Annotated in this window: 53 protein-coding genes and 1 tRNA gene (2 of these 54 cut by a window edge); 22 read left to right on the forward strand and 32 right to left on the reverse strand. The window is 60.7% G+C overall.

All coding sequences use genetic code 11. The annotated features are described in order from the left end of the window. Positions 1-516: the 5' portion of a LysR family transcriptional regulator gene (locus tag NQL71_RS22730; protein WP_274643320.1), read on the reverse strand. The gene continues 375 nt to the left of window position 1, outside the view; only the first 516 of its 891 coding nucleotides appear in the window; the start codon lies at positions 514-516; the stop codon falls past the left edge of the window. 119 nt (positions 517-635) lie between these two features. Between NQL71_RS22730 and NQL71_RS22735 the strand changes: the two genes are divergently transcribed. Both NQL71_RS22735 and NQL71_RS22740 read left to right on the forward strand, forming a co-directional pair. Continuing rightward, a complete protein-coding gene (locus tag NQL71_RS22735; protein ID WP_248687198.1) occupies positions 636-1376 on the forward strand; it encodes an SDR family oxidoreductase in 741 nt (246 codons plus the stop codon). Positions 1377-1541: 165 nt separating this feature from the next. Continuing rightward, positions 1542-1802, forward strand: coding sequence for a hypothetical protein (locus NQL71_RS22740; RefSeq protein ID WP_046815437.1), 261 nt, complete (start codon positions 1542-1544; stop codon positions 1800-1802). A 6-nt stretch (positions 1803-1808) separates the two neighbouring features. On the opposite strand, the gene betT is transcribed toward NQL71_RS22740, so the two are convergent. Together betT and epsC are read right to left on the reverse strand one after the other, a co-directional pair. Next, positions 1809-3764 carry a choline transporter BetT gene (gene betT / locus NQL71_RS22745; RefSeq protein ID WP_162837824.1) on the reverse strand — a complete coding sequence of 652 codons (1956 nt, stop codon included), beginning with the start codon at positions 3762-3764 and terminating at the stop codon, positions 1809-1811. 384 nt (positions 3765-4148) lie between these two features. Further along, complete coding sequence (gene epsC / locus NQL71_RS22750) at positions 4149-5075, reverse strand: serine O-acetyltransferase EpsC (protein WP_046815348.1); 927 nt, start codon at positions 5073-5075, stop codon at positions 4149-4151. 190 nt (positions 5076-5265) lie between these two features. Here epsC and NQL71_RS22755 point away from each other — a divergent pair, with 190 nt between their 5' ends. The 13 genes from NQL71_RS22755 (at position 5266) to NQL71_RS22815 (ending at position 18080) form a co-directional block, all read left to right on the forward strand. Beyond that, positions 5266-6258 carry a D-cysteine desulfhydrase gene (locus NQL71_RS22755; protein WP_274643321.1) on the forward strand — a complete coding sequence of 331 codons (993 nt, stop codon included), beginning with the start codon at positions 5266-5268 and terminating at the stop codon, positions 6256-6258. Positions 6259-6528: 270 nt separating this feature from the next. Further along, on the forward strand, positions 6529-7329 hold the full coding sequence (tcyJ, locus tag NQL71_RS22760) for a cystine ABC transporter substrate-binding protein (protein WP_077186170.1): 801 nt from the start codon (positions 6529-6531) through the stop codon (positions 7327-7329). Beyond that, positions 7329-7994, forward strand: a complete 666-nt coding sequence (gene tcyL, locus NQL71_RS22765) for a cystine ABC transporter permease (protein WP_008057612.1) — start codon at positions 7329-7331, stop codon at positions 7992-7994. The genes tcyJ and tcyL overlap by 1 nt, the downstream gene beginning before the upstream one ends. Before the next feature lie 4 nt (positions 7995-7998). Continuing rightward, a complete protein-coding gene (gene tcyN, locus NQL71_RS22770; RefSeq protein WP_046815351.1) occupies positions 7999-8754 on the forward strand; it encodes an L-cystine ABC transporter ATP-binding protein TcyN in 756 nt (251 codons plus the stop codon). Positions 8755-9208: 454 nt separating this feature from the next. Continuing rightward, a complete protein-coding gene (locus NQL71_RS22775; RefSeq protein ID WP_274643322.1) occupies positions 9209-9973 on the forward strand; it encodes a hypothetical protein in 765 nt (254 codons plus the stop codon). Positions 9974-10212: 239 nt separating this feature from the next. Next, entirely contained in the window at positions 10213-11454 is a 1242-nt protein-coding gene (locus NQL71_RS22780) for an SfnB family sulfur acquisition oxidoreductase (RefSeq protein WP_274643323.1), read from the forward strand. A 37-nt stretch (positions 11455-11491) separates the two neighbouring features. After that, positions 11492-12685, forward strand: a complete 1194-nt coding sequence (locus NQL71_RS22785; RefSeq protein ID WP_274643324.1) for an SfnB family sulfur acquisition oxidoreductase — start codon at positions 11492-11494, stop codon at positions 12683-12685. Further along, positions 12685-14043, forward strand: coding sequence for an LLM class flavin-dependent oxidoreductase (locus NQL71_RS22790; protein WP_274643325.1), 1359 nt, complete (start codon positions 12685-12687; stop codon positions 14041-14043). Before NQL71_RS22785 ends, NQL71_RS22790 begins: the two co-directional genes overlap by 1 nt. A gap of 106 nt (positions 14044-14149) precedes the next feature. Beyond that, on the forward strand, positions 14150-14959 hold the full coding sequence (locus tag NQL71_RS22795) for a MetQ/NlpA family ABC transporter substrate-binding protein (RefSeq protein ID WP_046815356.1): 810 nt from the start codon (positions 14150-14152) through the stop codon (positions 14957-14959). Positions 14960-14961: 2 nt separating this feature from the next. Then, positions 14962-16083, forward strand: a complete 1122-nt coding sequence (locus tag NQL71_RS22800) for a methionine ABC transporter ATP-binding protein (protein ID WP_274643326.1) — start codon at positions 14962-14964, stop codon at positions 16081-16083. Continuing rightward, on the forward strand, positions 16073-16717 hold the full coding sequence (locus tag NQL71_RS22805) for a methionine ABC transporter permease (protein WP_008057629.1): 645 nt from the start codon (positions 16073-16075) through the stop codon (positions 16715-16717). Before NQL71_RS22800 ends, NQL71_RS22805 begins: the two co-directional genes overlap by 11 nt. A gap of 352 nt (positions 16718-17069) precedes the next feature. Further along, positions 17070-17300: a hypothetical protein gene (locus NQL71_RS22810; protein ID WP_274643327.1), complete on the forward strand. Its 231-nt coding sequence runs from the start codon at positions 17070-17072 to the stop codon at positions 17298-17300. Positions 17301-17450: 150 nt separating this feature from the next. After that, on the forward strand, positions 17451-18080 hold the full coding sequence (locus NQL71_RS22815; protein ID WP_046815359.1) for a class I SAM-dependent methyltransferase: 630 nt from the start codon (positions 17451-17453) through the stop codon (positions 18078-18080). A gap of 30 nt (positions 18081-18110) precedes the next feature. Here NQL71_RS22815 and NQL71_RS22820 read toward each other — a convergent pair whose 3' ends face one another. The 3 genes from NQL71_RS22820 to NQL71_RS22830 are packed head-to-tail and all read right to left on the reverse strand — an operon-like array spanning position 18111 to position 23328. Beyond that, a complete protein-coding gene (locus NQL71_RS22820) occupies positions 18111-21164 on the reverse strand; it encodes an efflux RND transporter permease subunit (RefSeq protein WP_077186179.1) in 3054 nt (1017 codons plus the stop codon). Next, a complete protein-coding gene (locus NQL71_RS22825) occupies positions 21161-22228 on the reverse strand; it encodes an efflux RND transporter periplasmic adaptor subunit (RefSeq protein WP_046815361.1) in 1068 nt (355 codons plus the stop codon). Before NQL71_RS22825 ends, NQL71_RS22820 begins: the two co-directional genes overlap by 4 nt. After that, positions 22225-23328: an efflux RND transporter periplasmic adaptor subunit gene (locus NQL71_RS22830; protein ID WP_046815362.1), complete on the reverse strand. Its 1104-nt coding sequence runs from the start codon at positions 23326-23328 to the stop codon at positions 22225-22227. The genes NQL71_RS22825 and NQL71_RS22830 overlap by 4 nt, the downstream gene beginning before the upstream one ends. Before the next feature lie 193 nt (positions 23329-23521). Here NQL71_RS22830 and NQL71_RS22835 point away from each other — a divergent pair, with 193 nt between their 5' ends. Then, the gene (locus NQL71_RS22835) at positions 23522-24721 is read left to right on the forward strand and encodes an AAA family ATPase (protein ID WP_274643328.1); all 1200 of its coding nucleotides are present in this window, start codon (positions 23522-23524) and stop codon (positions 24719-24721) included. Between the two features lie 76 nt (positions 24722-24797). On the opposite strand, the gene NQL71_RS22840 is transcribed toward NQL71_RS22835, so the two are convergent. From NQL71_RS22840 to NQL71_RS22855, 4 genes are all read right to left on the reverse strand, one after another. Continuing rightward, positions 24798-25580 (reverse strand): MetQ/NlpA family ABC transporter substrate-binding protein, encoded by a 783-nt coding sequence (locus tag NQL71_RS22840; protein WP_046815364.1) that lies wholly within the window; start codon positions 25578-25580, stop codon positions 24798-24800. A gap of 251 nt (positions 25581-25831) precedes the next feature. Continuing rightward, positions 25832-26755 (reverse strand): sigma 54-interacting transcriptional regulator, encoded by a 924-nt coding sequence (locus tag NQL71_RS22845; protein ID WP_274643329.1) that lies wholly within the window; start codon positions 26753-26755, stop codon positions 25832-25834. Between the two features lie 56 nt (positions 26756-26811). After that, the gene (locus NQL71_RS22850; RefSeq protein ID WP_046815366.1) at positions 26812-27393 is read right to left on the reverse strand and encodes an alpha/beta hydrolase; all 582 of its coding nucleotides are present in this window, start codon (positions 27391-27393) and stop codon (positions 26812-26814) included. Positions 27394-27987: 594 nt separating this feature from the next. After that, entirely contained in the window at positions 27988-29061 is a 1074-nt protein-coding gene (locus NQL71_RS22855; protein WP_274643330.1) for a fatty acid desaturase, read from the reverse strand. A gap of 100 nt (positions 29062-29161) precedes the next feature. On the opposite strand from NQL71_RS22855, the gene NQL71_RS22860 reads away from it, so the two are divergent. Continuing rightward, positions 29162-30166 (forward strand): AraC family transcriptional regulator, encoded by a 1005-nt coding sequence (locus NQL71_RS22860; protein WP_046815368.1) that lies wholly within the window; start codon positions 29162-29164, stop codon positions 30164-30166. A gap of 15 nt (positions 30167-30181) precedes the next feature. Here NQL71_RS22860 and NQL71_RS22865 read toward each other — a convergent pair whose 3' ends face one another. Together NQL71_RS22865 and NQL71_RS22870 are read right to left on the reverse strand one after the other, a co-directional pair. Further along, a complete protein-coding gene (locus NQL71_RS22865) occupies positions 30182-30547 on the reverse strand; it encodes a response regulator (RefSeq protein ID WP_248687210.1) in 366 nt (121 codons plus the stop codon). Positions 30548-30604: 57 nt separating this feature from the next. Further along, on the reverse strand, positions 30605-31291 hold the full coding sequence (locus NQL71_RS22870; RefSeq protein ID WP_046815370.1) for a Crp/Fnr family transcriptional regulator: 687 nt from the start codon (positions 31289-31291) through the stop codon (positions 30605-30607). Positions 31292-31375: 84 nt separating this feature from the next. Here NQL71_RS22870 and NQL71_RS22875 point away from each other — a divergent pair, with 84 nt between their 5' ends. Continuing rightward, positions 31376-31897, forward strand: coding sequence for an Mpo1 family 2-hydroxy fatty acid dioxygenase (locus NQL71_RS22875; protein WP_046815371.1), 522 nt, complete (start codon positions 31376-31378; stop codon positions 31895-31897). Positions 31898-31986: 89 nt separating this feature from the next. On the opposite strand, the gene NQL71_RS22880 is transcribed toward NQL71_RS22875, so the two are convergent. From NQL71_RS22880 to dibA, 6 genes are all read right to left on the reverse strand, one after another. Then, positions 31987-32976 (reverse strand): sulfate/molybdate ABC transporter ATP-binding protein, encoded by a 990-nt coding sequence (locus NQL71_RS22880; RefSeq protein WP_274643331.1) that lies wholly within the window; start codon positions 32974-32976, stop codon positions 31987-31989. 3 nt (positions 32977-32979) lie between these two features. Next, positions 32980-33849: a sulfate ABC transporter permease subunit CysW gene (cysW, locus tag NQL71_RS22885; protein WP_046815373.1), complete on the reverse strand. Its 870-nt coding sequence runs from the start codon at positions 33847-33849 to the stop codon at positions 32980-32982. A gap of 13 nt (positions 33850-33862) precedes the next feature. Then, the gene (cysT, locus tag NQL71_RS22890; protein ID WP_034148416.1) at positions 33863-34681 is read right to left on the reverse strand and encodes a sulfate ABC transporter permease subunit CysT; all 819 of its coding nucleotides are present in this window, start codon (positions 34679-34681) and stop codon (positions 33863-33865) included. A 69-nt stretch (positions 34682-34750) separates the two neighbouring features. After that, entirely contained in the window at positions 34751-35764 is a 1014-nt protein-coding gene (locus NQL71_RS22895; protein WP_166622474.1) for a sulfate ABC transporter substrate-binding protein, read from the reverse strand. An 80-nt stretch (positions 35765-35844) separates the two neighbouring features. Beyond that, a complete protein-coding gene (gene oscA / locus NQL71_RS22900) occupies positions 35845-36027 on the reverse strand; it encodes a sulfur starvation response protein OscA (RefSeq protein WP_007975618.1) in 183 nt (60 codons plus the stop codon). Between the two features lie 178 nt (positions 36028-36205). Further along, complete coding sequence (gene dibA / locus NQL71_RS22905) at positions 36206-38122, reverse strand: phosphodiesterase DibA (RefSeq protein WP_274643332.1); 1917 nt, start codon at positions 38120-38122, stop codon at positions 36206-36208. 147 nt (positions 38123-38269) lie between these two features. Here dibA and desA point away from each other — a divergent pair, with 147 nt between their 5' ends. Beyond that, a complete protein-coding gene (gene desA, locus NQL71_RS22910) occupies positions 38270-39454 on the forward strand; it encodes a delta-9 fatty acid desaturase DesA (RefSeq protein ID WP_274643333.1) in 1185 nt (394 codons plus the stop codon). Positions 39455-39601: 147 nt separating this feature from the next. Beyond that, on the forward strand, positions 39602-40588 hold the full coding sequence (locus NQL71_RS22915) for a GGDEF domain-containing protein (RefSeq protein WP_077186187.1): 987 nt from the start codon (positions 39602-39604) through the stop codon (positions 40586-40588). Between the two features lie 110 nt (positions 40589-40698). On the opposite strand, the gene NQL71_RS22920 is transcribed toward NQL71_RS22915, so the two are convergent. From NQL71_RS22920 to gabD, 3 genes are all read right to left on the reverse strand, one after another. Beyond that, on the reverse strand, positions 40699-41913 hold the full coding sequence (locus tag NQL71_RS22920; protein WP_046815378.1) for a response regulator: 1215 nt from the start codon (positions 41911-41913) through the stop codon (positions 40699-40701). Positions 41914-42050: 137 nt separating this feature from the next. Beyond that, on the reverse strand, positions 42051-43328 hold the full coding sequence (gene gabT, locus NQL71_RS22925; RefSeq protein WP_274643334.1) for a 4-aminobutyrate--2-oxoglutarate transaminase: 1278 nt from the start codon (positions 43326-43328) through the stop codon (positions 42051-42053). A gap of 189 nt (positions 43329-43517) precedes the next feature. Then, complete coding sequence (gene gabD / locus NQL71_RS22930; RefSeq protein WP_046815380.1) at positions 43518-44960, reverse strand: NADP-dependent succinate-semialdehyde dehydrogenase; 1443 nt, start codon at positions 44958-44960, stop codon at positions 43518-43520. A 348-nt stretch (positions 44961-45308) separates the two neighbouring features. Between gabD and NQL71_RS22935 the strand changes: the two genes are divergently transcribed. After that, positions 45309-45385, forward strand: a tRNA-Arg gene (locus NQL71_RS22935). A gap of 78 nt (positions 45386-45463) precedes the next feature. On the opposite strand, the gene NQL71_RS22940 is transcribed toward NQL71_RS22935, so the two are convergent. From NQL71_RS22940 to NQL71_RS22960, 5 genes are all read right to left on the reverse strand, one after another. Next, positions 45464-45733, reverse strand: coding sequence for a hypothetical protein (locus NQL71_RS22940; protein ID WP_274643335.1), 270 nt, complete (start codon positions 45731-45733; stop codon positions 45464-45466). Between the two features lie 20 nt (positions 45734-45753). Continuing rightward, positions 45754-46362: a hypothetical protein gene (locus tag NQL71_RS22945; protein WP_274643336.1), complete on the reverse strand. Its 609-nt coding sequence runs from the start codon at positions 46360-46362 to the stop codon at positions 45754-45756. Beyond that, a complete protein-coding gene (locus tag NQL71_RS22950; protein WP_415265096.1) occupies positions 46359-46940 on the reverse strand; it encodes an RNA polymerase sigma factor in 582 nt (193 codons plus the stop codon). The genes NQL71_RS22945 and NQL71_RS22950 overlap by 4 nt, the downstream gene beginning before the upstream one ends. Positions 46941-46969: 29 nt before the next feature. Next, a complete protein-coding gene (locus NQL71_RS22955; protein ID WP_274643338.1) occupies positions 46970-48682 on the reverse strand; it encodes a vWA domain-containing protein in 1713 nt (570 codons plus the stop codon). 86 nt (positions 48683-48768) lie between these two features. Then, complete coding sequence (locus NQL71_RS22960; RefSeq protein ID WP_274643339.1) at positions 48769-49332, reverse strand: YbhB/YbcL family Raf kinase inhibitor-like protein; 564 nt, start codon at positions 49330-49332, stop codon at positions 48769-48771. A gap of 141 nt (positions 49333-49473) precedes the next feature. Between NQL71_RS22960 and NQL71_RS22965 the strand changes: the two genes are divergently transcribed. Next, positions 49474-50994 carry an FAD-dependent oxidoreductase gene (locus NQL71_RS22965; protein ID WP_274643340.1) on the forward strand — a complete coding sequence of 507 codons (1521 nt, stop codon included), beginning with the start codon at positions 49474-49476 and terminating at the stop codon, positions 50992-50994. An 84-nt stretch (positions 50995-51078) separates the two neighbouring features. Here NQL71_RS22965 and NQL71_RS22970 read toward each other — a convergent pair whose 3' ends face one another. From NQL71_RS22970 to NQL71_RS22995, 6 genes are all read right to left on the reverse strand, one after another. Further along, positions 51079-52590 carry a YdgA family protein gene (locus tag NQL71_RS22970; protein ID WP_274643341.1) on the reverse strand — a complete coding sequence of 504 codons (1512 nt, stop codon included), beginning with the start codon at positions 52588-52590 and terminating at the stop codon, positions 51079-51081. Positions 52591-52844: 254 nt separating this feature from the next. Then, entirely contained in the window at positions 52845-53480 is a 636-nt protein-coding gene (locus NQL71_RS22975; RefSeq protein ID WP_046815389.1) for a hypothetical protein, read from the reverse strand. A gap of 93 nt (positions 53481-53573) precedes the next feature. Further along, positions 53574-55022, reverse strand: a complete 1449-nt coding sequence (locus NQL71_RS22980) for an efflux transporter outer membrane subunit (protein ID WP_274643342.1) — start codon at positions 55020-55022, stop codon at positions 53574-53576. Beyond that, complete coding sequence (locus NQL71_RS22985; RefSeq protein ID WP_046815391.1) at positions 55019-55906, reverse strand: efflux RND transporter periplasmic adaptor subunit; 888 nt, start codon at positions 55904-55906, stop codon at positions 55019-55021. The genes NQL71_RS22980 and NQL71_RS22985 overlap by 4 nt, the downstream gene beginning before the upstream one ends. Next, positions 55903-56112 (reverse strand): DUF1656 domain-containing protein, encoded by a 210-nt coding sequence (locus NQL71_RS22990; protein ID WP_008059581.1) that lies wholly within the window; start codon positions 56110-56112, stop codon positions 55903-55905. The genes NQL71_RS22985 and NQL71_RS22990 overlap by 4 nt, the downstream gene beginning before the upstream one ends. Further along, on the reverse strand, positions 56109-56832 hold the final stretch of the coding sequence (locus tag NQL71_RS22995; RefSeq protein ID WP_274643343.1) for an FUSC family protein. It continues 1349 nt past the right edge of the window; the window shows 724 of its 2073 coding nt (coding positions 1350-2073); its start codon lies beyond the right edge, outside the window; it ends in the stop codon at positions 56109-56111. The genes NQL71_RS22990 and NQL71_RS22995 overlap by 4 nt, the downstream gene beginning before the upstream one ends.

Consider the following 56832-nt stretch of genomic DNA (forward strand, 5'->3'; position numbering starts at 1 on the left):
TTGACGCAGGTAGGCCGGGCTGGCGCAGGTGATCTGGCGCAGGTTGGCGACGCGTTTGCCAATCAGCGTGGAATCGCCAAGGGTACCGGCGCGCAGCACGCAATCGACGCCTTCGCTGATCAGATCAACGTGGCGGTCGGCCTCGCTGATGGACAGTTCCATGTCCGGGTAGCGCACCATGAATTGCGGTAAGGCCGGGATCACGAAATGTTTGCCCAAGGTGCCGTGCAAGTCGACGCGCAGCCGACCTTTGGGCGCCACGCTGCGAAACGCCAATTCCGCTTCTTCCAACTCTGCGAGCAATTGCACACAGCGCTGGTAGTACGCCTCGCCATCCAGCGTAGGACGCACCTTGCGTGTGCTGCGCTCGAGCAATCGGGTACCGAGCCAGGCTTCGAACTGATTCAGCGTATGGGTCAGCGTTGCGCGCGGCAGGTTCAGGTCATCCGCCGCCTGGGTGAAGCTGCTGCGCTCGTAGATGCGCACGAACACCTTCATGGCTTTGACTTGATCCACCCTGGGCTCCTTCGCTCGATTGTTGGCGATTATTGAACAGTCAAGGCAACTCTCGTGCATTTATCGGCCAGAGTAAACATGTGAGATTGGCCCCACACCCCATCGACAGGAACATCGCCATGACCACTCAAACTTCCCGGGTTGCCCTCGTGACCGGCGCCTCCCGCGGCATCGGCGCGGTCATTGCCAGGCAACTGGCCAGCGAAGGTTTCGCCGTCGCCATCAACTACGCCAACAGTGCCAGCGAAGCCTCAAGACTGGTGGTGGAGTTACGTCAGGCTGGCCGTCAAGCCATAGCGATCAAGGCGGACGTGGCCAGTGCCGACGACGTGCGCCGGATGTTCGATGAGACCGAGACACAACTGGGCAAGGTCGACGTGCTGGTGAACAACGCCGGCATCCTCAAGGTCATGCCGCTGGCGCAACACAGCGATGAATTGTTCGAGCAGAATTTCAACATCCATGCCCGCGGTACCTTCAACACCCTGCGCGAAGCCGCCACGCGCCTGAACAACGGCGGGCGGATCATCAACTTCTCCAGCAGTACCGTCGGCCTGAACCTGCCGGGTTATGCGGTGTACATTGCCAGCAAGGCGGCGGTGGAATCCTTGACCCAGGTGTTTGCCAAGGAAATGCGCGGGCGCGATATCACGGTCAATGCCGTGGCGCCTGGGCCGGTGGCGACCGATTTGTTCCTGCACGGCAAGAGCGAAGAGCAGATCCAGAACTTCGCGAAGATGGCGCCGCTGGAGCGTCTTGGGCAACCAGAAGATATTGCCCGGGTGGTATCTTTTCTGGTCGGGCCGGAATCGGCTTGGGTCAATGGGCAGATTTTGCGGGTGAATGGCGGATTGGTTTAACTATGCTCAAACCTGTACCGAGGTGACCTATTCGCGAGCAAGCCCGCTCCCACATCGATCCCGGTTGCTCACAAGATGAGTGTTCAAAGGAGATAACCTGTGGGAGCGGGCTTGCTCGCGAAGGCGGCCGACCAGTCAATACACATCCGGCAGGCAAAACACACCATGCACACCACCATCATCATCGCTTTCGGCCTGATCCTGCTTACCCTGATGCTGTACATCGGCGAAAAGATCGGCTTCCCCCGCCAGGTCCTCGCCTACAGTTTCATCGTGCTCTGGCTGGCCCTGACGCTGATCAATGGTGCGGTGGGCATGGTGCATGCCGGCCAGCCGTTGGGCACGGAACTGGTGGTTGGCAGCGCCGTGTTCGGTATCCCGGTGGCGGCGCTGGTGTTGTTCATGGTGTTGAGCACCGAGGCCTAGGCCCGCTCAACGCACAAGGTGCAAGAACTGCATGTGCCGTTCGTACTGATCGAGGATGTCGTTGATGATCTGTTCCTTGGTGTAGCCCACCAGATCGTAGTTCTGACTGCCCTCGCTCAAATGCACTTCGGCCCGGTAATAGCGACGGTTGTTAAGCTCCTTGGAGCCCATGCCACCCCGGGCAAACGACGGCGTAAAGTAGCCGCGCATCTGTACCTGGTAGATGAACGGGTGTTCGTCCCCATGGCCGATTTCCAGGCTGACGCTGTCATTGACCGGTTCCGGATGAGTCACGACGTTCAAGCCCTTTTCGATAAACACCGCAGACACCTCTTCGATGGCGGGGCGCACTGTCGAATCGAGGAAGCGATACACCTCATCCCGCGACGGGAAATGCACCGCCTGGCTCAAGCGCTGACGCCAGCCACCGCGCCGCGAGCCGGACACCGGTGCCAGGGAATGCATCTGCGCAATCTGCTTCTGCGACTCCAGATAAAACGCTTTATGCAGCCCCCACATCATCAACAGCAAAATCAGCGAGAACGGCAGCGAAGTCAGGACCACGGCTGACTTCAAGGCATCGATGCTGCCGGAAAACAGCAGCGCGCTGGTCACCAGTGCAGTCATCGCGCCCCAGAACACCCGCAGCCATTTCGGCCCGTCTTCGTCGGGGTTGCCACCCTTGGCGGACAGCGTCGACAACACCACGGTGCCGGAGTCGGCGGAGGTGACGAAGAACACGAAGCTGATGAACACCGTGACCGCGATCACGGTCTTGCTCCAGGGGTAGGTTTCCAGCAGCAGGTAGAGGGTCATCGACGGGTTGTCGATGGCCGACATGCCCAGCGCCGTCATGCCGTGGTTGAGCACCTGGTCGATGGCGCTGTTGCCGAAGATCGACATCCACGCCAGGGTGAAGCCCAACGGAATCAGGAGCACGCCGAAGACGAACTCGCGGATGGTCCGGCCACGGGAAATCCGCGCAATGAACAGGCCCACGAATGGCGACCACGCGATCCACCAGGCCCAGTAGAACACCGTCCAGCCACCCAGCCAGTCACTGGGTTTGTCGTAGGCGTACAGGTCGAAACTCTTCATCGGCAAGGCGCCGAGGTAGTCGCCAACGTTCTGGATAAGGGTATTGAGCAGGTGCTGCGTGGGCCCGGCGAACAACACGAACAGCAGCAGCGCGCAGGCCAGCAGCATGTTGATGTCGGACATCACCCGCACGCCCTTGTCGACGCCGGACACCGCGACGATGATCGCCGCCCCCATCATCAGCGTGATCAGGCCGACCTGAATCCACTGGGTGTGGGCAATGCCGAACAGGTAATCCAGGCCCGAGTTGAGGTGCAACACGCCAAAACCCATGTCGGCCCCCAGACCGAACACAGTGGCGATGATGCCGAAGCCGTCTACCGCGTAACCAATGGGGCCGTTGATGCGTTTACCGATCAGCGGGTACAGCGCCGAGCGCAGGGCCAGCGGCAGGTTATGCCGGTAGGCGAAGTAGGCCAGCGCCATGCCGACAAAGGCGAACACGCCCCAGCCATGCAGGCCCCAGTGCAGGAACAGGATCTGCATCCCTTGGCGCGCCGCATCCGCCGTGCCGGCCTCGCCCTGGGGCGGTTGCAGCATATGGGTCAGGGGCTCGGACACGCAGAAGAAAAACAGCGTGATGCTGATCCCGGCGGCGAACAACATGCCGGCCCAGGACAGATAACTGAATTCGGGCTCGTCGTGGTCGGCACCGAGTTTGATCTTGCCGTAGCCCGATAACGCGGTGACCACCACGAAGACCAGATACAAGGTCATCGCCAGCATGTAGTACCAGCCAACCGTGTTGGCCGCCCAGTTTTGCGCCGCCAGCAACCAGGCGCCGGCCTGTTCGGGCATGGCAATGACCACGACGCCGAACAACAGAATGAAAGTCGCCGCGAAGTAGAACACCGGCGGATTCATGCGGACCAGGCCGCTTGGGGGAATGGACGATGCACTCATTGCAGGTGCACCTCGAAGGGGTCGATCGTGGCTGTAGAAATCGGACTCAGCAAAGGCAAGCCTCCTGTTGTGAGCGGGCAGCGAACCACCGGTTTAACTTGAATGAACGTTCAAGTTAAACATGAATAGGGTGCTAAGGACTAATTCCAGGGCTCGACGGTCGCTTTCCTACGCTAGCTCAAGGAAGGGCATGACGCGATCGCTCCCATGCTCTGCGTGGGAGTGCAGCCCGTGACGCTCTGCGTCACAGCGGTATCAAATTGGAGGTGGCGGTGCGGCGGGAACGCGGAGCGTCCCTTGAGGCATTCCCACGCGGAGCGTGGGAACGATCAGGTGTACTGGGGCTTACTTCTGCGCCCCATCGTCCAGCTGCAGGTTGGCCTGGGTCAGGTTACTGCCCGCTGGCACGCTGCGGGTCAGCCAGACATTTCCGCCAATGGTCGAGCCCTTGCCAATGGTGATCCGCCCCAGAATCGTCGCCCCGGCGTAAATCACCACGTCGTCCTCGACGATCGGATGCCGCGCCTGGCCCTTCTGCAACTGGCCGTCTTCATCCGCTGGAAAACGCTTGGCCCCCAGGGTCACCGCCTGATAAATCCGCACCCGCTCGCCGATGATCGCGGTCTCGCCGATTACCACACCGGTCCCGTGGTCGATGAAGAAGCTGCGGCCGATCTGCGCGCCCGGGTGAATGTCGATGCCGGTAGCCGAATGGGCGATTTCTGCGCTTATCCGCGCCAGCAACGGCAGCCCTGCGCGATATAAATGGTGGGCCAGGCGATGGTGAATCACCGCCAGGATGCCGGGATAGCACAGCAGCACTTCATCGACGCTGCGTGCCGCCGGATCACCGTGATAGGCCGCCAGGACATCGGTGTCCAACAGGCTGCGCAGCCCCGGCAACGCAAGGGCGAAGTCCTGGATGATCTGAATGGTTTTCGCCTCGACCTCAGTGTCGGCCTGGGCGCTGTGGCGAGCGGCGTAGCGCAATTCAAGGCGTGCCTGGGCCAGCAACGCATTCAACGCCACATCGAGGGTGTGGCCGACGTAGAAATCCTCACTCTCTTCGCGCAAGTCCACCGGCCCCAGGCGCATCGGAAACAGCGCACCGCAGAGTGCCTCGAGAATGTCCGCCATGGCCGCCCGTGAGGGCAACTCGCGACCACCCTGCTCACCGCTGGCGCGGCCGTTCTGTGCACGCCACTGTTCACGTGCCGTGCGTAGCTGGCTGACGATGGTTTGCAATTGCCAATGGCTGGAACGCTCACTCACGGTAAAAACTCCTCACGGGCGGCCGGACTGTCTGGCCGCACTGACGGCGATTACTTTACGGCAAGGCTTGCAAGCAAAATTAAGAACCAATTGTGCTGTCGTAATTACAATCGGCTATAAGCGATTGGCGGTTGCCCCGACAAAGTGGCGTGCCTATAGTCCAGAGACCTTTCACCGCCAGTACGGACCCATGATCAAACAACAGCTTGCCCGCTTTAACCGTCTCGACCTGCTCAGTCAGCCCACCGCCCTGGAAAAACTCGATCGCCTGTCGGCCTGGCTCGGGCGCGACGTCTACATCAAACGCGATGACCTGACCCCGTTGGCGATGGGCGGCAACAAGCTGCGCAAACTCGAATACCTGGCGGCCGATGCCCTGGCCCAGGGCGCCGACACATTGATCACGGCCGGGGCGCTGCAGTCCAACCATGTACGCCAGACTGCTGCCATCGCGGCCAAGCTGGGTCTTGGCTGCGTGGCCCTGCTGGAAAACCCGCTGGGCACCGACGACGCCAACTATGTCGGCAACGGCAATCGGCTGTTGCTGGACCTGTTCGATGCCAAGGTTGAACTGGTCGAGAACCTGGATAACGCCGACGAGCAATTGCACTCCCTGGCCGCCCGCCTGCGCAGCAACGGCAAGAAGCCGTACCTGGTGCCGATCGGTGGCTCGAATGCGCTGGGCGCCCTGGGTTATGTACGAGCCGGGCTGGAACTGGCCGAGCAGATCAAGGACACCGGGCTGAATTTCGCCGCCGTCGTCCTCGCCTCGGGCAGCGCCGGAACCCACAGCGGCCTGGCACTGGCGTTGAGCGAAGCATTGCCGGAACTGCCAGTCATTGGCGTCACGGTTTCGCGCAGTGATGAAGATCAGCGGCCAAAAGTCCAGGGCCTGGCCGAGCGTACCGCCGAGTTGCTGGGGGTGACATTACCGGAGAGCTTCAAGGTCGAGTTGTGGGACGAGTACTTCGCTCCGCGCTATGGCGAGCCCAACGCCGGCACGCTGGCAGCGGTGAAACTGTTGGCCGGCCAGGAAGGCCTGTTGCTGGACCCGGTCTACACTGGCAAGGCCATGGCGGGGTTGCTGGACGGGATCGGACGTTCGCGTTTCGATAAGGGGCCGATCATCTTCCTGCACACCGGTGGGGCGCCGGCGTTGTTTGCCTACACGAGCTTCTTGTAAGGGCCAGGATCAAAAGATCGCAACCTGCGCCAGCTCCTGTAGGAGCTGGCTTGCCAGCGAAAGCGGTCTATCAATCACATATGCAATTAAGAAATAATAAAAATAGAATTTATTATTTTCTAATCTAAAAGCACCATCATATAGTCACGCCGCAGGCGAATTTGCGACGAGACGCATAGGCTGCTTTAGGGCAGGATATCGCAGTCGTCCGAATCCCGAATTTGCCAACTTTCCTTAAGCGTCTTCCATAAGAAAACACAGGGGCTTGTCATGAATTTTTCCGCACTACGTCGAAATCTGCTGGTGGGTTCGCTGGGCCTTGCACTCAGCGCCGGCTTGATTGGCCAGGCAGTGGCCGGTGAGCAACTGCAACAAATCAAGGACAAAGGCGTGATCAACGTCGGCCTGGAAGGCACCTACCCGCCGTTCAGTTTCGTCGACGCCGACGGCAAACTGACCGGCTTCGAAGTCGAATTCTCCGAAGCCCTGGCCAAAGAGCTGGGTGTGAAGGTCAAGCTGCAACCGACCAAATGGGACGGCATCCTCGCAGCCCTGGAATCCAAGCGTCTGGACGCCGTGATCAACCAGGTGACCATCTCCGAAGAGCGCAAGAAGAAGTATGACTTCTCCGAGCCCTACACCGTTTCCGGGATTCAGGCACTGGTACTGACCAAGAAAGCCGCCGAGCTGAACATCAAGTCCGCTGCCGACCTGGGTGGCAAGAAAGTCGGCGTCGGCCTGGGTACCAACTACGAGCAGTGGGTCAAAGCCAACGTGCCGACCGCTGACGTGCGCACCTACGAAGATGATCCGACCAAGTTCCAGGACCTGCGTGTCGGCCGTATCGACGCCATCCTGATCGACCGTCTGGCCGCATTGGAATATGCCAAGAAAGCCAAAGACACCACCGCCGCCGGTGAAGCGTTCTCCCGCCAGGAAGCCGGCATCGCCCTGCGCAAAGGCGAGCCTGAACTGCTGGCAGCCGTGAACAAGGCCATCGACAAGCTGCGCGCCGACGGCACGCTGAAAAAGCTTTCGGAAAAATACTTCAGCGCTGACGTCACTCAATAATGGAAGAAGCTTTTCAACTCGCACTGGACTCCCTGCCCTTCCTGCTCAAGGGAGCCTACTACACGGTCATCTTGAGCCTGGGCGGGATGTTCTTCGGCCTGGTGATGGGCTTCGGCCTGGCACTGATGCGCCTGTCGCGCTTCAAGCTGGTGAGCTGGATCGCCCGCATCTACGTGTCGTTCTTTCGCGGCACGCCGTTGCTGGTGCAACTGTTCGTGATCTATTACGGCCTGCCGCAATTGGGCATGGAACTCGACCCGCTGCCGGCGGCCCTGATTGGCTTCTCGCTGAACATGGCCGCCTACGCCTGTGAAATCCTGCGTTCGGCGATCAGTTCCATCGAGCGCGGCCAATGGGAGGCGGCTGCCAGTATCGGCATGACCCGTGCGCAAACCCTGCGCCGGGCCATCCTGCCGCAAGCCATGCGCACGGCATTGCCACCGCTGGGCAACAGCTTCATTTCGCTGGTCAAGGACACTGCTCTGGCTGCCACCATCCAGGTGCCGGAACTCTTCCGCCAGGCGCAACTGATTACCGCCCGTACCTTCGAAGTGTTCACCATGTACCTTGCCGCCGCGCTGATCTACTGGGTCCTGGCCACGGTGCTGTCGCACCTGCAGAACCAGTTGGAAGCACGGGTCAACCGGCACGACCAGGAGTCCTGACCCCATGATTGTCGTGGAAAAACTGACAAAGCAGTTCAAGGGTCAAGTCGTGCTCAACGGCATCGATCTGCAAGTGAAGGAAGGCGAGGTGGTGGCGATCATCGGCCCAAGCGGCTCGGGCAAGACCACCTTCCTGCGTTGCCTGAACTTCCTCGAGGAACCCACCAGCGGCCGGATCAAGGTCGGCGACATCGAGATCGATACCAGCCGCCCGCTGAACCAGCAACAGAGCCTGGTGCGTCGCTTGCGCCAGCACGTGGGTTTCGTGTTTCAGAACTTCAACCTGTTCCCCCACCGCACCGCCCTGGAAAACGTCATCGAAGGCCCGATCATCGTCAAGAAGATCGCGCACGCCGACGCCGTTGCCCTGGGTAAAAAGCTGCTGGCCAGGGTCGGCCTGGCAGGCAAGGAAGACGCTTACCCGCGCCGCCTTTCTGGTGGCCAGCAACAGCGTGTGGCCATTGCCCGCGCGCTGGCGATGGAACCGGAAGTGATCCTGTTCGACGAACCGACCTCGGCACTCGACCCGGAACTGGTGGGCGAAGTGCTGGCGACCATTCGCAGCCTTGCCGAAGAGAATCGCACCATGGTCATCGTCACCCACGAAATGGGCTTCGCCCGCGACGTGGCCAATCGCGTGGTGTTTTTCGACAAGGGCGTGATCGTCGAACAAGGCGAAGCGAAGGCGTTGTTTGCCAACCCCAAGGAAGAGCGCACGAAACAGTTTCTCAGCAAGTTCCTGAATAACGCCCATCCTTAAAAACTCTCGCAACATCGGTTAACTTCCATGGATGGAAGTGCCACCCCTCCCTGTATAACCCCTTACCTTTACATAATTAAATGCATGCGCACGACAAGCACATCTTGTCAGCGCACTCGATACATATATGTATCGCGCAACAGTTTACCGACAGGGCACGCATGCGCATCGCGAACCGACAAATGGCTATAACCCCTTATAAAATGGCGCTCCGAGCAGGTAAATTCGACGTGCCGGAACGGTTTATTAACTTCAATGCGTAGGAGTTTTCTGAATAACATCCAATCTTCAACTTAACTAATCCATTCTATTGACACCGACTCCAGCGCACTCTTATCTAGTCTCCTGCCAGCGGCACTGATCACGCCAAATCATTATTTAACATCAAAGTAATGAACGGTTTTGCTGTTGTTTCCCGAAACGGACTTCATTGCAAAACATCAAGGAGACTTCCATGACAAGCACCTCAAACAAAATAGAACTTGCCGCCCCGACACTGGCGCAATCTCACAAGGCCGGGATCAACCTCGCCTCGGCGGCGCACCTGCTGATCGAGGTGCCGCCCTACCCCGGGATGGATGAAGGCGACCTGATCGAACTGTTCTGGGACAACTGCTACGTCGCCTCCAGGGCCCTCAAGACCAACGAGATTGGCCAACCCGTTCAACTACGGGTACCCGAGAGTTTTATCGCCAGTGGAGCTTCTCGCATTCACTATCGGATCATGCAGATAGGACAAGCCCCGATTGTCTCGCCCGCCCGGCGCGTTCAATCCAAACTCGAGTGCCCTGGTGGCCAGCCAACTGCGCTGAGTGGCGACGAGAACCAGAGCCTGGCTCCGGTAAAACTTCCCGAAACGATTCGTCGGCAAGGGGTGAACCCCAACCAGATCAAGCGCGGCGTGCCCGTGACCATCGAGCCATACCTGAACATGGCTGCCGATGACGAAATCACCTTGCGCTGGGGCGATGCCCGCATGGATTTGCCGCCACTGAAGGCGAGTGATGTGGGCCAGCCGATTCAGGTCTGGGTGCCACCGGCGATCATTCTGGAAGCCGGCGAAGACCTGCGCCTGGAGGTGACTTACTGCATCCTCGACCGTGTCGGTAACAACTCGCGCTGGGCGCCAGCACGCCATCTGAAAATCGGCTGCGCCAATCCTTACCTGAGAATCCCAAAGAAAGAACTGCTTAAGGCCGCTGAAAGCCGCAGCCGATAAAAGCTCCTGCGGGAGCTGCCGCAGGGTGCGAGCTTTTGACCTTCTATACATATTCCTAAAAGTTAGTTCAAAAATAATTTATACACGTTTAGGGTATATAAACCGGACCACCGGACATTCTTGTTTTCGTTCGCCGCACCCCGCGGCGTTTCCATGAGATGTGAGGTAGGTATGGTCCGGAACACAATCACCCCAGTGCAGATCGCCAGGGCATTGCGTGTAGCCAAGGAGCGGCACTGATGTCCAGTCTGGCTGATGCAATCGTCCAGAGTGACCTGGACATCGCCCCCTTGTTGTTGCCCGCACAGGTGCTGCGCAACGACGCCCAAGCCATCAAGGCCGCCCATGAGCTGGCGCAAGTCGCTCGCCTGCAGGCAGCCCGGCGCGACCAGCAGCGCAAGCTGCCGTGGTCGGAAATCGAACAATTCACCCGAAGCGGCCTGGGCAGCATTGCCGTTCCCCGCGAGTATGGCGGCCCACAGGTTTCATTCGTGACCCTGGCCGAAGTGTTCGCGATCATTTCCGCAGCGGACCCCGCCCTGGGGCAGATTCCGCAGAACCAGTTCGGCATTCTCAACCTGATACTCGGCAGCGCCACCGAGGCGCAGAAAAAACAGCTGTTCAAGAGCGTCCTGGAAGGCTGGCGAATCGGCAATGCCGGGCCGGAGCGCGGCGTTAAAAACACCCTGGAACTCAAGGCGCGTATCACCGCCGACGGCGATGGTTTTGTGCTCAATGGCCAGAAGTTCTATTCCACCGGCGCGCTGTTCGCGCACTGGGTCGCGGTCAAGGCACTCAATGACGACGGCAAGCAAGTACTGGCCTTTGTCCGTCGCGGTACGCCGGGACTGCGCATCGTCGATGACTGGTCCGGTTTCGGCCAGCGCACCACCGCCAGCGGCACCATTTTGCTCAACAACGTGCGAGTCGACGCCGAGTTGGTGGTGGACAACTGGAAGATCAATGAAAAGCCCAATACCCAAGGCGCCGTCTCGCAGCTGATTCAAGCCGCCATCGACGCTGGCATCGCCCGTGGCGCCATCGACGACGCCATTGAATTCGTGAAAACCCGTTCCCGGCCATGGATCGACGCCAACGTCGAACGGGCCAGCGATGACCTGTACGTGATCGCCGACATCGGCAAGCTGAAAATCGAACTGCACGCCGCCGAAGCCCTGCTGCGCAAGGCCGGGCAGGTGCTCGACCAGGTCAGCGCCGCGCCGCTTACCGCCGAATCCGCCGCCCGCGCTTCGATTGCCGTGGCTGAAGCCAAAGTGCTGACCACCGAGATCTCGTTGCTGGCCAGCGAAAAGCTCTTCGAACTGGCCGGCAGCCGCGCCACCCTTGCCGAATTCAACCTCGACCGCCACTGGCGTAACGCCCGGGTGCACACCCTGCACGACCCGGTGCGCTGGAAATATCACGCGGTGGGCGCTTATCACCTGAACGGCACTTTGCCGGCTCGTCACTCCTGGATTTAACGCCCAGACACTTTTTACCAGAGCTCTGGAGAAACACATGACCCTTTCTCAACACGTCGCGGTCATCACCAGCGATGAGCAAGCCCTGATCGTCGCCAGCGACCTGGCCGAAGATTTCAAACGCGACAGCGCCCTGCGCGACCGCGAGCGCCGTTTGCCGCACCCGGAACTGGAAGTGTTTTCCCGTTCGGGCCTGTGGGGCATCAGCGTGCCCAAGGAATACGGTGGCGCCGGCGTGTCTAACGTCACCCTGGCCAAGGTCATCGCCCTGATCGCCCAGGCAGATGGTTCCCTCGGGCAAATCCCGCAGAACCATTTCTACGCACTGGAAGTGCTGCGCGTGAACGGCAGCGAGGAACAAAAAAAACGCCTGTACGCCGAAGTATTGGCCGGTCAGCGCTTCGGCAATGCGCTGGCGGAACTGGGCACCAAAACCGCCCACGACCGCGTCACCCGCCTGAAACGCGATGGGGATGGCTATCGCATCAACGGTCGCAAGTTCTACGCCACCGGTGCGATCTACGCGCAGCGCATCCCGACCTCGGTGATCGATGAAAACGGCGTGCAGCAACTGGCGTTCGTCCCGCGTGAAAGCAAAGGCCTGACCGTGATCGACGACTGGAGCGGCTTCGGCCAGCGCACCACCGGCAGCGGTTCGGTGGTGTTCGAAGATGTCTACGTTGCCGCCGAAGACGTGATCCCGTTCCAGAGCGCTTTTGAGCGTCCGACCCCGGTCGGCCCGCTGGCGCAGATTCTCCATGCCGCCATCGACACCGGCATCGCCCGCGCGGCCTACGAAGATGCACTGCAATTCGTGCGCACCAAGACTCGGCCGTGGATCGACGCCACCCATGAAAAAGCCACCGACGACCCGCTGACCATCAAGAGCTTCGGCCATTTGAGCATTCGCCTGCATGCCACCGAGGCCTTGCTGGAGCGCGCCGGGGAATTCCTCGACCAGGCCCAGGCTGACACCAACGCCGCGAGCGTCGCCGCCGCATCGATCGCCGTCGCCGAAGCCCGGGCCATCAGCACCGAAATCTCCCTCGCCACCGGCACTACCTTGTTCGAACTGGCCGGCAGCCAGGCCACCCTGGTTGAGCACGGCCTGGATCGCCATTGGCGCAACGCCCGGGTGCATACCCTGCACGACCCGGTGCGCTGGAAGTACCACGCGGTCGGCAACTACTACCTCAACGATGAAAACCCGCCGCTGCGGGGGACCATCTGATGGCCAACGCGAAAAAGAAGATCCTGCTCAACGCGTTCAACATGAATTGCATCGGGCACATCAACCACGGCCTGTGGACGCATCCGCGCGATACCTCGACCCAGTACAAGACCCTTGAATACTGGACCGAACTGGCGCAATTGCTGGAGCGCGGGTTGTTCGACGGTTTGTTCATCGCCGACATCGTCGGCGTCTACGACGTCTACCAGAACTCGGTGGACGTGCCGCTCAAAGAGTCGATCCAGTTGCCGGTCAACGACCCTCTGCTGCTGGTCTCGGCCATGGCCGCCGTCACCAGGAACCTCGGTTTCGGCCTCACCGCCAACCTCACCTACGAACCGCCGTACCTGTTCGCCCGGCGCATGTCGACGCTGGATCATTTGAGTCGCGGCCGAGTGGGCTGGAACATCGTCACCGGTTACCTCGACAGCGCCGCCAAGGCCATGGGGCTGAGCGAACAGGTCGAGCATGACCGCCGCTACGACCAGGCCGATGAATACCTGCAAGTGCTGTACAAACTCTGGGAAGGCAGCTGGGAAGACGACGCGGTGATCAACGATCCGCAGCAACGGATCTACGCGCAACCGGGAAAAGTGCACAAGGTCGAGCACAAGGGCGAGTTTTATCAGGTAGAGGGTTATCACCTGTGCGAACCCTCGCCGCAGCGCACCCCGGTGCTGTTCCAGGCCGGCAGTTCCGATCGTGGCCTGCTGTTCGCCGGGCGGCACGCCGAGTGCGTGTTCATCAGCGGGCAGACCAAGGCGTCGACAAAGGTTCAGGTGGACAAGGTCCGTGCGAGCGCCGTCGAGGCCGGGCGTAATCCCGACGACATCAAGGTGTTCATGGGCTTGAACGTGATCGTCGGCGCGACGGAAGAACTCGCTTGGGCCAAACACGCCGAATACCTGAGCTACGCCAGCGCCGAGGCCGGGGTGGCGCATTTTTCGGCCTCCACCGGCATCGATTTTTCCGAGTACGCCATCGACGAACCGATCCAGTACGTCAAGAGCAACGCGATCCAGTCCGCCACCAAAAACCTGCAGAACAACGACTGGACCCGCCGAAAGTTGCTCGAACAACACGCCCTCGGCGGACGCTACATCACCGTGGTCGGCTCGCCTGAGCAAGTCGCCGACGAACTGGAATCGTGGATCGCCGAAACCGGCCTGGATGGTTTCAACCTGACGCGGATCGTCACACCGGAAAGCTATGTGGACTTCATTGAGCTGGTAATTCCGCAGCTGCAACGGCGTGGGTCGTACAAGACCGCCTACGACAGTGGGACTTTGCGCGAAAAGCTGTTTCACGCAGAGGCGCATTTGCCTGAGCAACATACGGGATCGGCGTTTCGCCGTTAAAAGCTTCGCGATCAAGCCCGCTCCCACATTTGGAATGCAATCCCCTGTGGGAGCGAAGAGGCCCGACCAAACACCCCAAATTCATGCACTGACTGGAAATACCACTATGACCAAGCACCACCTCTCCAACCCAGTCAAAGCACTGGCCCTGGCCTTCGGCCTGTTCAGCTCCGCGCTGTTCGCCGCCGACGCGCCACTGAAAATCGGCACCACCGCCGCCTTCGCCATTCCATTGGAAGCAGCAGTAGAAGAAGCCGGCAAACAAGGCCTGAAAGTCGAGCTCGTGGAGTTCACTGACTGGATTGCGCCCAACGTCAGCCTCGCCGCCGGCGATATCGACGTGAATTACTTCCAGCACATCCCGTTCCTGGAAAACGCCAAGAACGCCTCCGGTTTCGACCTGGAGCCCTTCGCTCCGGGGATCATCAACAACGTTGGCCTGTATTCGAAGAAATACAAAAGCTTCGACGAACTGCCACAAGGCGCCAGCGTGGCCATCGCCAACGACCCGATCAACAGCGGCCGTGGCTTGCAGCTGTTGGCCAAGGCCGGGTTGATCACGCTCAAACCGGGGGTGGGCTACAAGGCCACCGAAGAGGACATCATCGCCAACCCGAAGAACATCAAGATCCTGCAAGTCGAAGCCGTGCAACTGGTGCGCGCCTATGACGACGCCGACCTGGTCCAGGGCTACCCAGCCTATATCCGCCTGGCGAAGACTTTCGACGCCGGTTCTGCCCTGCTGTTCGACGGCCTCGACCACAAGGAATACGTGATCCAGTTCGTGATCCAGCCAAAAAGCAAAACCGACCCGCGCCTGATCAAGTTCGTCGACATCTACCAGCATTCGCCAGCCGTTCGCGCAGCCCTGGATAAAGCCCACGGCAAGCTCTATCAAGCCGGTTGGGAGAGTTGAGCATGACCGCTGCCACGCAACGGCTACTGGACATTCCGGAGCTCAAGAATGCTCAACAGACCGAACTGCACCCGGCGCTCAATCGGGCCCACGTGCGTTTCGTCGGCCTGGGCAAAACCTATGACGGCAAGCAAGGCCCGGTGGCGGCGCTGCAAGGCATCGACCTGGCGATCCAGCGCGGTGAAGTGTTCGGCATCATCGGCCGCAGCGGCGCCGGCAAGTCGTCGCTGATCCGCACCATCAACCGCCTCGAGCAACCGACCTCGGGCCGCGTGTTGATCGATCAAGTGGACATTGGCGAGTTCGACGAAGACCGTCTGGTGGCGCTGCGTCGGCGCATCGGCATGATCTTCCAGCACTTCAACCTGATGTCGGCCAAGACCGTCTGGCAGAACGTCGAGTTGCCGCTGAAAGTCGCCGGTGTGCCGAAGCAAAAACGCGAGCAGAAGGTTCGCGAACTGCTGGAGCTGGTCGGCCTGCAAGGCAAACACACGGCTTACCCGGCGCAACTGTCCGGCGGGCAGAAACAGCGCGTCGGCATCGCCCGCGCGCTGGTCCACGATCCGGCGATTTTGCTGTGCGACGAAGCCACGTCGGCACTGGATCCGGAGACGACGCAATCGATCCTCGGCCTGCTGCGCGAGATCAATCAACGCCTGGGCCTGACCATCATCCTGATCACCCACGAGATGGCGGTGATCCGCGAGATCTGTGATCGCGTGGTGGTCCTGGAACATGGCCGAATCGTCGAGCAAGGCCCGGTCTGGGAAGTCTTCGGCAACCCGCAGCATGAAGTCAGCAAGACATTGCTCGCGCCGTTGCAACACGCTCTGCCGCCGGAACTGCAAAGCCGCCTGCATCAACAACCGCAGTCTTCGACAGACGCGGTGGTGCTGCGCCTGCAATTTACCGGAACGGCCCACGCCGAACCGGACCTTGCCGCGCTGTTCGGTGCCCTCGGTGGCAACGTGCGCCTGTTGCAGGGCGGCGTGGAACGAATTCAGGGGCACGCGCTGGGCCAACTGCTGCTGGCCGTGACAGCTTCGCCGCTCGGCGCCGAAGAATTGCGTCAACGCGCCGGCAATTGGGCGCAACAGGTGGAGGTGTTGGGTTATGTGGTTTGATCGTTTGCTGCAAGGCTTCATCGACACCTTCCTGATGGTTGGCGTGTCGTCGTTGATCGCACTGCTGGCGGGCATTCCGCTGGCGGTGATCCTGGTCACCAGCTCCAAGGGCGGCATCTACGAAGCCCCGGCGCTGAACCGCGCATTGGGTGCCTTCGTGAACCTGTTCCGCTCCATACCATTCCTGATCCTGATGGTGGCGCTGATTCCGTTCACCCGGTTGATCGTCGGCACCACCTATGGCGTGTGGGCGGCCGTGGTGCCGTTGACCATTGCGGCCACGCCGTTCTTTGCGCGCATCGCCGAAGTCAGCCTGCGCGAGGTCGATCACGGCTTGATCGAGGCGGCGCAAGCCATGGGCTGCCGACGTGGGCATATCGTCTGGCATGTGCTGTTGCCTGAGGCGCTGCCGGGGATTGTCGGCGGCTTTACCATCACGCTGGTGACGATGATCAACTCATCGGCCATGGCCGGGGCGATTGGTGCGGGTGGCTTGGGGGACATTGCGTACCGGTATGGGTATCAGCGTTTTGACAGCCAGATCATGCTGACGGTGATCGTGTTGCTGGTGGCGTTGGTGGCGGTGATTCAATTGGGTGGGGATCGGTTGGCTCGGGGACTGAACAAACGCTAGATCCTGGCGATATTTCGTACAGGAAAATCGGCAATTCCGAGGGGTAAATCCCTTTCCTTTGCAGGACGTTTCCTAGATTATTCCGCTCGCTTGCGCCTGCCAGATTCGGTGGTTAGTCTCGGTCCGTCACTGCTTATCAGTGATCGGGTTTAGTAGCCCGGAACAATAGGCGCATAGCGTTTCCATGCTCATGTCCGGCGTTTTTGCCGCACGCAGAATATGGTGGCTGTGCGTGGGGCACCTTCGGGTGCACCGGTTTTCCTATTGACCGGCCTACTAACCTGCGTACAGCCGCCACCCAATCGTTTAGTAGGCGATAAGTGACGGCTCCATGCAGCAATAGGAGAAACACATGGAAAGATCCGTCCCCGATCCACCTTCCGAAACCCCCACCAACGAAGCCGTCACTGAAGACCTGCTCAGAGACCGTTCCGCCCTCTACCGCGCCATTGATTTCTACCTCACCGGCGATCAACTCAAGAGCGCCGACCGGGCGATGGTGTTTTCGGTTTGGCATTTGTTGGCGATTGCCAAGGCGATGGTTGATCGGTCCATTGAATGTTTGGGGATGAAAAAGGGTTGAGTCAGTGAGATCGCCTTCGCTGGCAAGCCAGCTCCTACAGGTGACCGACGCGATCCATTGTAGGAGCTGGCTTGCCAGCGAATGGCTGCGCAGCAGCCCCAGGCTTGATGGCGTATATTCGACAAATCCAAATTGCCTGCGCAGCCCACCATGAAACAGACCCCCGCCGACCTTGAGCAGATCACGTCCACCACCCTGGGCCATTACAACTCGGTGGCCGAAGGTTTCCGCGAAGGCACCCGCGATCACGATGTCAGCCAGAACATCGATGCGCTGTTGCGACACATTCAGGGCAAGGCGCCGTTCGACATTCTCGATTTTGGCTGCGGCCCCGGTCGCGACTTGCAGGCCTTCACGCGCATGGGCCACACGGCGGTCGGCCTTGATGGCTCGGAGAAGTTTGCGCAGATGGCCCGCGAGGACAGCGGTTGTGAGGTTTGGCAGCAGGACTTCCTGAAGCTGGATTTGCCGGATGAGCGCTTCGACGGGATTTTTGCCAACGCGGTGCTGTTTCACATCCCGCGCCAGGAGTTGCCCCGGGTGTTGAAGGAGCTGCGCGCGGCATTGAAGCCGGGGGGTGTGTTATTCAGTTCCAATCCCCGTGGCGAGAACCAGGAAGGCTGGAACGGGGCGCGGTATGGGGCGTATCACGATCTTCAGGCGTGGCAGCAGTTGCTGACCGAGGCGGGGTTTGTGGAGCTGGAGCATTACTACCGGCCGGCAGGGCTGCCGCGGGAGCAGCAGCCCTGGTTGGCGAGTGTGTGGCGTCGCGCCGACTGATCGTTCCCGCGCTCCGCGTGGGAACGATCATTAAGCGGCGTCTTTCTTCGGCTCGTGGATCCTGTACCAGGCCACATACAACGCCGGCAAAAACAGCAGTGTCAGCAGCGTGGCGACGATAATCCCGCCGATCATGGCATAGGCCATCGGGCCCCAGAACACTTCCCGGGCAATCGGGATCATGCCCAGGCTCGCCGCCGCGGCGGTCAACAGAATCGGTCGCCGACGATGTTCAGTGGCTTCCACCACGGCATCCCAGGGTGACGAACCTTGCGCCACGAAGGCGTCGATCTGGGTCACCAGGATCACCGAGTTGCGGATGATGATGCCGATCAGCGCCAGGATGCCGAGGATCGCCACGAAGCCCATCGGCGTCCCGGTCGGCACCAGCGCCAGCACCACGCCGATCAGACCCAGCGGCGCCACGCTGGCCACCAGGAACATCTTCTGCACGCTGTGCAACTGGATCATCAGGAAGGTGGCCATCAGGAACACCATCAACGGCACGACCTGGTTGATCGGCCCCTGGGCCTTGGCGCTTTCTTCCACCGTACCGCCCGTGGCAACCTTGTACCCTGCAGGCAACGAGGCGGCGAAGGTGTCGATGTCCGGCTTGAGCAGTTTCACCAGATCGGTTGGCTGGATATCACCGATCACCGCAGTCTTGATGGTGATCGTCGGTTTGCGGTCGCGACGCCACACCAGCGGTTGCTCCAGCTCGTAACGCACAGTGGCAAACGCCAGCAGCGGAATCGAGGTGCCTCCGGGAGTGAGGATCTGCAGGTTCTGCAGGGTTTCCGGCGAACCCCGTTCGGCGTCCACCGCGCGCCCGACCACGTTGATCAGGTAGATGTCATCGTCGACCTGAGTCACGGTCGAGCCGCTGACGATGCTGTTCATCAAGTTCGCCACGTCTTCGGACGACAAGCCCAGCTGGCGTGCCTTGTCCTGGGCGATGTCGATGCGCAGCACCTTGCCGGGCTCGTTCCAGTCGTAAATGATCTCGCCGATGTGCGGGTTCTTGTCCAGCACGGTCGCCAGATCGATGGCGTGCTTGCGCACCTGGTCGATGTCCGGGCCGCTGACGCGGTACTGGATCGGCCGCCCCACGGGCGGGCCCATCTCCAGTGCCTGGACGAAACTGCCGATGCCGACGAAGTCTTTGCGCAGGCGCTCACGCAGGCGATCACTGAGGGCCGCACGCGTCTCGAAGTCTTTGGCAACGATCACCAGCTGCGCGTAGTAAGGGTTCTGCAGTTGCTGGTCGAGTGGCAGGTAGAAACGAATCGCACCCTGGCCGATGTAAGTACTCCAGCGCACGATGTCGGGGTCGCCCTTGAGGGTTGCTTCCAGCTTGTCCACGGCCTTACGGGTTTCAGCGATCGAGGCGTTTTGCGGCAGGTTCAGGTCCACCAGGATTTCCGGACGATCCGAGGCCGGGAAGAACTGGTTCTGCACAAAGCGCATGCCGACAACCGACAAGCCGAATATCAGCACGGTGATGCCAATCGCCCACCAGCGATTGCGCATGCACCACAGCAGACCGCCATTGAAGGCCCGCCCCAGGCGCCCTGGCTCGGCCGAGTGCGGCTTCACATTGACGCTGAGGATATGCACGCCGATCACCGGGGCGAACAGCACCGCCACTACCCACGAAACCATCATGGCCACGGCAATCACCGCAAACAGGGTGAAGGTGTATTCACCGGCCGAGCTGCCATTGAGACCAATGGGCACGAAACCCGCCACCGTCACCAAGGTACCGGTGAGCATCGGGAAGGCGGTCGAGGTGTAGGCAAAGGTCGCGGCCTGCTCCTTGGTATCGCCCAACTCCAGGCGCGAGACCATCATCTCCACCGTGATCATCGCGTCATCCACCAGCAGGCCCAGCGCGATGATCAGCGCACCGAGGGAAATCCGCTGCATGGTGATGCCGCTGTATTCCATGAACACAAACACCATCGCCAGCACCAGCGGGATCGAGCACGCCACCACCAGGCCCGCGCGCACGCCGAGGCTGATGAAGCTGACCACCAGCACGATCACCACGGCTTCGAACAAGGCGCTGGTGAACCCGCCCACGGCGGCTTCCACCACCACAGACTGATCGGACACGTTGTGCACGCCGACGCCCACCGGCAGATTGGCCGTCAGTTCGCTCATGCGCTTGTGCAAGGCCTTGCCGAAGTCCTGGATGTTGCCGCCCGTTTGCATGGCAATGGCCAGGCCGATGGCGGGCTGGCCGTTGAAGCGAAACTCCGGCGTCGACGGGTCGACGTAACCCCGCTGGATGTCGGCTATATCGGCCAGGCGATAGAAGCGATCATTGAGGCGCAAATTGACGTTGGCCAGATCCTTCTCGGAAATGAACTGCCCGGAGGTGCGCACGGAAATCCGCTCGGGACCGGCTTCGATCACCCCGGCCGGGGTCACCGCGTTCTGGGTCTGCAGGCTTTGTACGACTTGCTGTTCGTCGATACCCAGCGCCGCCAGTTTGCGCGTCGAGAAGTTCAGGTAGAGGACTTCGTCCTGCTGGCCGACCATCTCGATCTTGCCCAGGCCCGGCACACCCCGGATATCGGCCCGCGCCTGCTCGACGTAGTCGCGCAACTGGCGCAGCGTCAGGCCGTCGGCGGTAAAGGCGTAGATCGAGCCGAACACGTCACCGAACTCGTCGTTGAACGATGGGCCCTGAATGCCCTGGGGAAACGAGTAGCGAATGTCGCCGATCTTCTTGCGCACCTGGTACCAGATTTCCGGAATGTCCTTGGCCTTGGTGGTGTCGCGCAAGTACACATAGACCGTGGATTCGCCGGGGCGCGTGTAGCTTTTCACGTAGTCGAGGGAATCGAGCTCTTCGAGTTTTTTCTCAATACGGTCGGTGACCTGCTTGAGGGTTTCTTCCTGGTTCGCACCGGGCCAGCGGGTCTGGATCACCATGGTCTTGATGGTGAACGACGGGTCTTCCTCCCGACCCAGGTTCAGGTACGAAAACACCCCCATCAGCAGCGAGACAAACATCAAATACCAGACGAACGACTGATGCTTGAGGGCCCATTCGGATAAGTTGAAACTCCCTTTCATTGTGGGTTGCCCTCGTCGACTCTCACTTTTTGCCCCGGCTTGAGGCTGTTCACACCGGCACTGACGACTCGCTCGCCAGGTTTGATATCGTTGGCCAGTACCACCGTGCTGTTCGTTCGGCTGACGATGCTGACATCCCGCGGGGATACGGTTTGCGTCTGCGTATCGATGACCCAGACGCGGGCTTTGCCGTCGACGTCCTGCAATGCGCTCAGGGGCAGTTCGATGCGCGGTTTGATCGCGCTTTTCAAGGTCACGCTGATCGCCGTGCCGAGACGAAACGCGGGCGGTGTCTCGGTCAGCGTCAGGCGGGCACGGCGGGTTCGGGTCGCGCTTTCGGCCTGGGGTTCGATTTCACGCACGATAGCCGTGGTGGCGATGCTCGGGTTCAGTTGTGAAGCGACTTGAAATACCACGTCGGTGGGTAGCTGATCGATCAAGGTGTCGGGCAGGTCGATCACCGCTTCCTTGATATCCGGCTGCGCCAGGGTCACCACCTGCTGACCCGCGGTAACGACTTGCCCGGCTTCGGCAGCCCACGCCGTGACCACGGCCTTGTGATCGGCGCGCAACTCAACATAGTTGAGCTGGTCCCTGGCCTGGCTGACCGCAGCCTTGGCCTGATCGAGCGAGGCCTGGGTGGTTTTCAGGTCGGTCAATGCGCTGTCGAGTTGCGCCTGTGAGCCCACCCCGCGATCGAACAATTGCTGCTGGCGTCGGGCGCTGGCCTGGGCATTGATGAGCTGCGCCTGGATACTCGCCAGGTCGCCCTCGGCCGAGCGCAACTGGTTCTGCTGGTCGGTGGGATCGAGCGTGGCGAGCAAGGCCCCTTTGTCGACTTCGGCACCGACATCGACGCTGCGGCTGGCAATGCGCCCCGGCACACGGAAACCGATGTTGCTTTCATAACGGGCCTGGATGCTGCCGGCGAAACGCCCGAGGTTCTCTTCATTCAGGGCCTTCACCTTGATGGACAGGACCGGACGCACCGGCTCCGGAGCGGGTTCTTCTTTCGAGCAGGCCACCAGCATCACACCGGCCAATACCAGTAACAGACGCTTCATGGCTGAGACTCCGCTGCCAGTTCCTTGTAGGTGTCCTGGGCGATTTCCACCTTCACACCAGGGTGCAGCAACTGGCCGCCGGCGATGACGACTTTTTCACCGCCGGTGAGCCCGGCGCTGATGATGACTTTACCGGTCAGGTAACGGCCAACCGTAACGTTGTGCAACTGCGCCTTGCCCTCGCCATCCACCAGCCACACCGCCGGCTGGGTGACGTTCTTGGTCAGCGCCGACCACGGCAGCTCCACGGCGGACTTGCCCCGGGTGTTGGCGGTGGCACTCACCACCGAGCCCAACTGCATGCCTGGCGGCAAGGCGTCGAGGGTGACTTTGACCTGCACTGTGCCTGTTTGCTCGGAGACGGCCGGGGTGACTTCGCGCACGGTCCCGGTGGTCTTGATCGCTGGATTATCCAGCAGGCTGACCACCACCGCTCTATCGGACGGCGGCTCGGCCAGCAGTGATTCGTAGACGTTGAATACCGCATCCCGGTCTCCATCCCGGGCCAGGCTGAAAATCGGTACCGTAGCCTGCACCACCTGGCCGACCTCGGCTTGCCGCGCCGTGATCACGCCCGGCGCGTCGGCGATCAACGCGGTGTAGCTCAGTTGTTCACGGGCGTTGGCCAATTGGGCCTGGGCCGCCGCCAGCGAGCTTTGGGTGCTGCGCAAGGCCGCCTGGGCGGAATCGTATTCACTTTGGCTGGTATAGCCCTTGGGCAGGAGTTTTTGCTGGCGCACGAAGGCGGCGGCGTTCTGTTTGACCTTGGCCTGTTCGGCGACGACTTGTGCCTGGGCCGAATCCACGTTGGTCTGCAGGTCCTTGGGATCGAGCCTGGCGAGCACCTGCCTGGCCGAAACCCGGTCACCGACATCCACGGTACGCTGGATGATCTTCCCCCCGACACGGAACGACAGCTCGGTTTGCACCCGGGCCTGGACATCACCGGTCAACGTGATGTTGACGGCGTAGTCGGCCAGCTTGACCTCCTGCACGAAAACCCGTGGCCGGTCCTTCTCGACCGGTTTCTCTTTGTCGCAAGCACTTAGCAAAGCCAGGAGGCTCAGGCCAAGCACTATTTTCAATCCGGGACCAGCCATGCAGACTCCTTTGCGTTGAACGGGCGCGATTCGTCTGTCAGCTTAGAACAGCGTTTAACCTTCGCCCACGCAATAATCGTCATTTCCACTGCAGGCGCTGCCGAAGGCTGAGATCTTTTGATCCTGATCTATAAAAAAGCGTTAAATCGCAGGCTTGCAACGCTTACCTACGCGGGTCACAGGGAAGGTCCTCATGCTCAAAACCCTGGCGGTGGCCAATTACCGCTCGATCAATAAACTAGTGATCCCGCTGGGCCGGCTGAACCTGATTACCGGGCCCAACGGCAGCGGCAAATCCAATCTCTATCGCGCGCTGCGCCTGCTGGCGGAAACTGCCCAGGGCGGCGTGGTCAATGCTTTGGCCCGCGAGGGAGGCCTGCATTCGACCTTCTGGGCCGGCCCGGAAACCATCAGCAGGCGCATGCGCAATGGCGAAGTGCCGATCGAGGCGACGCTGCCAAAGGGCGTGAAGCGCCTGCGACTGGGATTCTCCGGGGAAGACTTCGGTTACTCGATCAGCCTGGGGCTGCCCGATTCCAATGGTCATTTCATGCTGCCCGGGCACAGTACTCCTATTCCATCCCGCTTCAGCCTCGACCCGCAAATCAAGCGCGAGTGCTTGTGGGCCGGGCCGTTCTACCGACCAGCGAGCCTGCTGGTGGATCGCAACGGCCCGCTGATTCGTGCCCGGGCCAACCGCAGTTGGGACGTGCTGGCTCAACACACGCCGAATTTCGACAGCCTGTTCGATCAGGTCGGTAGCCTGCGCACCTCGCCGGAAGTACTGGAGATGCGCGAGTTCATCCGCCGCTGGCGCTTCTACGATCACTTTCGCAGTGATGCCGACGCCCCGGTGCGCCAGCCACAACTGGGTACCCGCACGCCGGTGCTGCACCACGACGGCAGGGACCTGGCGGCGGCGTTGCAGACCATCATCGAAATCGGCGACCCCGAGGCATTACGCAACGCGATCAGCGATGCATTCCCCGGTGCGCGGCTGCACATCGAGCCGCTGGCCGGCGGGCGCTTTGCTATCGAGTTTTATCAGGAGGGACTGTTGAGGCCGTTATCGGCAGCCGAGCTGTCGGACGGGACATTGCGTTATCTACTGCTGGTGGCGGCACTACTGACGCCCAGGCCGCCGACGTTGATGGTGCTGAACGAACCGGAAACCAGCCTGCATCCGGATCTGCTGCCGGCGCTGGCGCGCTTGATCATCCGCGCGTCCGCGCAGAGTCAGGTGTGGGTGGTATCCCATGCGCGGCGGCTGATTTCGGCGTTGCAGGAAGATGCGCAATGCAATTGCATCGTGCTGGAGAAGAATCTCGGGCAAACCGGGATTGTCGGGCAGCGGCTGCTGGATGAGCCGGCGTGGTATTGGCCTGACCTTTGATTGTTCTGGTGCAATAAAAAACGCCGACGCTCTATCAGCCGTCGGCGTTGGAAACCTTACGGGTTTACCTCGCGAATCAGAACGCCGGCAGTACCGCGCCGCTGTACTTCTTCTCGATGAAGGCTTTCACTTCCGGGCTGGTCAATGCCTTGGCCAGTTTCTGGATGGCGGCGCTGTCCTTGTTGTCAGGGCGAGCTACCAGGAAGTTCACGTATGGGGAATCCGAACCTTCAATGATCAGCGCGTCTTTCGCCGGGTTCAGGCCCGCTTCCAACGCGTAGTTGGTGTTGATCATGTCCAGGTCGACCTGATCCAGCACACGCGGCAACATGGCCGACTCAAGCTCCTTGAACTTGAAGTTGTGTGGGTTCTTGGCGATGTCCTTTGGCGTGGACACGGCGTTTTTCGGGTCTTTCAACTCGATCAGGCCAGCCTTCTGCAGCAGGATAAGGGCACGGCCGCTGTTGCTGCCTTCGTTGGGGATGGCAATGGTCGCGCCGTCCTTGAGCTCGGCCAGGGTTTTGACTTTCTTCGAGTAGCCGCCGAACGGTTCAACGTGCACGCCGATCACGGTCACCAGATTGGTGCCTTTGCCTTCGTTGAAGCTTTTCAGGTACGGCAGGGTCTGGAAGAAGTTGGCGTCCAGACGCTTCTGGTCGACCTGTACGTTTGGCTGAACGTAGTCGGTGAAGACCTTGATATCCAGGTCCACGCCTTCTTTGGCGAGGGTTGGCTTGATCAGTTCAAGAATCTCGGCGTGTGGAACCGGGGTCGCCGCCACCACCAGTTTCTCGCCAGCCTGGGCCAGGCCCGCAGTCAGGGCAGCCGCCAGTGCGGTGAACAACAGAACCTTTTTCATGCAGTGTCCTTATCGAAAATCACGGTCGCTTGTGGCGACGGCTAGATATTTAAGTGCCAGTGAAGTGCTATCGCTGGCGTGACGCGGACGATACCGGGATTTTTTATTCCCGAACAATATCTTTTATTCACTTTCATATTCCATTTTGTTCATACAGCTCTAGCCCACGCATTCAACTGTAGGAGCTGGCTTGCCAGCGATGGCGTCCCTCCAGAAAAGCTGCGTTGTCCCAATCGCGAGCAAGCGCGCTCCTACAGGAGGGCGGTGTTTTTCAGGAGTTGTTTCAGAGCTTCTTTTTCGGCGGCGGAGCCGTTGTCGAGAATCTGTTGAAGTTGCCGTTCGATTTGCGCCAAACCTTCATTGGGCAAATTCAAATGCTCCGCCAGGATCTCGTCGCCAGTACTCACCAACAGCGCAAAGTGAATGACGTTTTCCAACTCCCGGGTATTGCCCGGCCAGCTGTGTCGCTCCAACACCGCTTGCGCGGCCTCGCTGATCAGTGGCACGGGCAGGTTCAGGCGCTGGCTGTAGATGCCGAGGAAATATTCGGCCAGGGACAGGATGTCGCCCACCCGCTCGCGCAGGGCCGGCAGTTCGAGCTGGCCTTCGCTGAGGTAGTGGTAGAGCCGCTCATGGAATTTACCGGCGGCCACCGCCTGGGCCAGGTCGATGCTGGTGGCGGCGACCAGGCGCACGTCCACCGGGCTGGGTTGGTGCGAGCCGACGCGGGTCACTTCGTGGTTTTCCAGGGCAGCGAGCAATTTGATCTGGATCGGCAGCGGCAGGTCGCCGATTTCATCAAGGTACAAAGTACCGCCGTTGGCTGAACCGAACCAACCCGCGCGGCTGCTGGCCGACCCGCTATAACTGCCGGCGGCATAGCCGAACAATTCGGCATCGGCGTAGGTCGGGCTGATCGCGCCGCAATTGACCGACACGAACAAGCCACCCCGATCACTGGCGCGATGGATGTGCCGCGCCAACAGCTCCTTGCCGCTGCCGGTTTCACCACGTATCAGCACCGAGATTGAGCGCGGCGCCAGTTGCTCCAGCTCCTGGCGCAACTGCCGCGAGCGTGGATCGACGAATACCAGCGCCTTGGCACGGATACTCAGGGGACTTTTTTCTGCGTCGGGAAAGGTCAGCAGCGGCTGGCCAAAGGTTTCAAAGCTCATGGCAGGCTCCCGCCCAAGACCGCCAAAGGACGGGGGCGTTGAAAAGAACAAAAGGTTCAGGCGCGGCGCAGGGCGTGGTGTTCCATGCGGTTTTGCAGACGATAGAGATAGGCAAAACCCTGCTCCCAACGCTGATGACCCGACTTCACATTGATGTGCCCGGCACCCGCCAGGATCCCCGCTTCCGCGCCCCAGTTACGCGCCAGCTCCAGGGCCCGCGGCGCGCTGACGGCGCTGTCGTTGTCGGAGCCGACGACCTGGCTGGGAAACGGCAACAGATCGGTTGGAATCGGTGCGAAATTGCGCAGGGCTGGCGCGCAGGCCGGGCGCTCGACGTCCGCTGGCGCGACCAGCAAGGCGCCACGCACCTGACGGAGGAATTGCACGGGCGCTGTTGCCGCCCAATGCGCGACGGTAATGCAGCCAAGGCTGTGGGCGATCAGGATGACCGGGGTACTGTCGGCGGCAATCGCCTCGGCCAGTGCCGCGACCCAGTCTTCACGACGCGGCGTCAGCCAGTCGGCCTGCTCCACCCGTGCGCTGTTCGGCAGGCTGTTCTGCCAATGGCTTTGCCAATGATCTTCCGGCGATCCTTGCCAGCCCGGCACAATCAGGTAGCGAATTGATTCGTTGCGCATGGGGGAAGCTCTCCTGCTGCGTGTCTGTTCCTGGTCGAGTATAGGGACGGGATTTATATTCGTTAAGGAATAAGAAGCTATTTATTAAGACCTATATCGAATATGCAACAAGCTAACCTGTAGGCGCTGGCTTGCCAGCGAAGGCGTCGTGCCTGACACACCGCTTTCGCTGGCAAGCCAGCTCCTACAGGGGTGATGTGTTTGACAGAAACAAAAAAAGGGCCGCACCCTGCCAAGGAGACGGCCCCGGAAAAACTCAAACCTGTCAGCGTGCGATGATCACCGACAACATGGTGAACTCCTCGTGTAAACGTTTCGCGCTAAATTGGTGTCGGTTTAATGAATCTTGAAATCGACGGGCACGCTGACCCAACCGTCCCTGGACATCGCCCTGGCGGGCACGAAACTCCGCCGTTCACAGCGCCAGGTCAGACCGGGATGATTTTTAGTGAGTCGCCGTTTCAGCCGGATTAGTAGTGACTGAACTACCGCTTTCGCGAGCAGGCTCGCTCCCACAGTGGTTCTTGGTTGTTCACAGATTTTGTGTTCACTGAAAATCAAACTATGGGAGCGAGCCTGCTCGCGATGAGGCCCTCAGACCCGCGCACCCTCTACGGTTTCACCTTGAACTTCCTCCCCGCGCACAAACCGATTGGCCCGCGCAAACGTCCCGAAATCATTGAACCGCACGCCCATTTCACGCATCACCTTATGCGCCACCGGCACGGTCATCTGGCGGATGTAGAACGGTTCCTTCACCACAAAGTGGTGGATGCCGTGGCTGCTTCCGAAGTTGAAGCAGAACGCCTGCAACGGCCACAGCCACCAGGCGTTCAGTACCTGGCACTGCTGCATCACATTGCCCGGCTCGATGTCGCCGTAGTAGTGCATGTTGGAGCTGATGAAATGCAGGCAGAACGTCCGCAGCACGTTCGGCCCGATGATCACCACTGCGGCGATATCGATCACGTTCATCACCGACAGCGTGGTCGCCGACCACTCGATCGGCGTGCCCGTCAGGTAGGCGATGCCGTTCGCGGCGTGGAAGCCGAGAAACACGTACCACGCGCCCCAGTGCAGCAGCGCCAGCGGTGCGTAGACCTTCAGCGTGCGCTGGATGATGCTGAACTTGTGCGCCCAGGTTTTGGCCCGGAGCATGCGGATGAACGCCGACATGATGTTGTCGCCAATCATCAACAACCGCGCGAATCCCCAAGGCTCGCCGTTGGTGATGGCGCGTTCTTCCATGTCGGTCTCGGTGCCGGACACCTTGTGGTGATTGAGGTGCAGGTGACGACGAATCCATGGATTGATTGTGCTCGGACGCGCCAGCCAGACCAGGCCCATCATCAGGTTGTGCGGCAGCCGCTGCTTGCGAAAGTACATGCTGTGAATCAGGTCGTGCTCGAGTTCGTGGGTCAAGGAAGCGAAAAATGCGTTGAGCAGCAAACACACCCACCACGCCATGTAACCCTCGATGTAGAGCGCCGCCGAACCGATCATGCCAGCCAGGGCGAAGGCCAGAATGCCTGCGCCCAACGCGTCCTGATGATTGAGAACCGGGTAGCGCTGGCGCAGTTCGACGCCCTTGGCCAGCACCACTTGGCGAATATGTGCAGATCGCTGAGCAGCATTCAGTCGCTGGGGACTTGCAGAAGTACCTTGCATGCTTCCATCCTCTGGTTATTGATGTTCGCATCCTGCCCGCTTCACATGCCTGGAGCGGTAGCCGAGAACGCCAACCTGTTGACCGGAAGCGCCAACCAGCATGACTGAACCGACCTCCCTCGCCAGCTGGACTCGCGCCCTGCGCAAGCAACTCGACGCACTGGGCCTCGACAGCACTGCCCTGTGCCAGCAAGCCGGGCTCGACCCGCAACTGATGGACGACCCGAACGCCCGTTATCCGTTGTCCGGTACCACGCGCCTGTGGGAAATCGCGGTGCAGGTCAGCGGCGACCCGGCGATCGGCTTGCGGGTCTCGCGCTTCGTCAGCCCCACCACCTTTCATGCGCTCGGTTATGCGCTGGTGGCCAGCGGCAGCTTGCGGGAAGTGTTCGAGCGCATCGTGCGGTATCACCAGGTGGTCAGTGACGCCCTGGAACTGGAGCTGACCCGCACCGATGACCGCTACTGTTTCCACCTGAGAATTCCGCCAGGCAACCCGGCCCCAGCCTTCGAAGCCATCGACGCCTTCGTGGCGATTTATGTGCGCACCTGCCGCAACCGCCTGGGCCGCGACTATGCCCCGCTGGCGGTGTACTTGCGGCGCCCGGAGCCGGCGGACCCGCATCAATGGCACAAGGTCTTTCGCTCTCCGGTGTATTTCGCCACCGGGGAGGACCGGTTGGAATTCGCGCTGTCGGACTTTGACAGTCACCTGGACGACGCCAATCCGGAACTGGCCGAACACAACGAAGCCGTGCTCAACCGCACACTGGCGCAACTCAAGCCGCTGACTTGGGAGCGCAAGGTCCGCGACGCCATAGAAGAGCAATTGCCGGAAGGCGAACCCAGTGCCGAACACATCGCCAAGGCCCTGCACCTGAGCCTGCGCAGCCTGCAACGGCATTTGGCGGATGAGGGTTGTCGGTTCGATACGCTGCTCAACGAAAGCCGCGAAAACCTGGCGTTGCTGCACCTGCGCGATCCGCAATGCTCGTTGAGCGAGATCAGCTACTTGCTGGGGTTTGCCGACACCAGCAGTTTCAGCCGCGCGTTCAAGCGCTGGACGGGGATGACGCCGGGGCAGTTTCGGGATGGGTTGCGCTGACAGATCCGAAGGATCTCAGCGCCCCTGCCCCCGCCGCAACAACTTGCGCACCCGCGCCACCAGCTCACTCACGGCAAACGGCTTGAGCAGGTAATCATCCTCGTGCAACTCCAAGCCGCGCAGGCGATCCTCGATACCATCCCGGGTGGTGAGCAGGAGCACTGGGGTCTCACCGAGCTTGCGGATCTGTTGCAGCAGCTGCCAACCATTAAGCCCCGGCAGCATGACGTCGAGGATGATCAGCTCATATTCGCCCGTCTCGATAAAGCGCCGACCGTCCATACCGTTGAACGCCACATCGACCGCATAGCTCGCTTCGCTCAGGCCATCGGCCAAATGCCGGGCAAGTCCGGGTTCGTCTTCCACTAGCAATACACGCATGGCACACCTCGATTGTCGTTCCGACAGGCTAGGCGCGTTTGCGGCTAAAGCCCACCCTTAAACGGCAATCAACGCCCGCAACCGTTGCACATCGAGGATTTCGATCTCGCCATATCCCAGCTTCAACATCCCTTGCCCCTGCAAATCCTTGAGGATCTGGTTGGTGGTCTGCCGGGACAGCGACAACATCGAAGCAAGCTGCTCTTGCGGCAGTTGCAGGACGCGGCGGGGTTCGTCGATTTCGCCGTAACCTTCGGCGATCATCAGCAAGCGATGGGCCAGGCGCATCGGCGCCGGCATCAGGCTCAGCTGTTCGAGATTGATGAAGGTCAGGCGCAGTTTCTGACTCATCAGCAGCGCCAGTTGCCGCCAATGCACCGGCTGCTCATCGAGCAACGCGAGCAGGGCGATTTGCGGGATGTGCAGCAACGTGCACGGGCCCAGGCCAAAGGCGTCGTGGGTACGCGCCTGACCATCGAACAGGCAGATTTCGCCAAACCAGTGCGGCGCCTCCACCAGGCTCAACAACGCCTCTTTGCCCTGTTCGTTCACCGCACCGATACGCACCGCGCCTTCGAGCACCGCGTACAAGCCACAGGGCGGATCGCCACGCTGGAACAAGCGCTGGCCGGCTGATAAGCGCCGCACCCTGGCAACGGCCAGCAGACTATCCTGTAGAGAAACAGGTAAATGGCTGAACCACTGACCGCGTAACAGGCGTGGTCGCCAGACCTGCATATCCATGAAAACTCCTAGAGATTGTCGCCTGGCTGACAGAGCCATGAATGGCCCCGGGGCATGATCGCTCACCCTACAGGAGGAATAACAATGAAAAAAAGCCTCGTTGACCATCTCAGTCAATACGCCGCCTACCACCGTGATCCGCGCAACATCGCTACCCACTTCATCGGCATTCCGCTGATCGTGGTGGCGGTGGCGGTGTTGCTGTCTCGTCCGCAATGGGCGGGGGGCTGGCTTTCACCCGCGGTACTGGTCGCGCTGGCATCGGCGTGGTTCTACCTGCGCCTGGAGTTGCGCCTTGGGCTGTTGATGACGGTGTTGCTGGGGCTGTGCATTTGGGCAGGCCAGGTTTTGGCACAGCAAAGCACGCTGGTCTGGTTGAGCAGCGGCGTGGCGATGTTCGTGATTGGCTGGGCGATCCAGTTTGTTGGTCACCACTACGAAGGACGCAAACCGGCGTTCGTCGATGATGTGACGGGGTTGATTGTCGGGCCGTTGTTTGTGGTGGTAGAGCTGGCGTTTTTGCTGGGGTTGCGACGGGTGCTGAAAGAGCAGATCGAGGCGCGGGCGGGCGGGGTGCGGGTCAATCCAAACAAAGCGGCGGCCTGAACGGATCGGTAGGAGCTGGCTTGCCGGCGAAAGCGGTGTGTATGACACACCGCGTCATCGTTGATCGCTGGCAAGCCAGCTCCTACCGGTTAGATGTTGGCGACCTTCTGCCAGACCTTCGGCTTGAAGAACAGTGTCTCGCCCTTGGCCAGTCCGATCAGGCTGTCGTGATCCTTGACCACTTCGGCTTCGATCAGATCATTCTGGCCTTCGACCTTCAGCGTCACCCGCGTCGTGGCGCCCAATGGACGGATATCGCGCACTTGCGCCGCATGGTGATCTTCCAGCTCATGCCGCGACAGCGACACCTCGTGCGGGCGGAACAGCACGTGATTGTCCTCGCCCAGGTGCAGGCGGTTCGAATCGCCGAGGAAGTGATAAACGAAATCGCTGGCCGGGTTTTCGTAGACGTCACCCGGTGCGCCGATCTGCTCAATCACGCCCTTGTTCATCACTACGATGCGGTCGGCAACTTCCATCGCCTCTTCCTGGTCGTGGGTCACGAATACCGACGTCAGGTTGATGTCTTCATGCAGGCGCGCCAGCCAGCGACGCAGCTCCTTGCGGACCTTGGCGTCGAGGGCGCCAAAGGGCTCATCGAGCAGCAGCACTTTAGGCTCCACCGCCAAGGCACGGGCCAGGGCGATGCGCTGGCGCTGACCACCGGAAAGCTGTTCCGGATAGCGATCCGCTAACCAATCCAGCTGCACCATGTTCAGCAACTCGTGCACCTTGGTGGCGATCTGGCTTTCGCTCGGGCGCTGTTTTTTCGGCTTCATGCGTAGGCCGAACGCAACGTTGTCGAACACCGTCATGTGGCGGAACAAGGCGTAGTGCTGGAACACGAAACCGACGTTGCGATCACGCACGTCGTGGCCGGAAACGTCTTCACCGTGGAACACGATATTGCCCTGGTCCGGGGTTTCCAGGCCAGCGATGATCCGCAGCAACGTGGTCTTGCCGCAGCCCGACGGGCCGAGCAACGCGACCAGTTCGCCGCTCTGGATGTCCAGGCTGATGTTGTCCAGCGCCTTGAACGCATTGAAATTCTTGCTGACTTTACGCACTTCGATCGACATGAATTATTCCTCCGCGGCGCTGGCGCGCAGGCGGTTGATACGGTTTTCGCTCCACTGCTTGAGCAGCAGGATGAAGAGCGCCAGGATCAGCAACAGGCTCGCCACGGCGAACGCGGCCACGTGGTTGTATTCGTTGTAGAGGATCTCGACGTGCAGCGGCAAGGTGTTGGTCACCCCGCGAATGTGCCCGGAAACCACCGACACCGCACCGAATTCACCCATGGCCCGCGCGGTGCAGAGCACCACGCCGTAGATCAGGCCCCATTTGATGTTGGGTACGGTGACGTGCCAGAACATCTGCCAGCCATTGGCCCCGAGCAGGCGCGCGGCCTCCTCTTCCTGGGTGCCCTGCTCCTGCATCAGCGGGATCAGTTCACGGGCCACGAACGGTACGGTGACGAAAATCGTCGCCAGCACGATGCCTGGCAAGGCGAAGACGATCTGGATGTCGTGGTCCGAAAGCCACGGGCCGAACAGCCCCTGGGCGCCGAACATCAACACATAGACCAGGCCGGCGATGACCGGCGATACCGAGAACGGCAGGTCGATCAGGGTCACCAGCATGCTTTTGCCGCGGAACGTGTACTTGCTCACGCACCAGGCGGCACTGACGCCGAACACCAGGTTCAACGGCACGGAGATCAGTACGGCGATGACCGTGAGCTTCAGTGCCGACAGCGCGTCCGGCTCGAAGATCGCGCTGAAAAACGCCCCGAGGCCGAGCTTCAGCCCTTGAGACACCACGATGAACAGCGGCAACAACAGGAACAGCGCAAAAATCAGCCAGCCAAGGCCGATCAGGATTCGCCGCGAAGTCGCACTGCCACGACGGGCAGCGTTCGAGGAAGCGGCAGCAATAGACGATTGGGACATTGTTCGCGCCTCCTTATGGGGTTTCGATGCGCCGCTGCAGCAAGTTGATCAGCAGCAACAGAATGAAGGAAACCACCAGCATCAGCACACCAATGGAGGTAGCGCCGGTGTAATCGTACTGGTCGAGCTTGACCATGATCAGCAGCGGCAGGATCTCGGTTTTCATCGGCATGTTGCCGGCGATGAAAATCACCGAACCGTACTCGCCGACTCCACGGGCAAAGGCCAGGGCGAAACCGGTCAACCAGGCAGGCAACAGGGCCGGCACCAGGATGTGACGGAACACCTGCAAAGGTTTTGCGCCCAGGCACGCCGCTGCTTCTTCCACTTCACGGGGAATATCGGCCAGCACCGGTTGTACAGTACGTACTACGAATGGAAGTGTCACAAAAGTAAGGGCAAGGGTGATGCCCAGGGGGGTGTAGGCGATCTTGAATCCCAGATCCGCTGCAAACTGACCCACCAGGCCGGTGGGGGTGTATAACGCGGTCAGCGCAATGCCGGCCACGGCAGTGGGCAATGCGAAGGGCAAGTCGATCATGGCATCGATGATCTTGCGTCCAGGGAAGGTATAGCGCACCAGCACCCAGGCGAGCAGCGTGCCGATAATGCCGTTGATGATGGCGGCGTACAGGGCGGTGCCGAAGCTCAGCTTCAATGCCGCCAGCACCCGTGGCGCCGAGATGATTGCCCAGAACTGATCCCAGGTGAGTTGAGCGGCATGCACGAACATCGCCGCCAGTGGTATGAGCACAATCAGGCTGAGGTACACCAAGGTGTAGCCCAGCGTCAGCCCGAAGCCGGGTATGACGGGGGAGATACGACGCGACATAAAAGTCCTTGGTTGAGAATGCACTAAGCCTCGAATCGCGATTCGAGGCTCCTTGATGGCGATTTAAGATTACTGCGCCTGGTAGATCTGGTCGAATACGCCGCCGTCGTTGAAGAATTTCGGCTGCGCGGTTTTCCAGCCGCCGAAGTCTTTGTCGATGGTGACCAGGTCCAGTTTCGGGAACTGTTGGGCGTATCTGGAAGCAACTTCCTTGTCACGTGGACGATAGAAGTTTTTCGCCGCGATTTCCTGGCCAGCAGGGCTGTACAGGTGCTTGAGGTAGGCTTCGGCGATCTGCTCGTTGCCCTTTTTCGCGGCATTCTTGTCGACCACGGCCACTGGCGGCTCGGCCAGGATAGACAGCGAAGGCACGACGATCTCGAACTTGTCGGCACCGCCATCTTCTTTCAGCGCCAGGAACGCTTCATTTTCCCAGGCCAGCAACACATCACCCTGACCGTTGTTGACGAAGGTAATGGTCGAACCGCGTGCCCCAGTGTCCAGCACAGGCACGTGCTTGAACAGGGTTTGCACGTATTCCTTGGCCTTGGCTTCGTCACCGCCGTTGGCTTTGAGACCATAGGCCCAGGCAGCGAGGAAATTCCAACGTGCACCGCCGGAGGTTTTCGGGTTCGGCGTAATCACCGAAACGTCGTTCTTGACCAGATCGCCCCAGTCCTTGATGCCTTTAGGGTTGCCCTTGCGCACCAGGAACACGATGGTCGAGGTGTACGGCGTACTGGCTTCCGGCAGACGCTTCTGCCAGTCGGCCGGCAGGGTCTTGCCGAGCTTGGCGATTTCGTCGATGTCACCGGCCAGGGCCAGGGTCACTACGTCAGCGCGCAGGCCGTCGATCACCGCTCGGCCCTGCTTGCCGGAGCCACCATGGGACTGCTGGATTTTCACGCTGTCGCCGGCGTGGTCCTTCTGCCAGAACTTGATGAACTCGGCGTTGTAGTCCTGGTACAACTCGCGGGTCGGGTCGTACGACACGTTGAGCAGTTCGTAATCCTTGGCAACCGCGGAACCGGCAAACAGGGCACTGGCCAAGGCGGCCAAAGCGAAATGACGAATCGACGACATGGTGAAAGCTCCTGGAATTCTAATTGTGTTGGCTGGTTCTTATGGATTTCTGGGATCGCGGTGTCGGTTCAAAGCTCGCTTCAGCCCGGTTTGTTGCCCGGCTGCTGCAAGCGGAATTTTTCCTTGCGTTCGATCTGGACCACCTGGGCGTTGTGCACGGTGATTTCCACTGCGCCAAAGCGCAGGTCGCGCAGGGCGCTCTGGATTTCGCGCAGGATGGTTGCTTCGTCCTGGCCGTCAACGCTACGTAGAGATGCGCTCATGGTGCTGTTCCTTCGACTGAGAGGTTGCCTGGCAGTGGCGGCACTGCTTGCGGCGTGAGACCAATAGTAGAGAGGCGCAGATATTCTTAAAAAGACTATTTAAGAATGTTTATATAACCAGAAGACTCAGATGACGCAGAGCGTCACTTGGTGCGTTCCCACGCGGAGTGTGGGAACGTCAGATGACGGGGGTTCGGGTCCAATCCAGCTCCGCTGCCGGCACCGGCCGCCCGAACCAGTAGCCCTGCCCCAGATGAGTGCCGTGATCGAGCAGGAACGCCGCCTGTTCGACCTGCTCGATGCCCTCGGCTTGCACCTGCATGCCCATGCTCTGCGCCAGGGCGATGATGACCCGCACAATGGCCGCGTCGTCCTCGTCTCTCGGCAATCCGGCGACAAAGCCCTGGTCGATCTTGAGTTTCTGTACCGGTAAACGCTTGAGCCGCAACAGCGACGAATAACCGGTGCCGAAATCATCGATGGCCAGTTGCACACCCAATTCACGAAGCCGGTGCATTTGCTCAAGCGCGACCTCGGGATCCTCCATCACCGCGCTCTCGGTGACTTCCAGCTCCAGGCAGGCCGGGTCCAGGCCGGTTTCGCGTAGTATCTGCGCAACTTGTTGGTACAGCTCGCGGCCGGCGAACAGGCGCGACGATACATTCACCGCGACAAACGACAACACCACGCCCGCCTGTTGCCACTGGCACATCTGGTGACAGGCCTGGCGCATCACCCAGGCGTCGATCCGGGCGATCAGCCCCGTCCGCTCGGCCACCGGGATGAATTGCGCGGGCGGTACCAGGCCACGCTGCGGATGCTCCCAGCGCACCAGCGCCTCGACGCCGATCAGGCGACAAGTCTTGAGATCGTGGACAGGCTGGTAAAACACGCGCAGCTCGTCTTGCTCCAGGGCCCTGCGCAGATCAGAGGCGGTCTCGACCCGCTGCCGGGCATGGGCCGTCAACTCTTCGGTGTAAAGGGCATAGCCATCACGTCCGCCGCTCTTGGCCTTGAACAGCGCCGAATCGGCGTTGCGCAACAACTGTTCGGCACTCATGGCGTCGCTGGGGAAAAGACTGATACCGATGCTGGCGTTGATGAACAGCCGATGCCCGTGAATATCGAAGGGCTCCTTGAGGCCCTCAATGATCCGCTCGGCCAGCGCCGCCGCCTGCATCAGTTGTGGACAACTTTCGGCCAGCACGGCGAACTCGTCGCCCCCGAGGCGCGCCAAGGTAATTCCGGGATCGAAAATGGCTCCCAAACGTTCGGCCACCGCCTTGAGCACTTGGTCACCCAGCGCGTGCCCGAAACTGTCGTTGATCATCACGAAGTGATCCAGATCGATGATCAGCAACGCGCAACCCCGCTTGTGCAACTGCGCCGATGCCAGGGCCTGGGTGGCGCGGTCGGTGAACAGCAGGCGATTGGGCAGGCCGGTGAGCGGATCGTGATGCGCCAGGTGCCTCAACTCGTGTTCCGAGTCCTTGATAGCGCTGATATCAGAGAACACCGCCACAAAATGACTGCGATGCCCATGGTCGTCGTGAATGATGCGAATGGTCTGCCATTGCGGGTAGATTTCCCCGCTTTTGCGGCGGTTCCAGATTTCCCCGCTCCACTCGCCGACGCTGTTGAGGGTGGCGAACATCGCCTGATAGAAAGCCGGTGGATGATGACCTGACTTGAACAGACTGGGCTGACGCCCCAGCACTTCTTCACGCTGATAGCCGGTGATCGACATGAAGGCGCGGTTCACATGGACGATCAGCCCTTGGGCATCTGTGACCAGCACGCCTTCACGGGTGCAATCAAACACGGCCGCCGCCTGGCGCAGACGCTCACGATCTTCTCTTCGTTCAGGCAATTTCTCGCCTACAGCCTGGCCACGTGACAAGCGGGCCCGGGCCATGAAGATCAAGCCGGCGCTCAACACCACCCAGGCATAACCGTTGATCAGTTGCCAGTGTAAGCGCTCGGCCGAATCATCGAATAAACTGCTCAATAAAAAGCCACTCAGCTGCATCCAGACCACGGAAATCAACAGGTAGAGCAGCGCTGCGCGCACGGCATCGCGATAGCTGGCAGACATAAGGCTGTCCATGTCCCTACGGAAAAGTCGGGATTATAGTTTAAAGACACATCCTGCCACTCTTATCTGAAAGGGCGACTGGTTTTATCTGTCCGCTTAGTGATAATGCATCGGCTGTTTTTTTCTTTTTCGAGGGCCCTATAGCCTATGTGGTACCAAGGTTTTCTCGGCTTGTCGCCCTGGTCTCTGGTGGCAGTCACCCTGCTGATGACCCACGTCACGATCATCGGCGTCACGGTCTATCTGCACCGTTACTCAGCCCATCGCTCACTTGAGCTGAATGCTGGCTTGAAACATTTCTTCCGCTTCTGGCTGTGGCTGACCACGGCGCAGAACACCCGCGAGTGGACTGCCATCCACCGCAAGCACCACGCCAAGTGCGAAACGGTCGACGACCCGCACAGCCCGGTGATCAAGGGTTTGTCCACCGTACTGCGCAAAGGCGCCGAGCTGTACCGCGCCGAAGCGGAAAACCCCGAGACCCTGCGCATCTACGGCAAGAACTGCCCGGATGACTGGATCGAACGCAACGTCTACACCCGTTTTCCACTGCTGGGCGTGGCGATCATGGCCGTTATCGACCTGCTGCTGTTCGGCACCATCGGCATCACCATCTGGGCCATCCAGATGATGTGGATCCCGGTGTGGGCTGCTGGCGTCGTCAATGGCCTGGGCCATGCCGTCGGCTACCGCAACTTCGAGTGCCGCGATGCGGCGACCAACCTGGTGCCGTGGGGCATCCTGATCGGTGGCGAAGAGCTGCATAACAACCATCACACCTACCCTAACTCGGCAAAACTGTCGGTGAAGAAGTGGGAGTTCGACCTGGGCTGGGCCTGGATCCAGGTGTTCAGCTTCCTGCGCCTGGCCAAGGTCCAGCGGGTCGCGCCCATTGCGCACCGTGTCGAAGGCAAGGGCCACCTGGACATGGACACCGCCATGGCGATCCTCAACAACCGCTTCCAGATCATGGCCCAGTACCGCAAGCTGGTGATCGGGCCGCTGGTCAAGCAAGAACTGGAAAAGGTCGATCACTCGGTCCGCCACCAGTTCCACCGTGCCAAGGGTTTGCTCTCGCGGGAAACCAGCCTGCTGGACGACAAGCATCACGTTCGCATCCAGAACATGCTCGAACACAGCCAGGCGCTGAAGGTCATCTACGAGAAACGCCTGGCCTTGCAGCAGATCTGGGTCAAGACCAGCTCAAATGGCCACGACATGCTCGCCGCCATCAAGGATTGGGTACACGAAGCGGAAGCCAGCGGGATTCAATCCCTGCGTGACTTCGCCGATCAGTTGAAAACCTATTCCCTGCGCCCAAGCGCCGCCTGACACCGTTGATCGGTGCGCCCTTTCTTCAGGGCGCACCCTTCGGAACTTCGCTGCAAATCCCTTATCTCAAAGTCACTTCGCCATCCAGGCGGGCTTCGCCGTGGCCGCTTCGACCTTGAGCGGCGCACCCCTTTGAGATCTGTGCCGATGGTCAATAATCAACAAGACTCATCACCCATGCAGTGGCCCGAGGCCGCGCAAACCCTGATGGCGCTGATGCACGCCCAAGGCGAGGTGGCGCGCCTGAGCGAACGTGAACAGCTGTTCAGCACCTTGCTGGTGAGCGTCAACGCAGTGCTGTGGGCATTCAATTGGGAAACCCGCCAGGTGCTGTATGTCAGCCCCGCCTATGAACGGATTTTCGGCCGCAGTGCCGACCTGTTGTTGGCCGACTACAACCAATGGCGCGACAGCATTTACCCCGACGACCTTGAATACGCCGAGCACAGCCTGGCGGACGTGCTGGTCAAGGGTGCCGTCGAAGACCGCGAGTACCGGATCATTACCGCCGACGGTCAGTTGCGCTGGCTCAGCGACAAGTGTTTCATCAACCGCCAGGCCGAGCCTGGGCAGCCGGTGATCATCGTCGGCATCGCCGAAGACATCACCGACAAGAAGCAGTTGGAGACCGAACTGCAACGGCTGGCGACAACCGACGCCCTGACCCGCAGCAGCAACCGCCGGCATTTTTTCGAGGGTGCCGAGCAAGAATTCGAACAGGCGCGACAACAGGGCACGCCGCTCTCGTTTCTCATGCTGGACATCGATGACTTCAAGGTCATCAACGACACCTACGGCCATCAGGAAGGCGATAACGTGCTCCAGCGCATTGCCGACAGTGGCCGTGCGGCATTGCGGCGCGGCGATCTGTTCGGGCGCATTGGCGGCGAGGAATTCGCCGCTGTGTTCCCCGGCTGCACGCCAGAGATGGCCCTGCAAGTGGCTGAGCGCGTGCAACGGGAGATTCAGGGCTTGAGCTTCAACCATGACGGCCATACATTCGGCATCACCGTCAGCCAGGGCCTGACCAGCCTTACGGCCGAGGATGCAAGTTTGGAAAGCCTGTTTGCCCGGGCGGATGCCGCGATGTACGAGGCCAAGCGCCAGGGCAAGAACCGGATCATCAGCGCTTGAACGGCACGCCCCTCTGTAGGAGCTGGCTTGCCAGCGAAAGCGGTGTACCTGACTCACCGAGTCGCCTGGATTCGCTGGCAGGCCAGCTCCTACAGAGGGCGTCGCAAGGCTTATTTCTTGCGCATCCGTACCAACTCCGGCAAGCCGATCTTCAGCAGCCGCGCCGTGCGGCTCTTGGCCAGGTCCTCAACACCCTCATGCTCGGTCAGGCGCGCCAGTTGTGCCGCCATGTTCATCACCAGGGCTTCTCGGGAGTAAACCCCGCCGCCGAGCTGGTAAGCGGCCGCAATCAGCTGCCGCAGCTCCAGCGGCAGACGCCAGCGGGTGCGCAACGCCGAACCGTAGGCGGCACTGAACTCCGCCAGCGCCTCGCCCACTTGCTCCTGCTCGTCCAGTTCGCCACCAGCCTGTTTCCATTCCTGCAAGCAACGCAACAACGCCAGGTCGCCCAGACGATGCAGCATGCCGGCGCAGTAGCAGCGCGCCTGATCCAGGTCCAGCAAGCGCGCCAGCGTTCGCGCGTACTCAGCGGTGTGTAGCGACAGATCCCAGTAACGCTCGGCATAGTCCGCCAGCTGCGGGTCGCTTAGCCGCGCACTGCGCTTGAGCGTCAGGCCCAGAATCAGGTTCATGCTTTGCCCGGTGCCCAATCGGTGCAGGGCCTGGGACAGGGTTTGCACGGCGGTACCATGGTGCTGGGCGGCGCTGTTGGCGGCGGCGATCAGCACTGCAGTTACTTGTGGATCGGTGCGGATTTCGTCCTCAAGCATCGTCAAATCCAGGCCGTTGGGGTTGAGGCTGCGCTTGACCGCCACTTGCACGTCCGTCATCAGCGGCGCGCCTTCCGCCAGTTCACGACGACGCTCAAGGAATACCGGCAAGGTCATGCCTGGCGCCAGCGCCGGCACCTCGCACAATACCTCTTCCCCGGCGTTCAGCAGCAAAACCTGCAAGCGCTGGGTCAGGCTCTCCATGTTCAGGGGTTTGGTCAGATACGCAGCGGGGGCCAGCGGCAAGGCCTCACGCACGCTCGCACTGTCGTTGCGGCTGCTCATCAGGATGAACGGCAACGGTGGATTGCGCTTGCGCTGACGCACACTGCGCAACACATTCAGGCCATTGACACCAGGCAACTCCCAGTCGGCGATGACCAGGTCGTAAGGGTTGGACGCCAGCAACTCCATCGCCTGCTGGCCATCGGCGCACAAGTCCAGCCGCGCATCGCAGCGAACGTTCAACAACACTTCCTTGAGCAGATCGCGGGACCAGGGGTCGGCCTCGGCGATCAATACTCTCGGAATCGCGGGTAAAATGACGACTGTCATACAGCTCTCCCTGGCAATGCGTAAACCTTAAGCCAAAGCCGGCTATCGGATACAGCGCTAATACGCGGGTTGTGTTTTTGAAGGCGAGAAAAAACCCGCCGAAGCGGGTTTTTTGTGAAGCAGGTCACACTTGGTGATCAGAGCTCGGAGAAGCACTCTTCGATGATCGCCAGGCCTTTGTCCAGTTGCTCGTCCGGCGAAGTCAGCGGTACCAGGACGCGCAGAACGTTGCCGTAGGTGCCGCAGGACAGCAGGATCAAACCCTTATCGCGAGCCTTGGCCACAACGGACGCCACAGCTGCAGCGTTCGGCTTGTGGCTGTCACCGTTTTCGAACAGCTCGACTGCGATCATCGCGCCCAGGGCACGCACTTCACCGATCACCGGGTACTTGGCCTGAATGGCCTTCAGACCGGTTACCAGACGCTCGCCAACAGCCTTGCAGCGGTCCAGCAGGTGCTCTTCTTCGAACACTTCCATCACGGCCAGGGCCGCGGCGCACGCGATCGGGCTACCGGCGTAGGTGCCGCCCAGGCCGCCTGGAGCGATGGCGTCCATGTACTCGGCCTTGCCGCACACACCAGCCAGCGGGAAGCCGCCAGCGATGGATTTGGCGAAGGTGGTCAGGTCGGCAGCAACGCCTATCTGTTCCATGGCGAAGAAGGTGCCGGTACGGCCAGCGCCGGTCTGTACTTCGTCAGCGATCAGCAGGATGCCGTGCTGGTCGCACAGGGCACGCAGACGCTTCATGAATTCTTTAGGCGCGACGTAGAAACCACCTTCGCCCTGAACCGGCTCGATGATGATTGCAGCGATATCACGCGGCTCGGCGTCGTTCTTGAAGATGCGCTCGATGGAAGCGATCGAGTCGTCGATGCTCACACCGTGCAGTTCGTTCGGGTACAGCGCGCGGAAGATGCCGCCTGGCATCAGGCCCATGCCGGCCGAGTAAGGCACGACTTTACCGGTCAGGCCCAGGGTCATCATGGTGCGACCGTGGTACGCGCCGGTGAACGCGATCACGCCAGCGCGGCCAGTGGCGGCACGAGCGATCTTGATCGAGTTTTCCACGGCTTCGGAGCCAGTGGTGACCAGCAAGGTTTTCTTGGCGAAATCACCAGGAACCTTGGCGTTGATTTTTTCGCACACTTCTACGTACGGCTCGTAAGCCAGCACCTGGAAGCAAGTGTGGGTCAGCTTGTTCAGTTGCTCGGTCACCGCCGCGATGACTTTCGGGTGTACGTGGCCGGTGTTCAGTACGGCGATACCGCCAGCGAAGTCGATGAACTCACGACCTTCAACGTCGGTCACGGTCGCGTTCTTCGCGGACTCGGCGAAAATCGGGTGAATCTGGCCAACACCACGTGGAACTGCGTTGGTACGGCGGGCCATCAAATCAGCGTTAGTCTTGCTCATTACATTCCTCATTCGCCGCTCATCGGTCGGCGTGGTTCAAGGATTAAGCGGTGGGGAGGTAACTGAAGCAGCATGCGATGATCGACTGCCACAGCTTTCCCGACCACAGAGAAAATTCCGGTTTGAAGCCGCGCAAAGGGACAGCGCTCTCGTGCCCTTTGCGCTTGAAGCAATGCCTTGCCGGGCTTGTTAGATGCCCAGGCAGAGGTATTTGATTTCCAGGTAATCTTCGATGCCGTACTTGGAGCCTTCACGGCCCAGGCCCGAGGCCTTGATGCCGCCGAATGGCGCGACTTCGTTGGAGATCAGCCCGGTGTTAACGCCGACCATGCCGTATTCCAGGGCTTCCGCCACACGGAACACACGACCCAGGTCGCGAGCATAGAAGTAAGAAGCCAAACCGAACTCGGTATCGTTGGACATCGCGATCACGTCGGCTTCATCTTTGAAGCGGAACAGTGGCGCCAATGGGCCGAAGGTTTCTTCCTTGGCCACGGCCGCGTTGTTCGGCACGTTGGTCAGGATGGTCGGCTCGAAGAAGTTGCCCTCCATCGATTTGCCGCCGGACAGCACGGTGGCGCCTTTGGCAACGGCGTCAGCGATGTGCTCTTGCACCTTGGCCACGGCTTTTTCGTCGATCAGCGGACCAGTGGTGGTGCCGTCTTCCAGACCGTTACCGATCTTCAGTTTGGCCACGGCCACTTTCAGCTTCTCGGCGAACGCGTCGTAGACCGAATCCTGGATGTACAGGCGGTTGGCGCAGACGCAGGTCTGGCCATTGTTGCGGTATTTGGAAATGATCGCGCCTTCGACGGCCTTATCCAGGTCCGCGTCGTCGAACACGATGAACGGCGCGTTGCCGCCCAGTTCCAGGGACACTTTCTTGATGTCCTTGGCGCATTCCGACATCAGTTGACGACCGATTTCGGTCGAACCGGTGAAGGACAGCTTGCGCACGATCGGGTTGCTGGTCAGCTCGCTGCCGATGTCGCCGGCGCTGCCGGAAACAACGCTGAACACACCAGCCGGGATGCCGGCACGCTGGGCCAGTTCAGCCAGGGCGAACGCCGAGAATGGGGTTTGCGAAGCAGGCTTGAGCACCATGGTGCAACCGGCGGCCAGGGCCGGGCCGGCTTTACGGGTGATCATGGCCGCAGGGAAGTTCCACGGGGTAATGGCAGCGGTCACGCCGATTGGCTGCTTGATCACGATCAGGCGCTTGTCTGGCTGGTGGCCCGGAATCACGTCACCGTAGATGCGCTTGGCTTCTTCGGCGAACCACTCGATGAACGATGCGGCGTAAACGATCTCGCCCTTGGCTTCGGCCAATGGCTTGCCCTGCTCCAGGGTCATCAGGCGAGCGAGGTCGTCCTGGTTCTCGATGATCAGCTCGTACCAGCGACGCAGCTTGTTCGCACGTTCTTTGGCGGTCAGTGCACGCCAGGCCGGCAGCGCTTTGTCAGCGGCTTCAATTGCACGGCGGGTTTCGGCAGCGCCCATTTTCGGCACGGTGCCCAGAATTTCGCCCGTTGCCGGGTTGTTGACCTTGATCGTCTGACCATTGTCCGCATCAACCCAAGCGCCATCGATGAAGGCTTGCTGGCGGAACAACTGGGTGTCTTTAAGCTGCATGTCGGCTTTCCTTAACAGCACCGCGGCAGGCGCGGAGCAAATTATGATTGTAGAAAGGCGCCTCAGTAGGCTGCCGTCAGGGAAATCATTCACCGGGCTGAAGCACATAAATAGCGCACTGATTCAAATCGTGCGGTTCAGCACCCAGACAAGAGCGTTTGAAATCTCAAACGAATCCTAGGATCAAAGGGGGTAAAGGACAATAGGGCGTTCGAAAAAAAGAACGAAAACCTCTTTTTTGCTTCATTTTTCTGATCAACGTAGCAAACGCAGGTTACGCTTTAAAAAAACACAGGCGATTCAGCAGCATGGACGCCTGCAATGCATATGAGTATCATGGCGCCCGCTGCACCAGTAGCTCAGCTGGATAGAGTACTGCCCTCCGAAGGCAGGGGTCGTGGGTTCGAATCCCGCCTGGTGCACCATACATAGAATCGAGAAAGCCTCAGGCCGTTGGGTCTGGGGCTTTTTTGTGGGTCAAAAAAACCGCCTAAGCGGTTTTTTCATTCTGTGGTCCAGTCAAACTCGTCGTATTCATCATCCTCATCGTCCTCGAACTCTTCCTCTTCACGAACGTCTTCTTCCTCAGCATTACCCTCTTCCTGCTGACTCAGCAGAAAATCCTTACGGCTCTCGGTAATTGCCCGCCGTAATTCCTCGCCCTTTTCCGGGCAGTTGAGCATTTGGGCGATGCGGTCGATTTTTTTTGTCACGGCATCCTCCAACGCATCGACTATGGCCCGATAGTGCGCGCTTTCGGGCCTTGATGCCAAATCGTCGAGCGTCGGGTCGATCAGTTTTTCTGCAGCTCCTTGAGTCGTGCGCTGAGGTTTTCGTCGGGAAAGCGTTTGTGCAGGTCGGCCAGCAGCTTATCGGCGGCTTGCGGGTGCCCGGTTTTTTCCAGGCGCAGCACTTCGCGCAATTGCTCGTCCAGGGATTTCACTGGGGCCGCGGCACGCTTGCTGGCTTTAGCTTCGTCCGCCATATCGGCGCTGAAGGATTCTGCCTGGGCTGGGACCGCCGATTCCGCCATTGGCGCGGCGGGGGCGGAGAGCGCGCCGGCCGGGGCGTTGAGGGAACGGGCCAGCGCTGACGGCGCGGCTTCGGCTTCCTGTTTGGCAACCGGTGCCGCAGGCGCGAAGTCGTAGCTGGGCACTTGCTCTGGCGTGCGCTGGACCAGCGAGAGCATCAGTGCGATGCCGACGAGGCTGGCGAATGCCACTTGCCAGCGGGGTTGCTGGCAGGCGCGAAGCCAGCGTTGCCACAAGCCTGGCTTTGGCGCGGGCACCGCGCTACGCGCGGCGGCCAGGATCAAGGCGTCGAGATGCGCAGGGGGTTCGCCGGTGGCCTGCTCGCGGTAATGTTCGAGCGTTCGGTTCGGTGTGTGCTTGGCGTCAGTCATGTCAGTACCTCCTCGGCCAGCAGCCGACGCAGTTTTTGCTGGGCGTAACGCAAGCGGCTCTTGACGGTTTCCAGCGGTGTTTCGGTGAGGGTGGCGATCTGCGGCAAATCGAGATCGCTGTAGGCGCGCAGCAGGAACACTTCGCGCTGGTCGGCGGGCAAGGCTTGCAGGGCGGCCTCAAGACGCTGGCTGTCACGGCTCAGGCTCAGCAGTTGCTCAGGATCGGTGGTGTCATCGGGCAGCGCATGGGCCTGTTCGTCGTAGCTGTCGTGCAACGGTTGATGGACGCCGTGTTTGCGCCAGTGATCGATCAAGCGGTTGCGGGCAATCTGGTAGAGCCAGGTACGAAAAGTCGCCCGACCGTGTGGCTGACTGCCGCTGCGGATCAGGCTCAGCCAGGTTTCCTGATAGACCTCCTCGGCAAGTTCCGCCCTGCCGCTCAACCCCAGCAGAAACCGGTACAAGCCCTGACGGTGGCGCGCGTACAGAATCTCGAACGCCGCGCCGTCGCCCTCGCGATAAAGGGCCAGTAGCGCTTCGTCGCTACTGGCCTCGGCGCTGCTTGCGGGCGCAAACAGCTGGCTGATGAACCCCTTCAATCGGCTCACTATTCAATCCGTCGTTCAGTGGCGGTTGGATTCAACGCTGTGGTGGTGCGCAAACTCTGCGCCAGCTCTACCAGTTGCACAAACTCGCTGCGCAGGCCGAAGCGGTCATCACCCCGGGCGCCGCGGGCCAGCGCTTCGGTGTCCTTGAGGTTGAACTCGCCGGTGTAGCGTCCGTCCTTGAGCTGTTGGGAAAACGCCGCCACTGCCGCTGCAAAGCGCAGGTCATCGCTGGCCTTGGTGGCTGGGTCGTTAACGATCGGCCGTTCGATCAAGCGACTGTTCCCGCCTTCGGGCAACTGATATCGCACACGCAGCATCGCCAACTCGCCATGCTTTTCGGAACCCACTGCGCCCGATTGAGCGTAGCGCAGCGGCTCCAGCCAGCCCTTCTCGCCCTTGGGGACAATTTCGTACAGCGCAGTCACGGTATGTCCTGCACCAATTTCACCGGCATCGACCTTGTCATTGCTGAAATCCTCACGTTTCAACGCCCGGTTTTCATACCCCAGCAGTCGATATTCGCTGACGTGCGCGGGGTTGAATTCCACTTGCAGCTTGACGTTTTTCGCCACGACGGCAAGGGTCGAGCCGAGTTGATCCACCAGCACCTTGCGCGCCTCACGCAGGTTGTCGATGTAGGCGTAATTGCCATCGCCGGCATCGGCCAGTTGTTCCATCAGGTGTTCATTGTAGTTATCCACACCGAAACCCAGGGTGGTCAGGGATACGCCCGCTTTACGTTTATCCACAGCCATTTGCTTGAGGCTGTCGAAGTCGCTGACGCCGACGTTGAAGTCACCGTCAGTGGCCAGTAGGACGCGGTTGATGCCCTTGGGGATAAACGCCTGTTGCGCCTGTTGATAAGCCAGTTCGATGCCCGAGGCTCCGGCAGTGGAACCGCCCGCGGTCAGTTGATCGATGGCTGTACGAATCTTCGCCTTTTCCCGTCCGGAAGTGGGCTCCAGTACTACCCGTGATTCCCCGGCGTAGACCACCAAGGACACCCGATCCTGATCGCGCAGTTGATCGACCAGCAATTTCAGGGTGCTTTTGACCAGCGGCAGGCCCTCGCGGCGATCCATCGAGCCGGACACGTCCACCAGAAACACCAGGTTCGCCGGGGCCAGTTCCGCGAACGCGCGGTCCGAGGCCTTGATGCCGATGCGCAACAGGCGTGTATGCGGATTCCAGGGTGACGCTGCCAGCTCCGTGGTCACGCCGAAGGGCGAGCCATCGGCGGGCAAGGCGTAGTCATAAGGGAAGTAATTGACCATCTCCTCCAGCCGCACCGCCCCTTCCGGTGGCAGTCGCCCCTGGTTGAGCAGACGGCGGACGTTGGCGTAGGCGCCGGTATCGACGTCGGCGCTGAAGGTCGAGACCGGCGTTTGGGCGACGCTGTGGATCGGGTTGTCGGCCAGGGCCTGGTACTGCTCGCGCTGTTCGTCGCGATAGCCCTGTGGATAAGCCTCGCCCGCGGGCACTGGCGCGAAGCCCGCCATCGGTGCCGGCCTGACGCTGCGCTTGCTCATCGACGCATCGGCGTCGAGCCTTTCTTGCTGCACTAGCGGCTCGGCTTTCAACTCGGCCTGGGCCGGCGATGACACGGCGCCGGCATCGGGCTTGGACGACACACCGCAACCGGCAACGGCCAGTAACAGCCCGGCGGCGAAACCCTGGGCTACCGGACGAAGAACATGCAGAGGGAGGGACATGGGGCTGACCTCAGGAGGAAATTGATCCATTCATCCTGTGAGACGGACAGCCCGGAGAGTTCGGGTTAACCCGCGCTAAAAATTCTTCAGCGGTGGTAGCGCCGTACCACGCTGCTGTTTCTCAGCACGTGACCTTTGATTTTTTCCAGCAACTGGGCGCGAGTGAGGCCGGCTGGCAGCGCATCCGGCGCGAGGTCCAGGGCGTAGAGCTGGATGATGTAATGATGCGCGCTGTCGCCAACCGGTGGGCAAGGACCGACGTACCCCGTCGTGCCTTTGCTGTTGGTGCCACCCACGCCCTCGAGCGCGGATTTGGCGCCGACACCCGCCGCAATCTGGTGAGTGCCGGCCTTGATGCCGTAGTGCACCCAATGGTCGACACCCTGGCCTTTCTGGCCATCCGGATCGTGCATGACGATGGCGTAGCTGAGCGTGCCTGCCGGACCAGCGTTCCAGTTCAGTGCTGGCGAGACATTGTGCCCACCGCAACCCTGGGCATCGCTGGCGGCGGCCGACGTGAACAGTCGGTCATCCGAGACGCCCGGGATGTTCAGGGTGAAACGCTCCTGGGCCGCCTGCGCCGGAAATTGCACGCAAAGGACGACTGTTACGGCCGCTAGCCAAGGGGTCAGAGAGGTCAATCGGGTCATACCGGGAGCACCTAGTGCGGGGTGGGGCCGTGGTCGGCGAGCAGACTATAGCCGGACCGTTCACGCGGTGGCAGTGGGAATTGGATGAACCTCGCGTTAAGCGCCAGACTCATAACTGAAACGCCTGTCTGGAGAGCGATCATGACCCTGCATCGCGTTGCTCGTGTCGACGATATACCCGAAGACCGTGGCCTGGAAGTCAGTGTCCAGGACAGCAAGATCCTCCTGCTGAAAGTCGGCGATCAAGTGCGCGCCTATCAAGGCGAATGCCCCCACGCCGGAGCGCCCCTGGCCGAAGGCGCGCTGTGCCATGGGCGGCTGACCTGTCCGTGGCACAAGGCGCAGTTTCGGATCGAGGACGGTGGGTTGTGTGAACCTCCCGCCCTGGACAGCCTCAAGCGCTATCCGCTTGAAGTGCGGGACGGAGAAGTCTGGGTGGGCGATCAGCCGCTGCGGGATGCCCATACGCCACCGGCCGATGACGAGCGCACCTTTGTGATCGTCGGTGCCGGCGCTGCTGGCACGGCGGCGGCATCGGCGCTGCGTGAGAAAGGTTTTGGAGGCCGAGTGCTGCTGATCGACCGCGAAACAGCGGGCTATGACCGCACGGTGCTGAGCAAATTCGTGATCGCCGGGCAAACCCCACCGGACGAAGTCCCGGCCCTGCGCGATGAAGCGTTCTATCGCGAGCAACGTATCGAACGGATCAACGCGCAAGTGACGAGCCTGGACGCTGAAAACCGGGTATTGCAGTTGGCCAACGGCCAGTCACTCGAATATGACGCCGCGTTGCTGGCAACGGGAGGCAGCCCCAAGCCCCTGGAGCTACCCGGCGCCGAACTTGCGCAGGTATTCGTATTACGCTCCAGGGATCATGCCCGGCAGATTCTGGACAGCGCCAAACCCGGTCAGCGCGCGGTGATCATTGGCGACAGCTTCATCGCCATGGAGTCCGCTTCATCGCTGCGCCAATACGGTCTGGACGTCACGGTCCTGGCCCGGCAACCGGTGCCTTTCGCCAAACAGTTCGGCGAGACGGTGGGCAAGGCGATTCTCGCCCTGCACCAGGCCAACGGCGTGGTGTACCGCACGGCGGGCGAGGCAGTGCAGATAGAAGGAACGACGCGAGTCGAAGCGGTACGCCTGGATAATGATCAGCGTCTAGCGGCAGACCTGGTACTGGTCGGAATTGGTGTCACCCCGGCGACCTCGGCGTTTGCCGATCTGCCGAAGGAAAAGGACCAGTCGCTGCTGGTCGATGGCGGGATGCGCGTAGCCGATGGCCTTTGGGCTGCTGGTGATATCGCCACTTTCCCGCTCAACGGTCATCCGCAACGCATCGAACACTGGCGCCTAGCCCAACAGCAGGCACGGATTGCCGCGGCGAATATGCTCGGTGGCGATGAGCATTACCTCGACGTACCGTATTTCTGGACCTGGCACTTTGGCAAGAACTACGACTACCTCGGCCACGTCGAAGCGTGGGATGAAGTGGAGTTCAAAGGTGATCCATTCAATCCGCCCTTCATCGGTCTGTTCGGTAAAAACGGCGTGGTGATGGCGGCCGTGGCCTGTGACGAAGAGCGCACGATGGCAATGCTTGCCGAACGAATGAAACAGCCGTTACCTGTGGACGAAGCATGGCGGTTGATTCGCGGTTGAAACGGACCCGTAGGAGCCCGGCTCGCCGTCGAAGGCGATTTCAAAGACGCCTTCGCCGGCAAGCCGGGCTCCTACAGGGGACGGTTATGGCTCTTGGACTAAGCCAGGATTACCGAACTTGCTCATCAAGAAACTGACGAACTCTTCGACGGTCATTTTCTGGCCGTTGAACTCCACCTGGTTATTGGCGTAGTGCAGTTGGCTGACAACGTTGTTGTTGTCCAGTTTTGCCAGTTGCGAGCCGACCGCCATGCTGCTGAACATGTCGGCGGTGGCGGTGGCCTGATCGGCAATGAGCTTGGCGTCGGTCTGACCGTCGATTTGCGACTGTACGGTGAGCAGGTCGACCAGCATCGGTTTCGACACTTTCAAATTGACGTCCAGCAGCGCGATCATCTGGCGGACCAACTGGTCGGCCGGCAGGTCGATCGATTGCGGCTTGGTCAGGTCCAGCACCAGGTTGGCGCGGCTTTCGCCATTGGCGGTGTTGAACGACAGGTTCTCCAGGGCCACCTGCGGGCCAGCCGCCAGCAATTGCTCCAGGCCGTTTTTAAGCTGCGCTTCTTCTGCTTCGGTCAAGTTCAGCTCGGGGACCGGTTGACCGGCCTCGACAGCTTCGGCGGCGACCTGCTCATAGGGCTGCAATTTAGTCTGGTAGATCTGCATCAACGACAACGTCGCCGGGATGTCGAGGTTCTTCAGGCTCATGGCCAGTTGGGCAGAACCCACGGCCTTGCCGTTCAGGGACACTTCGGCAATCTTGTAATCGGCGCGCCCGGAAGCACTGCTACCTGATTCCTCGGTATGGTTCTTCATTTCGAAATTCTTGAAGCCCAGTACCGACTGCTTGGGACCAAAGGTGGTTTTGCTGTTGCTCAGCTCGACGGTGTTATCGCCGGTGTAATAACCGTAGGTGCTTTTTGCCAGGTTGCTGGCCAGGGTAAGACCACTCAACTCGACCTGCACAGGTGTCTGGTCTTCGGCAACGGTGGTCAGCTTCAGGCTGTCCATGTAACCGTCGGCCTTGACCTTCTGTGCCTGGGCACTGGCCGCTACGTCAACTTTCAAGCCGGAAAACTTCAGGCTGGACTTGTCATCCAGTGCCGTTTCCAGCGGCAGCAATTCAAGCGTGCCATTGGTGGAGTTGTCGTAGCCAATGTTGACCACACCCTTGAGTGGTGAAGCGTCCTTGGTGGCGGCGAACCATTTTTCCGTGATCGGGGTCTTTTCCAGTTCGTAGTGACTGGTAGCCATGACCGGCAACCACTTCAGCGACACCAGGCGCGAGAACGGCAGCGGGCCGTGTTCAATGTGATCGACAAACAGCAACTCGACCGGGGCCTCGCCGAACATCTCGCCCTCACCCTTGAGGCGGTAATGCGCCGTGCTGCTGAATACATGGCGTTCCAGGGATACCAGCTCCAGCGAGGCGGTGCCTTTGTATCCGACCATGGCGGCCTGCAATTGCTTGTTGGCATCCGCCAGGGAGGTGTTGAGCACACCTTCGATCTTGGTGCCGGTGAACCAGGCGCCGCCGGCGCTGATTGCACCCATGGCGACAACGATTCCCAGGAGCACGCCTGCTGATTTATTCATGAATGACCCGTTCAATGTCCGTTGTTGAAGGTGTGGTCGTCTTCCCTGGACCCATGACGGGTTGCGGTCACGACAGCGCTGAAAGTGGGGTGCAGGTTAGCATCAGGCGCGATGGGTGGCCCAATGGTTAAGGGTGAAAAAGTGTCTTGGCGAATACAAGACCGCCTTCGCTGGCAAGCCAGCTCCTACAAGGATCACCTCATACCTGTAGGAGCTGGCTTGCCAGCGAAGGCGTCAGTCCTGCCAACACGGAATCAGGAATACTGAACCTCGATCTCATCAAGCTGATGATCAAAGGTTTTGAGCCGCGCCGTCCACGTATAGATCAGCACTTCGAAATCCCGGTTGATCACCGCCCCACCCGTCACTTCCCCGCGCGGGTCGCAGAAGTCCAGCTGATAGCGCTCGCGAGCCATGGCGGTGGCGACGTCAGCCAATTCGCGGGCATTGTTGAGCCAGTGGCGACCGTCGTCAGCCACTTGTTTGTCCAGCTCGAGGCATTGCTTTTTCAGGGTCTCGAGGCTTTTTTCCAGCGGCGTGCCCGTGAGCTCCCCCATGACTTCCTGGAAGGTCCTGCCCGGTTGCCAATAGCTGCCCCAAAAATAACGATCGAAGACCGATTCGACACGCCGTAGCGCCACCTTGGTGTCCCAGATCATCACCAGGGTCTTGCCTTGTTCAAGCTGTCTTTTTTTGGTTCGCTGCCCTTGGACCGTGGCCCAGGCCACCACCGAAATGGACATCGCGGCTATCAACAGGGCGGCACTGTCGAGGAACGTCAGCGCCGTGTCGATCTGGTTAGCCAGCATGATGCCGTAGAAATAGGTGCCCGTGAGCAGCACTAACGCCACCACGGCGCACCAGAAGCCGAGAGCATAAGGGTTTTTCATTATTGGTTTCCCCATGACCTGCGCGAGCCTTGTGCGAATCGAGGGCGCTTTTGCAGGAACGCCCTTTCAACACTTCAAAGCATAGCAACGGCCTCAGGGTTTGCTGGAGTTCGACGCTTGCGTTCGTCCGCTTTCCCAACCGCCACCCAAGGCGAGGAACAAATCGATCTGGCTGATGGCAACCTGAGTGTTGGCGGCGGCCAGTTGCGCGGTGACGTCGGTGTAAGTGCGTGTCGCCTGCAGGTCCGCCAGGAAAGACGCACGACCGGCCTGGAAGAAGCGATGGGTCTGGTCTGCGGCCAGTTTCGCCGACTGCTCGGCGTCCGCCAGGGCCTCGCGGCGTTGCAGCAAGGCGGAGTACTGGGCCAGGCCGGTCTGGGTTTCACGAATTGCGTTGAGTACCACGCCATCGAAGTGCGCCAGCGTGGCCTGGGTGACTGCCTCGGCCTCACGAATTCGTGCTCGAGCGCCGTTGGTCGGCACGTTCCAGGTCAGCGACGGGCCGAACCCCCAACGGTTGGTGGAGGGTTCGCCAAGGTTCTCCAGGATACCAACCGTACCGATGGTCGCGCCGATGCGGATGTCCGGGTACAGCTCACCGGTGGCAACACCGATACCAGCGGTCGCGGCCGCCAGTCGCCGTTCGGCCTGGCGGATGTCGGGACGGCGCTTGAGCAGCGATGCACCATCACCCACCGGCAACAATTGCGCAATTTTTGGCAGTTCGGCGCAGCTATCGGTGCCGGCCGGTAATTGATCCAGCGGTTTGGCCAGCAGCATCGACAGGCGGAACAGCCCAGCCTGGCGCGCAGCTTCATAGCGCGGCATGTCGGCGCGCAAGGATTTGAACTGGGTTTGCGAACGGGTGACCTGGGTTTCGTCACCACGCCCGGCATCGCGCAAACGCTGGATGAGTGTGGTGCTCTGGGCTTGCAGGTCGAGTGAGTGCTGGGCGATTTCCCGCTCTTCGTTGGCCGCGCACACTTGGGTATAAGCCCGGACCACATCGGCCACCAAGGTGATGCGCGCCGTATCGGCGGCCGCCTGGGTTGCGTCGGCATTGGCCCTGGCCGCTTCGATGCCGCGCTGCAAGGTGCCGAACAGGTCGAACTGATACGACGCACTGATGCCGATATCGCCAATGTTGGCCACCGGCACCTTTTCCGGAAGCAAGAACGCCTCACCGGATTCCTGCAAGCGCTGGGCGCCCATCTTCACCCCACCGCTCCAGCCGCCCGCTGCCTCGGCCGCGTCGACCTGAGCACGCGCTCGCAGCAGGCTGGCGGCCGCTACGCGCAAATCAGTGTTGGAGGCCAAGGCCTGCTGTACCAACTGGTCGAGCCGCGGATCATGATACAGGCGCCACCAGTCGGCGGGCACCGGCGCCGAAACCACCGGTTTGCCGTTCACCGCCAGTTCGCCCTGCAGGTCTTCACGGTGGATCGCGGCTTCGTCCGGCAAGTGATAATCCGGACCGACCATCTGACACGCCGACAGCAGCAAGCCTAATCCGGCGATCGCCAAACCAGAGGCCTTGCTCATTGCGCGAGCTCCCGGTGCTGGTCGTCGATGATCGAGACCGTGGCGGTGCGCCCGGCAATCATGCGGAAATCCTCAGGGACATCATCAAAGGCGATACGCACCGGAATCCGCTGGGCCAAGCGCACCCAACTGAAGGCCGGGTTGACGTTGGGCAGCAGGTTGTTGCCACTGGTGCGGTCGCGGTCTTCGATGCCGGCGACGATGCTTTCCACATGGCCGCGCAGCCGCGCGTTGTCGCCGATCACCCGGATGTCGACGCTTTGGCCGATATGGATGCCGTTGAGCTTGGTTTCTTCGAAATAGCCGTCGATATGGAAAGAATTGCTGTCCACGACCGACAACACCGGCCGCCCGGCACTGACGAACTCCTGTGCGCGCGGCGCCCGGTCGTTGACGTAGCCGTCCACGGGGCTGCGGATCACCGAGCGATCGAGGTTCAGCTGCGCGCTGTCTACAGCGACCTGCGCTTCCATCAACGCCACCTGGGCGCGGGCTACCCGTGACTGGCTTTCTTCCAGTTGCTCGCCCGGCACCAGATTGCCCAGGCCCTTGTTGCGCTTGGCTTCGCGCTGGGCCTGGGCCAACGTTTCCTCGCGGTCGGCGACCGCCGCTTTCGCCTGGCGCAGGGCCAGCTTGAAGCGGTCCTGGTCGATGTTGAACAGCACCTGGCCGCGCTTGACCCACTGGTTGTCGCGCACTTGCACTTGCTGGATCAGCCCGGATACGTCCGGCGCGATCTGCACGATGTCGGCACGGATGTGCCCGTCGCGGGTCCAGGGCGCGAACATGTAGTACATCACCATGCGCCAGACCACGACCACGGCGAAGGTGACGATCAGCAGGGTCAGGACTACGCGACCGAGGGTTAAAAACGGTTTTTTCATGTCATCAGGTATCGACTGAGTGAGTCCACGGCGCCAAGCAGCAGGGCGTAGAGGGCCACGTTGAACAATGCCCGGTGCCAGACCAGACGGTAAAAGTGCAGGCGCGTCAGCACCCCGTGCACCAACAGGTACAACACATAGGTAATGCCCATCAGCACCAGCAGCGTGGGCAGGAACACCCCGCTGATATCCAGGTCACCGATCATAAAGGCGCTCCATCGATGCCATGGGGAAGCGGTTCTTCGGGCTCGGCAGAACCGACGAATTCGACACCGGGCAACAACGCCAGGCGCAAGCCACTCAAGGCGTGCAGCAGGTGCAGTCGGGTTTGCTCGTCCGGCGCGCCGGCCAATGCCCGACGGGTACGGTCGAGGGTCATCAGCAACGGGCTCGGCGCCGGCAGGCGTTCGCCAGCCTTGAGGCAGGCCCTGAAGTATTCGCCAACCTCGGCAACCACCTGATGCAGCAACGCTTGCGGTGCACCCTGAACCCGCGGCGTGTAGGCCAATAGGTCCAGCAGGTTCAGCGCCACACGTACCTCGCGCAAGGCGATGCCGGTGTCCTGGCCGATTACGGCCAGGCGCGGCAAATGCTGCATCAGGCGATCCAGTACCTGCACGCCCAGGCGTCGGTGATCGGCCAGACTCGCCGGCTCGGTGAGGCTGACAATGTCGCGCCAGGCGAAACGGGTCAGGCGCTTGGCCGCCAGCTCAGCACCGAACGGCCGGGCGATCAGGGTCCAGACGAAGGCGAACAGCAAGCCGACGGGGCCTGCCAGGTTGGAGTTGGCGAAGCTGAGGAAGTCCGCGTCGTAGGCGCCCTGGATACTGATGAACGATGAAGTGTTGACCAGGGTCAGCAACATGCCCAGATAGAACTGCGGCTTGACCGTCAGGGTCCCGATGCAAATGAACGGCACGGCGAAA

It is taken from the genome of Pseudomonas serbica (genome assembly GCF_028823535.1).
Lineage (GTDB): Bacteria > Pseudomonadota > Gammaproteobacteria > Pseudomonadales > Pseudomonadaceae > Aquipseudomonas > Aquipseudomonas serbica.

Excerpts from the sequence above, each read along its gene's own strand:
- tcyL (WP_008057612.1), top strand. The coding sequence starts at position 7,329 with ATGGAAGAAGCTTTTCAACTCGCACTGGACTCCCTGCCCTTCCTGCTC.
- NQL71_RS22945 (WP_274643336.1), bottom strand. The coding sequence starts at position 46,362 with ATGACTGACGCCAAGCACACACCGAACCGAACGCTCGAACATTACCGC.
- NQL71_RS22860 (WP_046815368.1), top strand. The coding sequence starts at position 29,162 with ATGACTGAACCGACCTCCCTCGCCAGCTGGACTCGCGCCCTGCGCAAG.
- cysT (WP_034148416.1), bottom strand. The coding sequence starts at position 34,681 with ATGTCGCGTCGTATCTCCCCCGTCATACCCGGCTTCGGGCTGACGCTG.
- NQL71_RS22775 (WP_274643322.1), top strand. The coding sequence starts at position 9,209 with ATGACAAGCACCTCAAACAAAATAGAACTTGCCGCCCCGACACTGGCG.
- NQL71_RS22855 (WP_274643330.1), bottom strand. The coding sequence starts at position 29,061 with ATGCAAGGTACTTCTGCAAGTCCCCAGCGACTGAATGCTGCTCAGCGA.
- dibA (WP_274643332.1), bottom strand. The coding sequence starts at position 38,122 with ATGTCTGCCAGCTATCGCGATGCCGTGCGCGCAGCGCTGCTCTACCTG.
- NQL71_RS22845 (WP_274643329.1), bottom strand. The coding sequence starts at position 26,755 with ATGAGCTTTGAAACCTTTGGCCAGCCGCTGCTGACCTTTCCCGACGCA.
- NQL71_RS22850 (WP_046815366.1), bottom strand. The coding sequence starts at position 27,393 with ATGCGCAACGAATCAATTCGCTACCTGATTGTGCCGGGCTGGCAAGGA.
- oscA (WP_007975618.1), bottom strand. The coding sequence starts at position 36,027 with ATGAGCGCATCTCTACGTAGCGTTGACGGCCAGGACGAAGCAACCATC.
- NQL71_RS22825 (WP_046815361.1), bottom strand. The coding sequence starts at position 22,228 with ATGAAGCGTCTGTTACTGGTATTGGCCGGTGTGATGCTGGTGGCCTGC.
- tcyJ (WP_077186170.1), top strand. The coding sequence starts at position 6,529 with ATGAATTTTTCCGCACTACGTCGAAATCTGCTGGTGGGTTCGCTGGGC.
- NQL71_RS22820 (WP_077186179.1), bottom strand. The coding sequence starts at position 21,164 with ATGAAAGGGAGTTTCAACTTATCCGAATGGGCCCTCAAGCATCAGTCG.
- NQL71_RS22805 (WP_008057629.1), top strand. The coding sequence starts at position 16,073 with ATGTGGTTTGATCGTTTGCTGCAAGGCTTCATCGACACCTTCCTGATG.
- NQL71_RS22870 (WP_046815370.1), bottom strand. The coding sequence starts at position 31,291 with ATGGATATGCAGGTCTGGCGACCACGCCTGTTACGCGGTCAGTGGTTC.
- NQL71_RS22955 (WP_274643338.1), bottom strand. The coding sequence starts at position 48,682 with ATGTCCCTCCCTCTGCATGTTCTTCGTCCGGTAGCCCAGGGTTTCGCC.
- NQL71_RS22875 (WP_046815371.1), top strand. The coding sequence starts at position 31,376 with ATGAAAAAAAGCCTCGTTGACCATCTCAGTCAATACGCCGCCTACCAC.
- NQL71_RS22780 (WP_274643323.1), top strand. The coding sequence starts at position 10,213 with ATGTCCAGTCTGGCTGATGCAATCGTCCAGAGTGACCTGGACATCGCC.
- NQL71_RS22980 (WP_274643342.1), bottom strand. The coding sequence starts at position 55,022 with ATGAGCAAGGCCTCTGGTTTGGCGATCGCCGGATTAGGCTTGCTGCTG.
- NQL71_RS22990 (WP_008059581.1), bottom strand. The coding sequence starts at position 56,112 with ATGATCGGTGACCTGGATATCAGCGGGGTGTTCCTGCCCACGCTGCTG.
- betT (WP_162837824.1), bottom strand. The coding sequence starts at position 3,764 with ATGAATCCGCCGGTGTTCTACTTCGCGGCGACTTTCATTCTGTTGTTC.
- NQL71_RS22755 (WP_274643321.1), top strand. The coding sequence starts at position 5,266 with ATGATCAAACAACAGCTTGCCCGCTTTAACCGTCTCGACCTGCTCAGT.
- desA (WP_274643333.1), top strand. The coding sequence starts at position 38,270 with ATGTGGTACCAAGGTTTTCTCGGCTTGTCGCCCTGGTCTCTGGTGGCA.
- NQL71_RS22865 (WP_248687210.1), bottom strand. The coding sequence starts at position 30,547 with ATGCGTGTATTGCTAGTGGAAGACGAACCCGGACTTGCCCGGCATTTG.
- NQL71_RS22795 (WP_046815356.1), top strand. The coding sequence starts at position 14,150 with ATGACCAAGCACCACCTCTCCAACCCAGTCAAAGCACTGGCCCTGGCC.
- NQL71_RS22835 (WP_274643328.1), top strand. The coding sequence starts at position 23,522 with ATGCTCAAAACCCTGGCGGTGGCCAATTACCGCTCGATCAATAAACTA.
- NQL71_RS22895 (WP_166622474.1), bottom strand. The coding sequence starts at position 35,764 with ATGTCGTCGATTCGTCATTTCGCTTTGGCCGCCTTGGCCAGTGCCCTG.
- tcyN (WP_046815351.1), top strand. The coding sequence starts at position 7,999 with ATGATTGTCGTGGAAAAACTGACAAAGCAGTTCAAGGGTCAAGTCGTG.
- NQL71_RS22815 (WP_046815359.1), top strand. The coding sequence starts at position 17,451 with ATGAAACAGACCCCCGCCGACCTTGAGCAGATCACGTCCACCACCCTG.
- NQL71_RS22800 (WP_274643326.1), top strand. The coding sequence starts at position 14,962 with ATGACCGCTGCCACGCAACGGCTACTGGACATTCCGGAGCTCAAGAAT.
- NQL71_RS22740 (WP_046815437.1), top strand. The coding sequence starts at position 1,542 with ATGCACACCACCATCATCATCGCTTTCGGCCTGATCCTGCTTACCCTG.
- NQL71_RS22735 (WP_248687198.1), top strand. The coding sequence starts at position 636 with ATGACCACTCAAACTTCCCGGGTTGCCCTCGTGACCGGCGCCTCCCGC.
- gabD (WP_046815380.1), bottom strand. The coding sequence starts at position 44,960 with ATGCAGCTTAAAGACACCCAGTTGTTCCGCCAGCAAGCCTTCATCGAT.
- NQL71_RS22970 (WP_274643341.1), bottom strand. The coding sequence starts at position 52,590 with ATGAATAAATCAGCAGGCGTGCTCCTGGGAATCGTTGTCGCCATGGGT.
- cysW (WP_046815373.1), bottom strand. The coding sequence starts at position 33,849 with ATGTCCCAATCGTCTATTGCTGCCGCTTCCTCGAACGCTGCCCGTCGT.
- NQL71_RS22965 (WP_274643340.1), top strand. The coding sequence starts at position 49,474 with ATGACCCTGCATCGCGTTGCTCGTGTCGACGATATACCCGAAGACCGT.
- NQL71_RS22920 (WP_046815378.1), bottom strand. The coding sequence starts at position 41,913 with ATGACAGTCGTCATTTTACCCGCGATTCCGAGAGTATTGATCGCCGAG.
- NQL71_RS22880 (WP_274643331.1), bottom strand. The coding sequence starts at position 32,976 with ATGTCGATCGAAGTGCGTAAAGTCAGCAAGAATTTCAATGCGTTCAAG.
- NQL71_RS22985 (WP_046815391.1), bottom strand. The coding sequence starts at position 55,906 with ATGAAAAAACCGTTTTTAACCCTCGGTCGCGTAGTCCTGACCCTGCTG.
- NQL71_RS22975 (WP_046815389.1), bottom strand. The coding sequence starts at position 53,480 with ATGAAAAACCCTTATGCTCTCGGCTTCTGGTGCGCCGTGGTGGCGTTA.
- NQL71_RS22790 (WP_274643325.1), top strand. The coding sequence starts at position 12,685 with ATGGCCAACGCGAAAAAGAAGATCCTGCTCAACGCGTTCAACATGAAT.
- NQL71_RS22960 (WP_274643339.1), bottom strand. The coding sequence starts at position 49,332 with ATGACCCGATTGACCTCTCTGACCCCTTGGCTAGCGGCCGTAACAGTC.
- NQL71_RS22840 (WP_046815364.1), bottom strand. The coding sequence starts at position 25,580 with ATGAAAAAGGTTCTGTTGTTCACCGCACTGGCGGCTGCCCTGACTGCG.
- NQL71_RS22785 (WP_274643324.1), top strand. The coding sequence starts at position 11,492 with ATGACCCTTTCTCAACACGTCGCGGTCATCACCAGCGATGAGCAAGCC.
- NQL71_RS22830 (WP_046815362.1), bottom strand. The coding sequence starts at position 23,328 with ATGGCTGGTCCCGGATTGAAAATAGTGCTTGGCCTGAGCCTCCTGGCT.
- NQL71_RS22810 (WP_274643327.1), top strand. The coding sequence starts at position 17,070 with ATGGAAAGATCCGTCCCCGATCCACCTTCCGAAACCCCCACCAACGAA.
- NQL71_RS22915 (WP_077186187.1), top strand. The coding sequence starts at position 39,602 with ATGGTCAATAATCAACAAGACTCATCACCCATGCAGTGGCCCGAGGCC.
- gabT (WP_274643334.1), bottom strand. The coding sequence starts at position 43,328 with ATGAGCAAGACTAACGCTGATTTGATGGCCCGCCGTACCAACGCAGTT.